Source organism: Pasteurella oralis, from assembly GCF_002850605.1.
In the GTDB taxonomy this organism is placed as follows: Bacteria; Pseudomonadota; Gammaproteobacteria; order Enterobacterales; family Pasteurellaceae; genus Pasteurella; species Pasteurella oralis.
The window spans coordinates 1-57,671 of sequence record NZ_NXGB01000001.1; the positions used below are offsets into that span (position 1 = coordinate 1).

At 38.2% G+C, this 57,671-nt stretch carries 58 protein-coding genes and 1 other RNA gene (1 of these 59 running past the window's edge); 17 read left to right on the forward strand and 42 right to left on the reverse strand.

Translation table 11 applies throughout. The features are described 5' to 3' along the window. Positions 1-729: 729 nt before the first annotated feature. The 4 genes from C0975_RS00005 to C0975_RS00020 are packed head-to-tail and all read right to left on the reverse strand — an operon-like array spanning position 730 to position 5,016. The gene (locus C0975_RS00005; protein ID WP_101774365.1) at positions 730-1,899 is read right to left on the reverse strand and encodes an FAD-dependent monooxygenase; all 1,170 of its coding nucleotides are present in this window, start codon (positions 1,897-1,899) and stop codon (positions 730-732) included. A 1-nt stretch (position 1,900) separates the two neighbouring features. Then, positions 1,901-3,106: a 2-octaprenyl-6-methoxyphenyl hydroxylase gene (gene ubiH, locus C0975_RS00010; RefSeq protein WP_101774366.1), complete on the reverse strand. Its 1,206-nt coding sequence runs from the start codon at positions 3,104-3,106 to the stop codon at positions 1,901-1,903. Between the two features lie 12 nt (positions 3,107-3,118). Then, positions 3,119-4,444 (reverse strand): Xaa-Pro aminopeptidase, encoded by a 1,326-nt coding sequence (pepP, locus tag C0975_RS00015; protein ID WP_101774367.1) that lies wholly within the window; start codon positions 4,442-4,444, stop codon positions 3,119-3,121. A gap of 23 nt (positions 4,445-4,467) precedes the next feature. Further along, a complete protein-coding gene (locus C0975_RS00020; protein WP_101774368.1) occupies positions 4,468-5,016 on the reverse strand; it encodes a YecA/YgfB family protein in 549 nt (182 codons plus the stop codon). Between the two features lie 135 nt (positions 5,017-5,151). Here C0975_RS00020 and C0975_RS00025 point away from each other — a divergent pair, with 135 nt between their 5' ends. The 3 genes from C0975_RS00025 (at position 5,152) to C0975_RS00035 (ending at position 6,301) form a co-directional block, all read left to right on the forward strand. Continuing rightward, complete coding sequence (locus tag C0975_RS00025; protein ID WP_101774369.1) at positions 5,152-5,454, forward strand: cell division protein ZapA; 303 nt, start codon at positions 5,152-5,154, stop codon at positions 5,452-5,454. An 80-nt stretch (positions 5,455-5,534) separates the two neighbouring features. Then, positions 5,535-5,716: non-coding RNA, 6S RNA (gene ssrS, locus C0975_RS00030), on the forward strand. A gap of 15 nt (positions 5,717-5,731) precedes the next feature. Next, positions 5,732-6,301: a 5-formyltetrahydrofolate cyclo-ligase gene (locus tag C0975_RS00035; RefSeq protein ID WP_101774805.1), complete on the forward strand. Its 570-nt coding sequence runs from the start codon at positions 5,732-5,734 to the stop codon at positions 6,299-6,301. Between the two features lie 50 nt (positions 6,302-6,351). Here the strand turns inward: C0975_RS00035 and C0975_RS00040 are convergent, their stop codons facing one another. Beyond that, a complete protein-coding gene (locus C0975_RS00040; protein ID WP_101774370.1) occupies positions 6,352-7,134 on the reverse strand; it encodes an outer membrane protein assembly factor BamD in 783 nt (260 codons plus the stop codon). 105 nt (positions 7,135-7,239) lie between these two features. Between C0975_RS00040 and rluD the strand changes: the two genes are divergently transcribed. From rluD to ligA, 3 genes are all read left to right on the forward strand, one after another. Next, entirely contained in the window at positions 7,240-8,214 is a 975-nt protein-coding gene (gene rluD, locus C0975_RS00045) for a 23S rRNA pseudouridine(1911/1915/1917) synthase RluD (RefSeq protein ID WP_101774371.1), read from the forward strand. A 13-nt stretch (positions 8,215-8,227) separates the two neighbouring features. Then, positions 8,228-8,968, forward strand: coding sequence for a peptidoglycan editing factor PgeF (pgeF, locus tag C0975_RS00050; RefSeq protein WP_101774372.1), 741 nt, complete (start codon positions 8,228-8,230; stop codon positions 8,966-8,968). A gap of 130 nt (positions 8,969-9,098) precedes the next feature. Further along, positions 9,099-11,120, forward strand: a complete 2,022-nt coding sequence (gene ligA / locus C0975_RS00055) for an NAD-dependent DNA ligase LigA (RefSeq protein WP_101774373.1) — start codon at positions 9,099-9,101, stop codon at positions 11,118-11,120. A gap of 98 nt (positions 11,121-11,218) precedes the next feature. On the opposite strand, the gene nanA is transcribed toward ligA, so the two are convergent. The 6 genes from nanA to C0975_RS00085 all read right to left on the reverse strand — a co-directional run bounded on the left by nanA (position 11,219) and on the right by C0975_RS00085 (position 15,879). Beyond that, entirely contained in the window at positions 11,219-12,100 is an 882-nt protein-coding gene (gene nanA, locus C0975_RS00060) for an N-acetylneuraminate lyase (protein WP_101774374.1), read from the reverse strand. A 20-nt stretch (positions 12,101-12,120) separates the two neighbouring features. After that, a complete protein-coding gene (locus C0975_RS00065; RefSeq protein WP_101774375.1) occupies positions 12,121-12,987 on the reverse strand; it encodes a MurR/RpiR family transcriptional regulator in 867 nt (288 codons plus the stop codon). A gap of 27 nt (positions 12,988-13,014) precedes the next feature. Beyond that, positions 13,015-13,482 (reverse strand): N-acetylneuraminate anomerase, encoded by a 468-nt coding sequence (gene nanQ, locus C0975_RS00070; protein WP_101774376.1) that lies wholly within the window; start codon positions 13,480-13,482, stop codon positions 13,015-13,017. Positions 13,483-13,491: 9 nt separating this feature from the next. Beyond that, on the reverse strand, positions 13,492-14,385 hold the full coding sequence (locus tag C0975_RS00075; RefSeq protein WP_101774377.1) for an N-acetylmannosamine kinase: 894 nt from the start codon (positions 14,383-14,385) through the stop codon (positions 13,492-13,494). A gap of 25 nt (positions 14,386-14,410) precedes the next feature. Continuing rightward, entirely contained in the window at positions 14,411-15,097 is a 687-nt protein-coding gene (locus C0975_RS00080; protein WP_101774378.1) for an N-acetylmannosamine-6-phosphate 2-epimerase, read from the reverse strand. A 182-nt stretch (positions 15,098-15,279) separates the two neighbouring features. Beyond that, positions 15,280-15,879 (reverse strand): SGNH/GDSL hydrolase family protein, encoded by a 600-nt coding sequence (locus tag C0975_RS00085; protein WP_101774379.1) that lies wholly within the window; start codon positions 15,877-15,879, stop codon positions 15,280-15,282. 243 nt (positions 15,880-16,122) lie between these two features. On the opposite strand from C0975_RS00085, the gene C0975_RS00090 reads away from it, so the two are divergent. The 3 genes from C0975_RS00090 to C0975_RS00100 all read left to right on the forward strand — a co-directional run bounded on the left by C0975_RS00090 (position 16,123) and on the right by C0975_RS00100 (position 20,324). Next, positions 16,123-17,106 carry a sialic acid TRAP transporter substrate-binding protein SiaP gene (locus C0975_RS00090; protein WP_101774380.1) on the forward strand — a complete coding sequence of 328 codons (984 nt, stop codon included), beginning with the start codon at positions 16,123-16,125 and terminating at the stop codon, positions 17,104-17,106. 67 nt (positions 17,107-17,173) lie between these two features. Continuing rightward, positions 17,174-19,057: a TRAP transporter large permease gene (locus C0975_RS00095; RefSeq protein WP_101774381.1), complete on the forward strand. Its 1,884-nt coding sequence runs from the start codon at positions 17,174-17,176 to the stop codon at positions 19,055-19,057. A 124-nt stretch (positions 19,058-19,181) separates the two neighbouring features. After that, positions 19,182-20,324, forward strand: coding sequence for an N-acetylneuraminate epimerase (locus C0975_RS00100; RefSeq protein ID WP_101774382.1), 1,143 nt, complete (start codon positions 19,182-19,184; stop codon positions 20,322-20,324). 220 nt (positions 20,325-20,544) lie between these two features. On the opposite strand, the gene C0975_RS00105 is transcribed toward C0975_RS00100, so the two are convergent. The 3 genes from C0975_RS00105 to clpB all read right to left on the reverse strand — a co-directional run bounded on the left by C0975_RS00105 (position 20,545) and on the right by clpB (position 24,397). Further along, positions 20,545-21,273: a cytochrome c biogenesis CcdA family protein gene (locus C0975_RS00105; RefSeq protein WP_101774383.1), complete on the reverse strand. Its 729-nt coding sequence runs from the start codon at positions 21,271-21,273 to the stop codon at positions 20,545-20,547. A gap of 15 nt (positions 21,274-21,288) precedes the next feature. After that, a complete protein-coding gene (locus C0975_RS00110) occupies positions 21,289-21,666 on the reverse strand; it encodes a thioredoxin family protein (RefSeq protein WP_101774384.1) in 378 nt (125 codons plus the stop codon). A gap of 163 nt (positions 21,667-21,829) precedes the next feature. Beyond that, positions 21,830-24,397, reverse strand: coding sequence for an ATP-dependent chaperone ClpB (gene clpB, locus C0975_RS00115; protein WP_101774385.1), 2,568 nt, complete (start codon positions 24,395-24,397; stop codon positions 21,830-21,832). A 405-nt stretch (positions 24,398-24,802) separates the two neighbouring features. On the opposite strand from clpB, the gene dapF reads away from it, so the two are divergent. From dapF to C0975_RS00140, 5 genes are all read left to right on the forward strand, one after another. Then, positions 24,803-25,627, forward strand: a complete 825-nt coding sequence (dapF, locus tag C0975_RS00120; RefSeq protein ID WP_101774386.1) for a diaminopimelate epimerase — start codon at positions 24,803-24,805, stop codon at positions 25,625-25,627. Positions 25,628-26,034: 407 nt separating this feature from the next. Then, positions 26,035-26,724: a DUF484 family protein gene (locus tag C0975_RS00125; RefSeq protein WP_101774387.1), complete on the forward strand. Its 690-nt coding sequence runs from the start codon at positions 26,035-26,037 to the stop codon at positions 26,722-26,724. Positions 26,725-26,762: 38 nt separating this feature from the next. Continuing rightward, positions 26,763-27,650, forward strand: coding sequence for a tyrosine recombinase XerC (gene xerC, locus C0975_RS00130; protein WP_101774388.1), 888 nt, complete (start codon positions 26,763-26,765; stop codon positions 27,648-27,650). 9 nt (positions 27,651-27,659) lie between these two features. Further along, positions 27,660-28,367 carry an HAD-IA family hydrolase gene (locus C0975_RS00135; protein WP_101774389.1) on the forward strand — a complete coding sequence of 236 codons (708 nt, stop codon included), beginning with the start codon at positions 27,660-27,662 and terminating at the stop codon, positions 28,365-28,367. Between the two features lie 27 nt (positions 28,368-28,394). Next, positions 28,395-28,817: a nuclear transport factor 2 family protein gene (locus C0975_RS00140; protein ID WP_174674035.1), complete on the forward strand. Its 423-nt coding sequence runs from the start codon at positions 28,395-28,397 to the stop codon at positions 28,815-28,817. 127 nt (positions 28,818-28,944) lie between these two features. On the opposite strand, the gene C0975_RS00145 is transcribed toward C0975_RS00140, so the two are convergent. Continuing rightward, the gene (locus tag C0975_RS00145) at positions 28,945-29,859 is read right to left on the reverse strand and encodes a DMT family transporter (protein ID WP_101774390.1); all 915 of its coding nucleotides are present in this window, start codon (positions 29,857-29,859) and stop codon (positions 28,945-28,947) included. Continuing rightward, complete coding sequence (gene folB / locus C0975_RS00150) at positions 29,856-30,212, reverse strand: dihydroneopterin aldolase (protein ID WP_101774391.1); 357 nt, start codon at positions 30,210-30,212, stop codon at positions 29,856-29,858. Before folB ends, C0975_RS00145 begins: the two co-directional genes overlap by 4 nt. 105 nt (positions 30,213-30,317) lie before the next feature. Here folB and plsY point away from each other — a divergent pair, with 105 nt between their 5' ends. Continuing rightward, a complete protein-coding gene (gene plsY / locus C0975_RS00155) occupies positions 30,318-30,932 on the forward strand; it encodes a glycerol-3-phosphate 1-O-acyltransferase PlsY (protein ID WP_101774392.1) in 615 nt (204 codons plus the stop codon). A gap of 201 nt (positions 30,933-31,133) precedes the next feature. On the opposite strand, the gene zipA is transcribed toward plsY, so the two are convergent. After that, positions 31,134-32,183: a cell division protein ZipA gene (gene zipA / locus C0975_RS00160; RefSeq protein WP_101774393.1), complete on the reverse strand. Its 1,050-nt coding sequence runs from the start codon at positions 32,181-32,183 to the stop codon at positions 31,134-31,136. 350 nt (positions 32,184-32,533) lie between these two features. Here zipA and cysZ point away from each other — a divergent pair, with 350 nt between their 5' ends. Together cysZ and cysK are read left to right on the forward strand one after the other, a co-directional pair. Continuing rightward, on the forward strand, positions 32,534-33,349 hold the full coding sequence (gene cysZ / locus C0975_RS00165; RefSeq protein ID WP_101774394.1) for a sulfate transporter CysZ: 816 nt from the start codon (positions 32,534-32,536) through the stop codon (positions 33,347-33,349). 114 nt (positions 33,350-33,463) lie between these two features. Continuing rightward, positions 33,464-34,414 carry a cysteine synthase A gene (gene cysK, locus C0975_RS00170; RefSeq protein ID WP_101774395.1) on the forward strand — a complete coding sequence of 317 codons (951 nt, stop codon included), beginning with the start codon at positions 33,464-33,466 and terminating at the stop codon, positions 34,412-34,414. Between the two features lie 85 nt (positions 34,415-34,499). Here the strand turns inward: cysK and hemB are convergent, their stop codons facing one another. From hemB to ileS, 25 genes are all read right to left on the reverse strand, one after another. Next, on the reverse strand, positions 34,500-35,525 hold the full coding sequence (gene hemB, locus C0975_RS00175) for a porphobilinogen synthase (RefSeq protein WP_101774396.1): 1,026 nt from the start codon (positions 35,523-35,525) through the stop codon (positions 34,500-34,502). A 43-nt stretch (positions 35,526-35,568) separates the two neighbouring features. Then, positions 35,569-36,318: a twin-arginine translocase subunit TatC gene (gene tatC, locus C0975_RS00180; protein ID WP_101774397.1), complete on the reverse strand. Its 750-nt coding sequence runs from the start codon at positions 36,316-36,318 to the stop codon at positions 35,569-35,571. Next, the gene (gene tatB, locus C0975_RS00185; protein WP_101774398.1) at positions 36,318-36,878 is read right to left on the reverse strand and encodes a Sec-independent protein translocase protein TatB; all 561 of its coding nucleotides are present in this window, start codon (positions 36,876-36,878) and stop codon (positions 36,318-36,320) included. The genes tatC and tatB overlap by 1 nt, the downstream gene beginning before the upstream one ends. Further along, a complete protein-coding gene (gene tatA / locus C0975_RS00190) occupies positions 36,878-37,102 on the reverse strand; it encodes a Sec-independent protein translocase subunit TatA (protein ID WP_101774399.1) in 225 nt (74 codons plus the stop codon). Before tatA ends, tatB begins: the two co-directional genes overlap by 1 nt. A 106-nt stretch (positions 37,103-37,208) precedes the next feature. Further along, positions 37,209-38,792, reverse strand: coding sequence for a ubiquinone biosynthesis regulatory protein kinase UbiB (gene ubiB / locus C0975_RS00195; protein ID WP_101774400.1), 1,584 nt, complete (start codon positions 38,790-38,792; stop codon positions 37,209-37,211). A 12-nt stretch (positions 38,793-38,804) separates the two neighbouring features. Next, entirely contained in the window at positions 38,805-39,440 is a 636-nt protein-coding gene (locus C0975_RS00200) for a ubiquinone biosynthesis accessory factor UbiJ (protein ID WP_245853281.1), read from the reverse strand. Positions 39,441-39,449: 9 nt separating this feature from the next. After that, entirely contained in the window at positions 39,450-40,139 is a 690-nt protein-coding gene (locus C0975_RS00205) for a DUF4328 domain-containing protein (RefSeq protein ID WP_101774402.1), read from the reverse strand. A gap of 18 nt (positions 40,140-40,157) precedes the next feature. Next, positions 40,158-40,964, reverse strand: a complete 807-nt coding sequence (ubiE, locus tag C0975_RS00210) for a bifunctional demethylmenaquinone methyltransferase/2-methoxy-6-polyprenyl-1,4-benzoquinol methylase UbiE (protein ID WP_245853260.1) — start codon at positions 40,962-40,964, stop codon at positions 40,158-40,160. Positions 40,965-41,374: 410 nt separating this feature from the next. Next, complete coding sequence (nhaA, locus tag C0975_RS00215; RefSeq protein ID WP_101774403.1) at positions 41,375-42,559, reverse strand: Na+/H+ antiporter NhaA; 1,185 nt, start codon at positions 42,557-42,559, stop codon at positions 41,375-41,377. 176 nt (positions 42,560-42,735) lie between these two features. After that, on the reverse strand, positions 42,736-44,694 hold the full coding sequence (locus tag C0975_RS00220; RefSeq protein WP_101774404.1) for an LTA synthase family protein: 1,959 nt from the start codon (positions 44,692-44,694) through the stop codon (positions 42,736-42,738). A gap of 390 nt (positions 44,695-45,084) precedes the next feature. Beyond that, the gene (gene paeA, locus C0975_RS00225) at positions 45,085-46,410 is read right to left on the reverse strand and encodes a polyamine export protein PaeA (protein WP_101774405.1); all 1,326 of its coding nucleotides are present in this window, start codon (positions 46,408-46,410) and stop codon (positions 45,085-45,087) included. Between the two features lie 89 nt (positions 46,411-46,499). After that, positions 46,500-47,024, reverse strand: coding sequence for a DUF1523 family protein (locus tag C0975_RS00230; RefSeq protein ID WP_101774406.1), 525 nt, complete (start codon positions 47,022-47,024; stop codon positions 46,500-46,502). Positions 47,025-47,054: 30 nt separating this feature from the next. Further along, complete coding sequence (locus C0975_RS00235; protein ID WP_101774407.1) at positions 47,055-47,837, reverse strand: YchF/TatD family DNA exonuclease; 783 nt, start codon at positions 47,835-47,837, stop codon at positions 47,055-47,057. Between the two features lie 8 nt (positions 47,838-47,845). Next, a complete protein-coding gene (locus tag C0975_RS00240) occupies positions 47,846-48,826 on the reverse strand; it encodes a DNA polymerase III subunit delta' (RefSeq protein WP_101774408.1) in 981 nt (326 codons plus the stop codon). Further along, the gene (gene tmk / locus C0975_RS00245; RefSeq protein WP_101774409.1) at positions 48,827-49,468 is read right to left on the reverse strand and encodes a dTMP kinase; all 642 of its coding nucleotides are present in this window, start codon (positions 49,466-49,468) and stop codon (positions 48,827-48,829) included. It abuts the gene before it with no gap. A 1-nt stretch (position 49,469) separates the two neighbouring features. Next, a complete protein-coding gene (mltG, locus tag C0975_RS00250; protein ID WP_101774410.1) occupies positions 49,470-50,516 on the reverse strand; it encodes an endolytic transglycosylase MltG in 1,047 nt (348 codons plus the stop codon). A 169-nt stretch (positions 50,517-50,685) separates the two neighbouring features. Further along, positions 50,686-51,918 carry a phosphoglycerate dehydrogenase gene (serA, locus tag C0975_RS00255; protein ID WP_101774411.1) on the reverse strand — a complete coding sequence of 411 codons (1,233 nt, stop codon included), beginning with the start codon at positions 51,916-51,918 and terminating at the stop codon, positions 50,686-50,688. 27 nt (positions 51,919-51,945) lie between these two features. Beyond that, complete coding sequence (gene rpiA / locus C0975_RS00260) at positions 51,946-52,605, reverse strand: ribose-5-phosphate isomerase RpiA (RefSeq protein WP_101774412.1); 660 nt, start codon at positions 52,603-52,605, stop codon at positions 51,946-51,948. Positions 52,606-52,744: 139 nt separating this feature from the next. Next, entirely contained in the window at positions 52,745-53,890 is a 1,146-nt protein-coding gene (hemW, locus tag C0975_RS00265; RefSeq protein WP_425440135.1) for a radical SAM family heme chaperone HemW, read from the reverse strand. A 6-nt stretch (positions 53,891-53,896) separates the two neighbouring features. After that, complete coding sequence (locus tag C0975_RS00270) at positions 53,897-54,220, reverse strand: YbjQ family protein (RefSeq protein WP_101774414.1); 324 nt, start codon at positions 54,218-54,220, stop codon at positions 53,897-53,899. A gap of 319 nt (positions 54,221-54,539) precedes the next feature. Then, positions 54,540-55,148, reverse strand: coding sequence for an RdgB/HAM1 family non-canonical purine NTP pyrophosphatase (gene rdgB / locus C0975_RS00275; protein ID WP_101774415.1), 609 nt, complete (start codon positions 55,146-55,148; stop codon positions 54,540-54,542). 115 nt (positions 55,149-55,263) lie between these two features. Beyond that, positions 55,264-55,611 (reverse strand): ComEA family DNA-binding protein, encoded by a 348-nt coding sequence (locus tag C0975_RS00280; protein ID WP_101774416.1) that lies wholly within the window; start codon positions 55,609-55,611, stop codon positions 55,264-55,266. Between the two features lie 188 nt (positions 55,612-55,799). Then, positions 55,800-56,744 carry a 4-hydroxy-3-methylbut-2-enyl diphosphate reductase gene (gene ispH / locus C0975_RS00285; protein ID WP_101774417.1) on the reverse strand — a complete coding sequence of 315 codons (945 nt, stop codon included), beginning with the start codon at positions 56,742-56,744 and terminating at the stop codon, positions 55,800-55,802. Positions 56,745-56,753: 9 nt separating this feature from the next. Next, positions 56,754-57,263 carry a signal peptidase II gene (gene lspA, locus C0975_RS00290; protein WP_101774418.1) on the reverse strand — a complete coding sequence of 170 codons (510 nt, stop codon included), beginning with the start codon at positions 57,261-57,263 and terminating at the stop codon, positions 56,754-56,756. Positions 57,264-57,371: 108 nt separating this feature from the next. Beyond that, a protein-coding gene (gene ileS, locus C0975_RS00295; protein WP_101774419.1) for an isoleucine--tRNA ligase crosses the window boundary here: on the reverse strand, positions 57,372-57,671 show its 3' portion. It continues 2,511 nt past the right edge of the window; 300 of the gene's 2,811 nt are visible here — the last part of the coding sequence; its start codon lies beyond the right edge, outside the window — the gene reads right to left on this strand; its stop codon occupies positions 57,372-57,374.

The following is a 57,671-nucleotide window of genomic DNA, read 5'->3' on the forward strand; positions in this document are numbered from 1 at the left end:
GATTTCGATTCCCAAAAATGTAGAGTGTTCAATTGAAATCACGTATGAAACATTATCTGATACATCGACCGACTCTGATTTATTTACATTTATCTCTGTTGTGAAATCAAATGCTTCAAAATCGATCAAGCAAATAATATAAAAGGGCGTTTAGCCCTTTTGTTTTTTGATTGTAAATAGGGTAAATCAGAGAATTGATATTTTTGACGAGAATTTGACAAAATAGGTGACAATATATGTCAATAGATGTGAATTTGAGATGAATTTTTGAAGTGTCTGTGTGTGTAGATCGTTGATTTATAAGGTTTTCTTAATTGCATTAGTTCAATTGTTAGCGGTCTCCAAAACCGGGTGTTGGGAGTTCGAGCCTCTCCGCCCCTGCCATCTACTAATATCATATTTATTCTAATCCTAAATTAGGTTCCTTTCTATTTTAATTGAATACGAAAATCTGTTATGTGAAAAGACTTATCTATCCAAATTAGTTTTTAAAATTTCAAGGTATTTAGGTAATCCAATGAGAAATTTTTTATAGTAATTAAATTTTGATCATAATTGGAATGAGCTACAATCAGCTATTGTTTCAAGTTGTTGAATACAGTTAATTATAACAGCCTGTATTTTGAACAATTTTGTTCTAGTCTATGTTGTGTGGTGTAAAGCATTTATTGTATTTTATTATTGCGTTAAAAATACCGTTATAATTGATAACTTTATACTACGATCTTTTCACAAACCTAGTGCTTGTTTCATTAATTCTGTTTTTACAAAATCTAGTTTGTCTGTTGCACTTAATCCAATACCTCTAACTAGTTTTTTAATTGGATTTTCGCCAGTAAACAGATCTTTTAAGCCTTGCATTGCAATTAGCATTTTAATCGCTTCTTTTTTACGTTGGCGTTCATAGCTTCGTAAATGGCGATATTTACCGATATCAACGCCAAGATTGAGATTTTCTTGGAGAATATTAGATAGCGTGACGACATCTTGAAAGCCTAAATTGACACCTAATCCCGCTAATGGATGAATGGTATGAGCGGCATCACCGAGCAATACGATTCTGTTTACTGCAAAATCACGTGCGTAGCGAGCAGTCAGTTGAACGGTTTTACGATCACTTTGTAGTTTGCATAAGCCCAAGTGCATATCAAAAGCAGTAGAAAGAGTGTGATTAAATTCTTGTTCATCACATGTTGCTAATTGTTTTGCTTGTTCAGCTGGTAATGACCATACAATTGAGCTCCAATTATCTTGATGTAAAGGTAAAAAGGCTAAAATACTGTCTTTAGCGAAAACTTGTCTTGCACAGTGTTGATGTGGCTCAGTTGTTTCGACATTACAGACTAAGGCATGATGTCCGTAGTCGCGAAAAATTAGTGGAATATTTGCTTGCTTTCGCAGCCAAGAATTTGCGCCATCTGCACCAATAATCAGTTTTGCTGATAAAATTTGATCATTATTTAAAGTAAGAATTGCATTGCTTTCTGTGATACCTAGCTTTTGTGGAAGTGCGGTAATAATCTCTACATTTTTCTGCTGTTTCACTTTTTCCCATAAGCAATGCTGAATTAAGTGATTTTCTACAATATGTCCCAGATGAGAAATACCTAGACCTTGCGTATTAAATTGGATATTAGCAAAACTATCTTTTTCCCAAACATACATTGAATTATATTCGGTCGCACGCAGGTGGATGAGTTGTTGCCATACATTAAGTTCTGTTAAGAGTTTTTGGCTTGCGAGATTGAGGGCACTAACACGGTTTGTCACCGTGGCAATACTCACTTTGCTGGGAAACGCTTCAATGAGAGCGATACGTAATGGCTGTTTTTCAAGGCTTGCTGCTAACGCTAAGCCGACCATTCCACCACCAATAATGGCAAGATCAAATGTTTTCATGTTATTTCCATCCTAAAGTTGGTTTGGCGAAATATTGACGTAATAAACGTGATTGTGAAAGCGCCATCAAACCTAATGTACGACTAATTTGTAATGGCAGTAAGTTATTCGCAAAAATAGATAGTAAACCATCAGTTAAATTGATGATTTGTTGTTGATCTTGCTGCCGTTCGATTGCATAGGGAATTAAATTTTGATAAGCACCAATATCTTGTTGTTGCTGATATTTTGTAGCGACAAGGCTGGCTAATTGCATCACATCACGAATGCCAAGATTAAAGCCTTGTCCTGCAATAGGGTGTAATGTTTGTGCTGCGTTGCCGATTAGCGCAATACGAGGCTGAATATGTTGTTCTGCTTGATATAAATTAAGTGGATAAGTAAAACGTTGCCCACATTGCAATAATTTACCTAGACGCCAGCCAAAACGATGTTGCAGTGCAAGAAGAAACTGTGCTTCGTCACATCGTATTAATGGTTCAGGATCTTGTACACACCAAACGAGAGACATTAAGTTATTTGGCATGGGCAAAAGAGCAAGAGGACCTTCATCAGTAAAGCGTTCAAAAGCGCGATATTGATGTGCTTGTTGTGGTAATACATTTGTGATGATAGCAGTTTGATGATATTGACGGACTAAATTTTGTGAAATATTGACTGAACTTGCGACTAATGATTGTGTACCATCTGCACCGATAAGTAGTTTTGTACTTAAAGTGCGGTCATTTTTAAGTGAAATTTTCACTTGTTCTGTATCATGTTCAATCTGTGTAATATCGACTGGTGCGAAGTAATTAATGTTAGGATATTGATGAATTGCATTGAGTAAAATTCGTCCTGTTGCCTGCAATTCTATGACTGCTCCCAGTTGAGATAAATGGAACTCTTGAGCGCTGAATTCAGTCAAACCACTATGACCTTTATCTGAAACATGGATTTTTTTGATAGGTGTAATAATGGGTTGGAATTGTTGCCAAAGTGTTTGTCCAGTTGGCAAATTGATTTGCGCTAAACGTTGGCAACTACCATCAGATAACGCAATGCAACGAGCATCAAAACCACGTTGTTGATGTTGGTGTGAAACTTGCTTTTCTAAAACAGCAATTTTGATTTTACCAGCAGTTTGATCGCTGAGCGCTAGAGCCAATGTGGCTCCCGTCATTGCGCCACCGACAATAATGACATCGTAGTTTGTTTCTCGAGACATTGCGCTATCCTGTTATTTACTTGCCATTAAATTCTCAATATCTTCAATTTCTTTTGGTACTGCGCTCGTTAGATTTTTATTACCATATTCTGTAATTAATAAGTTATCTTCAATACGTATTCCAATACCTTTGTATTGTTCTGGTACATTGGATTTTTCTGAAATGTATAAGCCCGGTTCAACAGTAAGCACCATGCCAATTTCTAATGGACGATCACGTACTTTACTATTACGATTGTTATTGTCTTGATCTTTACTATAACTACCAACATCATGTACATCTAAACCTAACCAATGCCCTAAACCGTGCATATAAAATTCACGGTAGGCTTCAGTTTCAATTAATTCATCGATATCACCTTGTAAAATGCCTAGCTTAACTAAACCTTCAACTTTAATCCGTACAACTTCGTCATTTGCTTGTTGGATTGAATTACCCGGTATAAGAAGTTCAATAGCGCGTTTTTGTGCATTTAATACGATGTCATAGATTTCGCGCTGTGCTTGGCTGAATTTGCCATTGACAGGGAATGTTCTGGTAATATCACCTGCATACATTGCAAATTCACAGCCTGCATCAATTAACACTAAATCGCCCTCTTTTAAAGGCATATCATTTTCAGTGTAATGCAAAATGCAAGCATTTTCACCACCAGCAATGATTGAATTGTATGAGGGGTTACGTGCGCCAAAGCGGCTAAACTCATGCAAAATTTCATGCTCAATTTCATATTCTAAGCGATTTGGACGAGTTTTTTGCATTGCACGAATATGAGCAAGTGCACTGATTTGCCCTGCTTGTTGCATAAGTGCAATTTCATTTTCTGACTTAAATAAGCGCATTTCATCAAGCATTGCTTTCCAGCATAAAACTCGGCTGAAATTGACCGCACTTTGTGTTAATAATTCGTCACCCCAAGCATGGAGTTCTGCTAAGTGATAAAGTGTGTTAGTATTTGCGGCAATTTTAGCAAATTCGCTGCTGAAGTCGTCGATTGAAAAGGCGTGATTTACAACAAGTTTAGCTGGTGCATTAGTAACACCTAAACGGCGACCATCCCATGTTTCTCGCAATGGATCAGAAGGGCGAACGAAAATGCTACTTTCTTGTTCACCTGCTTTTTTACTGAGGATAAGCACGGAATTTGGCTCATTAAAACCAGTTAAGTACCAAAAATAGCTATCTTGACGAAATGGATAAACACAATCATTACTACGGCGTTTTTCGATTTCAGAAAAGACGATAAAGACGGAATCATCTTGCATTTGTGCAAATACGTTATTACGGCGTTCAATAAATTCTTGCTGAGGAAGCGCAGCCATATAAGCTAAATCCATGTTTATTCTCCTTATTATTCGGATTAGTGTAATACGGGTTTTTGTTCAGATTGTGCTGGCTGAAAATGGGTGAATAATAAGCAAGCAATAGTACGTACATATTCGATAATTTCTTCTAAGGCTTCACTCAATTCTTCTTTGTCATCGTTTTCGTCATAACCTAATTGGCAAATATCATGTAAATCGTCTAGCGCTTCACCAATATCATCTTTTTCTTTATCTAATTTGGGTTGCGCCAATCCTAGACCTAATAAGAAATGATTTGCCCATTCAGATAAACTATCGGCGCGGCTAAAGACATCATCTTCATTTTCGGGTAGCCATAGTTCAAAATCAAACCCATCAATGTCGGCTAATTTTTCACGAATTTGTTGATATAATTGGGTCACTTCTTGTAACAATGCATGTGGGTAAGCATGATTTTCATTAGTAAATTGGAATAAGAGCGGTTGCCAACTTTGATCTGTGACACCACCACAGACTAAACCACTTAAAAAACCATGCAGTTCTGCGCTGGAAAGTGTGATGCCAGCACTTTTTAAATGTTGGGAAAATTCTGAATAAGACAACATCTATTTTGTCCTTATAATTATGGTTAAATAAGTGATGTCAGTTTACCACTCTCGCGCTACGCAACCAATAATTAGACGGATTTTTTTAGCTATGGCATAATAACGTGCAAAATAATTAAGCTGAATGGAGGCGAGATGTCGTCTAAAAGTATTGAATTACCTGTGCTTGGGCAGGTTTTGCGTTTAAATTGCCCAGAAGAACAGCACGAGGCTTTAAAACAGGCAGCAAAAGCGCTTGATTTACGTGTATCAGAAATGAAAGAGCGTACGGGTATTTTACAATTAGAACGTGTTTTATCTATTGTGGCGTTAAATTTAAGTTACGAATTATTGCAGGAGCAGCAGAAAACGACATCAATTGAAGATTTACTTAAAACAAGAATCCAACAGCTTGACCATTCATTAGAAAGTATTTTGACACAAAAGTCGAACAGTTAATGGATAATTTAGTTGGTTCAATAAACAGATAGCGAATTATCGCTAGTCAATAAGGCTAAATTACGTTAGTATAAAACAAAGATTACCTGAGGTGTTTGCCAGTGGGTTATGTCCCTGAGCCGATACTTTTATATTATGAATTGGTTTCTAATTGTTGGTGTGCATGCTTAGTTTTACTAAGAAGCCTAAAAATAGTTATAACTGATTCCCTTGAACCGTTGGGTTCAAGGACTGTCGCCTACAGCGGCATCTCGGGTTCTTCATTTTATTTATTTCAATGAATACTCATTCTTTTCTACGTCAACAAATCCGTCGCCAAATTCGGCAAATTCGCCAAAAATTGACCGCACTTGAACAACAACAAGCAGAAATTGCTATCACAGAACAAGCATTACAATTAATTGAACAAAAAAAAGCGCAAAATATTGCCTTATATTTCGCTTTTGATGGCGAAATTTCGACTCGATTGTTAATTGAATGTTTATGGCAACAGGGAAAAAATGTGTTTTTACCGGTATTACATCCATTTTGCCCAGGACATTTGTTATTTTTAGCGTATCAACCAGACACATCGATGCATAAAAATGTATTGGGTATTTGGCAGCCAAAATTAAATGTGCAGCAAGTATTACCATTGTGTGAGATGGATATTATTTTTGTCCCTTTAGTCGCATTTGATCTACAAGGCAATCGGCTTGGTATGGGCGGCGGTTTTTATGATCGAACTTTACAGGATTGGCAGCAGAAGTCTTTTATTCCTGTTGGATTGGCACATAAATGTCAACAAGTTGAGCAATTGCCAATAGAAAGTTGGGATATGCCATTAGCTCAAATTTTAGTAGGATAACGCATAAAAAAAGGATATTTAAACATATCCTCTTTTTGTTTGTATCGCATTTATTGCTTTAACAATACGTTAGGTTCTGCTGGTTTTTCTACTTCAGCAAATGTTCTACCTTTATTCGCTTCAATAATAGTTGCAGTTTGTGCAGCGAGTTCTTTTAAATTCATTTTTTCATAAGCGGCTTGCATTAATGGTAATGCTTCGTAAGTGGCTTGTGCATCTGGATATTGCTGTAACATCCCAACGACGCGATTCGCTACAGCAACATGGGCATCACGTTTAGCATAAAATTTAGCAATTGATAATTCATGACGCGCTAAACTTGCTTTGATATATGCCATACGTGCTAATGCATCTTGTGCATAAGGGCTATTGGGAAGATGCTGTACAAGTGTTTGGAAATTAGCAAATGCTGCTTTAATTGATGTGCTTTCACGTGTGGCTCGATCCACATTAAATAAGTCTTGGATATAATTGTCGCTTAATGCGGAGTTAGTTAAGCCTGCCATATAAAGGACATAATCTAAATTGCGGCTCGTTGGATATTGTTGTAAGAAGCGGTCAGCTAATACTAAGGTTTGCGTATAATCTTGCGTTTTATAATTCGCATAGATTAAGTTTAATAAGGTTTGCTCGCTATAACTACTGCCAGGAAAACGCGTATGTAGTGCATTTAAATAACGAATAGCTTGTGAATAATCGCCATCTTGTAAGTAAGTTTGACCGACATTATACAGCTCTTGTTCTGGGCGTTGTTCAACATCTTTAGAGCCTGAACAAGCACTCACAGCAAATGCGGTTAAAGCAATAAGCGTGAACGATTTTAATTTACGCATTAGATAATCCTTATTTTTACGAGCAATGATAAATGAGTTACAATGACCCAGTATTGTATATAACATTATTAAATAAGCAAACTTCATTAACGGATTTTTTTCTTTATGGCACAAATTACCTTGTCGGCTGAAGTTCAGCTATCTCAAATGGGACAACGTTTAGACCAGACTTTAGCTGAATTGTTCCCTGACTACTCACGTTCGCGCTTAAAAACTTGGATTGAAACGGGGTTAGTCTTTGTCAATGGTCAGCTTACAAATGTTCCTCGCACCAAAGTTTATGGTGGCGAACAAGTCGAAATTACCGTTGAAATTGAAGATGATACTCGCTTTGAACCTGAAAATTTACCGCTTAATATTGTGTATGAAGATGATGATATTTTAGTGATTAATAAACCCAAAGATTTTGTAGTTCATCCCGGCGCTGGAAATCCATCGGGAACAGTGTTAAACGCACTGTTATATCATTATCCGCAAATTGCTGAAGTACCACGTGCTGGGATTGTACATCGTTTAGATAAAGATACGACGGGATTAATGGTTGTGGCAAAGACTATCCCAGCGCAAACACAGTTAGTACGTGATTTGCAAAAGCGTAAAATCACCCGTGAATATGAGGCGATCGCTTGTGGCATTATGACCAAAGGTGGTTTGGTTGATCAGCCAATGGCGCGCCATCCAACTAAGCGGACGCAAATGGCAGTACATCCAATGGGTAAACCTGCGTTGACTCATTATCGTATTATGGAGCGTTTTCGTAATTACACGCGTTTACGCTTACGCCTTGAAACAGGGCGTACTCACCAAATTCGTGTACACATGGCTCATATTGCACATCCATTATTAGGTGATCAAACTTATGGTGGTCGTCCGCGCCCACCAAAGCATGCGAGTGATGAGTTAATGACCGTGTTACGTGAATTTAAGCGCCAAGCATTGCATGCGATTATGTTACGTTTAGCGCATCCTATTACGGGAGAACTCATGGAATGGCATGCGCCATTGCCTACAGATTTTGTGCAATTAGTCGATGTGTTGAAAGCAGATTATCAGCTACATAAAGACGATTTAGATTATTAAGCAAGGTAAGTAAATGAATGTGCTTAAACCTGATTGGTCAGTACCAAAAAATGTGCATGGATTTAGTACTTTAAGACAAGGCGGTGTGAGTCAGCCACCTTACGACAGTCTCAATTTAGGTACGCATGTTGGTGATGAGCAAAATTCGGTAAAAACTAACCGCACTTTACTGGTTGAAAAGTTACAGTTGCCGAAAATGCCTGTTTTTTTAGAGCAGATTCATAGCACAAAGGTAATCAAGTTACCTATAACCAATACTTCAAATCTTGCCGCAGATGCGGTTTATACTGACCAGCCAAATCAAGTCTGTCTTGTCATGACAGCTGATTGTTTACCTGTCTTGTTGACTTCTCAACAAGGTGATGAAGTAGCAGCAGTACATGCAGGATGGCGTGGTTTATGTGATGGTGTTTTAGAACAAACTGTAGCGCAATTTCGTTGTTCTCCGTCACAAATCATCGCGTGGCTTGGTCCCGCTATTGGTCCAACTAAATTTCAAGTTGGTCAAGACGTTGTCGAACGGTTTTGTGCACGAGAGCCGACAGCAGAACTTGCTTTCAAACCAGATCCTCAGGCACCAAATAAATATTTAGCGGATTTATATTTATTAGCTACACAGCGTTTAAATAGGTTAGGTATAACGCAAATCAGCGGTGGTGAATATTGTACATTCACTGAACAGAATAAATTTTTCTCTTATCGTCGAGAACGGCAAACTGGTCGGATGGCGACATTGGTTTGGTTTACAGATTAGAAAAGACAGTTATTTTTAGATCTACTTGTCATGATATTTATCCCTTAAATAGGCGTAAATAAAAAAATATTGTAGAATTGACCGCACTTTAGTAAGCACTTAAGTGCGGTCATTTTTATCAGGATTTTATATGACAGAAAGTATTAAACTCGAATTAGAACAACTACGTAACAGCTTACGCCATCATGAATATCAATATCATGTATTAGATAACCCACAAATTCCTGATGCAGAATATGATCGTTTATTTCATCAACTAAAAAATCTTGAAAAACAATATCCTGAGTTAGTGACAGTAGACTCGCCAACGCAGCGTGTTGGCGCTAAACCTTTGTCTGGTTTTGCCGAAGTGAAACATGAAATACCAATGTTATCCTTAGATAATGCTTTTTCAGATGAAGAGTTTAGGGCATTTGTTAAACGCATTGATGAGCGTCTGATCCTATCGCCAGAACAATTAACTTTTTGCTGCGAACCCAAGTTGGACGGATTGGCTGTGAGTATTTTGTATGTAGATGGTAAATTAGTACAAGCGGCTACTCGTGGTGATGGTACAACGGGTGAAGACATTACCTCTAATATCCGCACTATTCGTAATATTCCTTTGCAATTGTTAACTGATCAGCCGCCACATCGTTTAGAAGTGCGCGGTGAAGTCTTTATGCCGCAGGCTGGGTTTGAGATATTAAATGAAAAGGCATTAGCAAAAGGAGAAAAAACTTTTGCTAATCCACGTAATGCAGCGGCGGGTTCATTACGCCAATTAGATCCTAAAATTACTAGCCAACGTCCATTAGTACTTAATGCTTATGGTATTGGGATAGCGGAAGGTATTGAGTTACCAGCGACACATTTTGAGCGTTTACAATGGCTTAGGGCGATAGGGATTCCAGTGAATACGGAAATTCAGTTATGTCATGGTGTTGAACAGGTGTTAGATTTTTACCGCATCATTATGCAAAAGCGCAGTGCTTTAGGTTATGACATTGATGGTACAGTGATTAAAGTTAATGAGATTGCTTTACAAACAGAGTTGGGTTTTGTTTCTAAAGCGCCGCGTTGGGCAATTGCGTATAAATTCCCTGCACAAGAAGAACTTACCGTATTAAATAGCGTTGAATTTCAAGTCGGAAGGACTGGAGCGATTACACCAGTAGCAAAATTAGCGCCAGTGTTTGTGGCAGGTGTGACAGTGAGTAATGCTACTTTACATAATGGGGATGAAATTGAACGCTTAGATATCGCAATTGGTGATACAGTGATTATTCGTCGTGCAGGCGATGTGATTCCACAAATTATTGGGGTGGTACATGATAAGCGTCCAGCAAATGCAGAGCCGATTGTTTTTCCTCAAAATTGTCCTGTGTGTAATTCTGTGATTACACGAATTGAGGGGGAAGCAGTGGCGCGTTGTACAGGTGGATTGTTTTGTGCGGCTCAACGCAAAGAAGCGTTAAAACATTTTGTGTCGCGTAAAGCAATGGATATTGATGGTGTGGGTGCTAAATTAATTGAACAGCTTGTTGATCGTGAGCAGATTCACACACCAGCTGATTTATTTAAGTTGGATCTCACCACATTAATGCGTTTAGAGCGCATGGGACCGAAATCAGCCCAAAATGCGATAGCGAGTTTAGAAAAAGCGAAGAAAACCACATTAGCTCGTTTTATTTTTGCGTTAGGCATTCGCGAAGTTGGCGAAGCAACTGCTTTAAATTTAGCTAATTATTTCAAGACATTAGCAGCGTTAAAAGAGGCAACACTTGAACAATTACAAGAGGTACAAGATGTGGGCGAAGTTGTTGCCAATCGCATTTTTGTATTTTGGCGAGAGCCGCATAATGTTGCGGTTGTTGATGATCTATTAGCACAGGGTATTCATTGGGATACTGTTGAACTCAAAGAAGTAGATGAAAGTCCATTTAAAGAGAAAATAGTCGTGTTAACGGGAACTTTAAGCCAAATGGGGCGCACTGAAGCGAAAGCATTATTGCAACGTTTAGGCGCAAAAGTCAGCGGTAGTGTATCAGCGAAAACGGATTTAGTAGTAGCTGGCGAAAGTGCGGGTTCGAAACTGGCAAAAGCGAATGAGCTTGGTGTGCAAGTGATTGATGAACAAACTTTTTTAGATTGGGCACAACCTTATTTGTAAGAGAAAAATAAAACCGCTTAAATAACTGTTTAAGCGGTTTTTTTATCAGTCATAACGCACTTGTCTGTATCAAAAAGTGCGGTCAGTTTTTGACAAAATTAAGAAAGGAATTTAGCTTTTAATTCTTTTGCGAAAGCGACTTTCTCTGGCGTTAATTCTTTTGTCATTGGTTCACGGCAGTAGCCTGATTCAACACCATCCAGTTTTAATAATTCTTTGATAGTTAAATATAAACCGTTAGATAAGATACCTTCGATTAAATCGTTAGTCACATGTTGAATTTCAAGCGCTTCTTGTAATTTACCTGCTTGCGTTAATTCAAAGATTTGACGTGCACGAACGCCGTTTACGTTGAATGTACTGCCGATTGCACCATCAACACCTAATGCTGCCGCAGGTAACATCATTTCGTCGAAACCAGCCCAGATTAAGTGATTTGGGTAAGCTTTTTTCAGGCGCTCTAATAAATAGAAGTCGCCCGCAGTGAATTTCACACCCAATACTTTAGGGTTTTTATAAAGTTCACCAAATTGCTCAACACCGATGTTGACGCCAGTTAAGAATGGAATTGAGTAAACGATCATGTAGTTACCCGTTGCTTCAATAATACTGTCGTAGTAGTGTTTGATCTCTGAGAAACTGAATTTGTAGTAAAATGGTGTCACGGCAGATAAGCTGTCATAACCTAATTCTGTTGCATATTTACCTAGTTCAATTGCTTCTTGTAAGTTAACACTACCTACTTGTGCAATTAAGGCGATTTGATCTTTTGCTTCATCTTTCGCAATACGGAAGATCTCTTTTTTCTCTTCCGTTGAAAGCATGAAGTTTTCACCTGTACTACCACCAACATAAAGACCATCGACTTTCATTTTGTCGATATTATAACGAACGATTTCGCGTAAGCCTTTTTCGTTGATTGAACCATCAGCGTTGAAAGAAACTAACAATGCACTGAAGATACCTTTTAAGTTTTTCATTGGATACTCCTATAAATGTGTTATTTAACACGTTGTTCTAAAATGACATTAACTGTTTTTTGCTTCGTTTTAGTTGCTTTATCTTCAGTCGCTTGGACGATTAAAGTGTAAATCAAATCTAAGACAAAAAGTTGAGCAATTTTTGTTCCCATTGAGTCACCTTGTAATTGCCCTTGACGATTGCCATTAATCAACACATGGTCAGCAGCGTGGGTAATTGGTGAACGTAGGTTATGTGTGATAGCGATGGTGGTCGCTTCATTTTTTTTCGCAATATTGAGTGCTTGAATTACTTCTTTAGAATAACCTGAGTGACTAATGCCAATAACGACATCGCCTTTTTGCATCAGTGCAGCTTGCATATACATAAAGTGGTTATTCGAAGTTGAATCCACTTGTAAGCCAATACGCATAAATTTATTTTTAGCATCTTCTGCTGTAATACCAGAGGAGCCAACACCAAATAAGAAAATACGTTTTGCTTTCATCATCAGGTTGACAACAGTTTCTAATTCATTGAAATCTAATAAATTCACTGTTTCTGAGAGAACATTCGTGATGGTGCTTTGTAATTTAGCCGCAATACTTCTTGGATCATCTGAAGATGAAATATCGGTGTCGAGTAGAGAATGGTATTGCTTTTCTCTGGTTGCTAATTCAATTGCAAGCTCTAATTTAAAGTCAGTGAAGCCTCTGAAACCGAGTGTACGGCAGAAACGAATAAATGTTGCTTCTCCGACGTCAAGATGTTTTGCAATATCAGAAAGAGAAGACTGACTGAGTAAATCAGGCGATGCAAGAATAGTTGCGGCAATTCTTTTTTCTGTTTTGGTGAGGCTATCGTGTAGCGCACCAATAGTATCTAAAATTTTTCCACTGATTAACATAGAGGCTCCTTAAAAGTACGGTCAAAATTACAATAATTCTACTGGCACTTTCACGACAAGCTTTTTCAGACTGACTACTTGGTTATCCACATTACAGCCGGGTTTATGCGGTTCATAAGGTAAGAACACGACAAACATGTTTGGTTTTAATGTTAATGTGCTCTTATACTCAATTTCTGGTGTAAGTTGGTAATCATCTTTCTCATCATAGTCGGTATAGTTTGCAAGTGTTGGATAAGCAACGCTATATTCGATGTTTTCTTTACCAGAAATGAGTACTTGTACATCAATATATTGACGATGTAATTCGGCTTGTTTGCTTTCAGCAGCGGCTGTATCAAATGCCATCACGTTCATATAAATTTGATCCGTAATATCATGACGACCGGTTTCTAACGCTGTTAAATCTAAGGTTTTTAAATATTCACAAACTTCAACGATCGCCTTAGGTAGACCTAATCTAAAGTCATCGCGAGTTAAATCACCAATAAACATAATCTTCTCCTATTTCAAACTGATACCTTGTTGTAGACAATCTGCTACCCACCAAGCGGCGCCAATCAAACCAGCGTCTTGTCCATAACGAGCTTGCTCTACTGTACAATGATAAAAATGTGGCATTTCGTGTAAATATTGCTGTACTAAAGGTAGATAACCTTCAGCTAATCCAACACTGCCACCGACGACCACTTTTTGCACATCTAAACCAATGACTAAATCTGCAATTAAATGCGAGATAGCTTTGGCTGAACGTTGAATAAGTGCGGTCGCTTTTTCATCATTTTTTCTAAATAACTCAAATGCTTCTTTAGGTGTGCAAGGCGGATTCCATTGACTAGATACTGCTTCAATTGCACGCCCAGCTGCAACGGCTTCTACACAGCCTACACGACCACAACCACAGACTGGACCATTCGGATCTGCTAAGGTGTGACCAATATGACCTGCGACACCGTTAGGCTCAGTGAGCAAATGACGCTCTAAAATGATACCGCCACCGACGCCCGTTGAAACAGTGATAAAGACGAAATTTTGTACAGTATTTTTATCTTCGTCTTTGTACTCTGCACAAGCTGCGGCTTGCACATCGTTGAGTAAACCAATAGGTTTATCGGTATGACGTGCAATACTTTGTTTTAGTGGAAATTCAGCTAATCCCCCTAAATTCTTTGGATTCAGTGCGGTTAAGATACCATTATTAATAATGCCTGTTGAAGCGACTGCAACATAATCAAATTGCCCCGCATATTGAGTTAAAATCTGTGCTAAGGTATCGTGCATTGCATTTGCTGCATCCGCTTGTGGGGTAGAGATTTGCTGGCGTTGCTCGATTTTGCCGTCAATGACAATGGCTGAAGCAATTTTTGTGCCACCAATATCTAATGCTAAACAACGCATAATTTCTCCTTTCTACTCAAATCGATTATTTGGCTGATTTCACTGCATCAGCAAACCAGCTGACAATATGTTCTAAGCGAGTTAATGCAGATCCTACAGTGACAGAGTATGCACCAATTTCAATCGCTACTTTAGCTAATTCAGGTGTATTGTAGCGACCTTCTGCCATGACACGACAGCCAGCCGCATTTAAATCTTTAACAAGCTGATAATCTGGTTCGGCGGGTACTTCACCGCCAGTATAACCAGACATTGTACTACCAATGATTTCTACCCCTAGGTTTTGGCAGTACATTCCTTCTTCGAAATTAGAACAATCTGCCATCGCTAAGCAGCCTAATTCTTTAATTCGTTTTACAATAGCTTCACGTGTTGTTGGACGGATACGGTCAGTTCCATCAAAAGCAATAATATCTGCACCTGCCGCAGCTAAATCATCGATATCTTGTAAAAATGGGCTGATACGCACAGGGCTATCATCAAGATCACGCTTGACAATACCAATGATAGGAACATTAACAACTTGACGAGTTGCTTTGAGATTTTCAATACCCTCGATACGTAAACCAGCGGCACCGCCAATCACAGAGGCTTGTGCCATAGCAGCAACAATTTCAGGTGAGTCCATTGGGCCATCATCGACAGGTTGGCAAGAGGCAATTAATCCATATTTGATTTGTTCTAAAATTTGTTGATGTGATAATTTTGACATGTTAACTCCAGTCTAATTTCGTCAAAAGAAGATTGACTCCAATTTGTATAGATTAATCTTAGAATAAAAAAATAACAACTAAAATAATGAAAATTTGCGATCTCTGTCGCATATTTACACACAAGTATTTTGTGGGTTATTTAAGTACTTATTTCTTCAATTTAAGACATCTTTTTTTAAGTTTATTGTTGTAAATATTTTTCGAGTAATTCAGTCAGTACTTGATAGCCTTTTTGATTAAAATGCAAGCCATCTGTGCATAAAGTGAGATCTAATTTATGCTCACTATTACGAAATGCTTGCTGTGTTTCGATATAAGTAACATTTGCAGGACAATGTGCTTTTAAGTAAGCATTTAGCTTATTGATTTGAGCATTAGTGACAGTAGCAATATTATTCACTGGCGTGGCTTCTAATAGATAGTAGTGTGAATGTGGGGCAATGAGATATAAATGAGCAAGAATTTGATTTAGCCACTCCATCACTTTAGCAGGTGAGTAATCTTTTTCTTTACAAATATCGTTGACACCCAAGAAGAGGAAGACATGCTTGCCTAAATGTGCGATATGTTTAGCTTTAACAATCACATCGAGGTACTGTCGCGCACTCACGCCTGAAATGCCTAAATTTGCGACTGTTTGATTAGCTAATGTCGGTGTGCCCGTAGGTAAATCACCCCACATATCAAATAATGAGTGACCAATTAAACTGATATCCGCTTGTTTTGTAAATTCGCTCGCTTTTGTTTGATAGCGCTGAAAAATATCTTGATCACTTAACATGGCTCTACTACCTATTTTGAAATAAAACTCCAAACATTATATAAAACACAATTTTTTGGTAAACATTTTACTCAGTTTTAGTCATGGGAAATGTTCAATTTTGTGACGTACCTATCATTTATGAAATAAAACTTCATTTTCTATATAAAAAATAGTTTTTTCACTTTAGAATGCAAACGTGTGAAATTTATTTCATCGTCACTTTAACGTAATCCCAACGTAACCAATAGAGGAGAACTCATAATGAAATTTAAAAAACTACTACTCGCATCTTTATGTTTAGGCGTTTCAGCTTCTGTATTTGCAGCAGATTACGATCTTAAATTCGGTATGGTTGCGGGTCCAAGCTCAAACGAATATAAAGCGGTAGAATTTTTTGCTAAAGAAGTGAAAGAAAAATCTAATGGCAAAATTGAAATCGCGATTTTCCCTAGCGCACAATTAGGCGATGACCGTGTAATGATCAAACAATTAAAAGACGGTGCACTAGATTTTACATTAGGTGAGTCAGCGCGTTTCCAAATTTACTTCCCTGAAGCAGAAGTATTTGCGTTACCTTATATGATTCCAAATTTTGAAACATCGAAAAAAGCATTGTTAGAAACAAAATTTGGTCAAGCTTTATTGAAAAAAATCGATAAAGAGTTAAACGTAGAAGTGTTATCTGTTGCTTATAACGGTACTCGCCAAACAACCTCTAACCGTGCAATCAATAGCATTGAAGATATGAAAGGCTTAAAATTACGCGTACCTAACGCGGCGACTAACCTTGCATATGCTAAATATGTTGGTGCAGCACCAACGCCAATGGCATTCTCAGAAGTTTATTTAGCGCTTCAAACTAACTCTGTTGATGGTCAAGAGAACCCATTACCAACAATCCAAGCACAAAAATTCTATGAAGTGCAAAAATACTTAGCATTAACTAACCACATCTTAAATGATCAGCTTTATCTTGTCAGTAATGAAACAATGGCTGATTTGCCAGCAGATTTACAAAAAGTGGTTAAAGATGCAGCAGCTAAAGCGGCAGAGTTCCACACTAAACTCTTCGTTGATGGTGAAAATAGCTTAGTTGAATTCTTCAAAGGTCAAGGTGTAACAGTAACAATGCCAGATCTAAAACCATTCAAAGCAGCACTTACTCCGTACTATGATGAGTATCTCAAGAAAAATGGTGAAGTCGGTAAAATGGCTGTAGAAGAAATTTCTAATTTAACTAAATAAATGTGAGTAACCTTATCCCTGTGCCTTAAGGGATAAGGTTCATTTTTATTGGGTTGTTGAGGTATCTATGAAAATAATAAATAAATTAGAAGAATGGATTGGTGGCGTAATGTTCATCGGAATCTTTTTGATTCTGTTGGCACAAATCGTTGCTCGTCAAATTTTTCATTCCCCGTTTATTTGGAGTGAAGAACTCGCAAGATTGCTATTTATCTATGTCGGCTTATTGGGTATCAGTATGGGTATTCGTAGCCAACAACACGTTTATATTGATTTTTTAACCAATTTTATGCCTGAAAAAGTGAGAAGAATCACAAACTCTTTTGTACAAATTCTCATTTTTATTTCAATCATTATTTTCATTCATTTAGGCTTTAAAGTTTGGTTTGATTCCAGTTTTAAAATGGAAGCGTTAACCGCTTTCGTTTCTGATTTGATCGGCAGAGAGACGATTGTTTATGAAAAATGGATGTATGCTGCGTTGCCATTTATTTCTTGTTTAATGTTATTCCGCTTTTTCCAAGCACAAGTTGAAAACTATAGAAATAAATTAAGTTATATTCCTGTCATTGTATTTGTCATCAGTGCGATCATTATTTTTACTATTTTATTTATTGAGCCAGATTGGTATAAAGTACTACGCATTTCTAATTATGTGAAATTCGGTAGTGATGCCGTTTATATCACTTTGGTAGTTTGGCTTATCATTATGTTTGTAGGTACGCCAGTAGGTTGGTCATTATTTATTGCAACCTTGCTTTATTTTGCGATGACACGCTGGAATATTGTTAACTCTGCTTCAACAAAACTAACGGACAGTTTAAATAGCTTCCCATTATTAAGTGTACCGTTCTTTATTTTGACTGGTATTTTAATGAATACAGGTGGAATCACAGAGCGTATTTTTGATTTTGCACGTGCATTACTCGGTCATTATCGTGGCGGTATGGGACATGTTAATATCGGTGCCAGTTTAATTTTCTCTGGCATGTCAGGGTCAGCGTTAGCCGATGCGGGTGGCTTAGGTCAATTAGAAATTAAAGCAATGCGTGATGCTGGATATGATGACGATATTTGTGGTGGTATTACTGCTGCCTCTTGTATTATTGGTCCACTTGTTCCACCAAGTATTGCGATGATTATCTATGGTGTTATTGCGAACCAATCAATTGCTAAATTATTCATTGCAGGCTTTGTGCCGGGTGTGTTAGTGACGATTGCGTTGATGACCATGAACTACTATGTGGCTAAGAAACGTGGTTATCCGAGAACACCAAAAGCGACTTTAGAACAACGTTGTCAAGCATTTAAGAAAGCAATTTGGGCAGTGTTAACACCGTTACTCATTATCGGTGGTATCTTCTCAGGTTTATTTACTCCAACTGAAGCTGCGGTAATTGCTGCCTTCTATTCAATCATCATTGGTATGTTTGTCTATAAAGAGTTAAACCTCAAAATGCTATTTAAAAGCTGTGTGGAAGCAATGGCAATTACAGGGGTAACTGCACTTATGGTGATGACTGTCACTTTCTTTGGTGACATGATTGCACGTGAACAAGTTGCAATGAAGATCGCAGAAGTTTTTGTGGCAGTGGCAAATTCACCAACAACCGTGTTAGTAATGATCAACCTATTACTCTTATTCTTAGGTATGTTCATTGATGCATTAGCATTGCAATTCTTAGTACTACCAATGTTGATCCCAATTGCAGTTCATTTTGGTATTGATTTAATCTTCTTTGGTGTAATGACTACATTGAATATGATGATTGGTATTTTAACTCCACCAATGGGGATGGCGTTATTCGTGGTTGCTCGTGTAGGTAATATGCCAGTCAGTACTGTGGCGAAGGGGGTTCTGCCATTCTTAGTGCCAATTTTTGTCACACTAATATTGATTACTATTTTCCCACAAATTATCACCTTTATACCAAATCTTCTGATGCCTTAATGGCTTGAAGAAATGGAATTCAAAGCCAGTCAAATTTGGCTGGCTTTAACTTAAAAACTTGCCATTCAATGTTGTATCTGAATAGGTATTCATTCTTACTAACCTAACTAATTGAGGTAATAAAATGAAATTTACAAAAACAGCTTTATTTGCAGCTCTAGCAGCGACTGCTTTCGCCGCACAGGCAGGACAATACCCAGATTTACCAGAAGGAATCAAAGCGGGGGCGGGTGCATTAGTTGGTGATACTGTTTATGTTGGTTTAGGTGGCACTGGCACAACTAAATTCTATTCATTAAATCTTAAAGATCCAAAAGAATGGAAGGAAATTGCTGAATTCCCAGGCGGTAAACGTAATCAACCAGTTGCTGCAGGTGTAAATGGTAAACTTTATGTATTTGGTGGCTTCCAAGATACTGATGTTGCAAAAAATCAAATCATTAATGATGCTTATGAGTACAACCCAGCAGATAACACTTGGATGAAATTACCAACTCGTTCACCACGTTCAACCTCAGTTGGTGCAAGTGTTGCAGCAGATGGTAGCAAAATTTATTTCGTTGGTGGGGTAAACCATGAAATTTGGAATGGTTTATTCCAAGATGTAAAAGCAGCAGGTGGCGATAAAGAGAAAGAAAAAGCAATTTTTGATCCTTATTTCAATTTACGTGCACAAGACTTTTTCTTTTCACCAGAAATCATCAGTTATGAGCCAGCAAACAATGTATGGCGTAATGAAGGTTATTTCCCATATTCAGGTCGTGCAGGTGCAGCAGTTGCAATTAAAGAGGGTAAATTGTTAGTTGTTAATGGTGAAGTGAAAGCAGGTTTACGTTCACCAGGTAGCGCAATTGGAACAATTGGCAAAGATGGCGTCACTTGGAAAAAACTCGGTGATTTACCAGCACCAAAAGGTTATGACAAACAAGATGGTATCGCTGGTGGTATGGGTGGATATACTCATGGTCACTATATTGTGACTGGTGGTGCAAACTTCCCAGGTGCACTTGCAAACTATGAAAAAGGTATCATGGATGCACACCGCACAGGCGGCTTGAAGAAAACTTACCACAAAGATGTGTATGCATTGGATGCGAAAAGCGGTAACTGGAAAATTGTAGGTGAGCTTCCAGCTAACATTGGTTATGGTCTAGCGGTTTCTTACAATAACAAAGTATTATTAATCGGTGGTGAGACTGATGGTGGTAAACCATTAACTTCAGTTCAAACAATGAGCTTCGATGGTAAAAAATTAACTGTAGAATAATTGCCGAACTGATAGTAGGATTAATATTTCAATGTAGAGGCAAACCAGTAGGTTTGCCTTTTTCATGCGATTGAGTTATTAGTTTCCTGAGAATAGATCGCCTGAAAGGATACGTTAATTAAAATAAAAAAAGGTAGACATGATGTCTACCCTGATTTTGCATTAGTAGGAAGTATTTATGTGAAATTTTGCATTTTCGACCGCACTTTGAACCTCTAATTTAGAAGCGGGTAGTTAAGTCAGTTAACCAAGCTGGGCTTAATTCGACTAACCAAATTTCAATTTGTTTATCAAATCCTGTTAACACTAGTAAACCAACCGCCAGTAAACTCCAGCCCATGATTTTACGCCCTTTCTGTCCTGCATCAGCCAGTTTTTCGCGTTTTTCACGGAAAAATTGACGTGAAAGTAAGCCAATCGCAATTAATGGAATGACAGCACCTAAACTAAAAATCACCATGACTAAAGCGACGCTAGCAAGTGCTTCTCCTTGACTGGCAAGTGCAATTGCCGCACCTAAAGTTGGACCAATACAAGGTGCCCAAACAATGCCTAACAATAAACCAACTAGAAATTGCCCAGTGGCAGATTCTGGATTAAAACCACTTAACCAAGCTTCACCACGACCACTTAAAGCGGAAGTATAACGACTAAAAATAGCTTGTAAGCGACTGCTGAGTAACCAAAGCGCAACCAACAACATTAATATTGCCGCACCGTAGCGTAAATATTCACTATTTAAACCCAGTGCCAATCCGATAGAGGCAATAACTGTACCAACAAGCGTGAAAGAAATTGCCATCCCAAACGCAAGAGTAAATAAACCAATTTTACGTTTTGCCATTGCTGAGGAGGCGACAATCGGCAAAATAGGCAAAACGCAAGGTGAAAGTGTCGTTAATAATCCTGCCAATAAACTGAGTGCTAATACTGTTAAGCTAATATCCATATAAGCGACTCCAAGTTATTCAGAGAGAGTAATGAATTGACGTAAACGTGTTTCGTTTGTTTCTGCAATACTACGACGTAACTCTTTTCCTTCATTAAACAGAATTAAAGTGCTTTGACGAGTGACTTGGAAATTTTTTAATGCGTCTTTTTGTTCATCATAATCAACTTTAAATACGGTGTAATCGTTGAACTGTTCTTCTTGTAACATCGGTTCTAAAACTTTTAATTGACGTTTACAAGTTGGGCACCAATCGGCATATACATCAATTAAGACAGGTTTGTTCATTTGTAGTGCACTTTCAAAGGCAGCCTGCTCAAAAGGTTTAAACTCTACAGCAAAAGTTTGCATTGATACGAATAGTGTCGCTAGTAATGTGAAGATTTTTTTCATGTTGTTTCTCCTTATGATAGTTGTAACGAATTATCTGATTAAAGAATCTATTGAATTAGACGAAAGATTAGGCAATTCATTACAGAAATTTTGTTAAAATAGACCGCACTTGAGCAAAAAAGCCCAATGTGTTGGCATTGGGCTAGTACTTGCTATAAGCAACTTATTGATTGGCAACAATTTTTCCATCAACATAGTCAATAGTGACAATTTTATTTGGCAACAGTTTGCCTGATAGAATTTGTTGTGCCAATGGGTTTTCAATTTCTTGTTGAATTGCTCGTTTTAATGGTCTTGCGCCATAAATTGGATCATAACCAACCTCACCAATGAAGTCTAAGCAGGCATTGGTGAAATGCAATTGATAACCATGACTTTCCATACGCTTGATTAAACGTGTCAATTGGATTGTTGCAATTGCACGAATGTTTTCTTTGCCTAATGAGTGGAATACCACAGTTTCATCAATACGGTTAATGAACTCTGGGCGGAAATGTTGTCCTACCACCGACATGACGAGCTCTTTCATGCTGTCGTAATCCAACTCTTTATTTTCTTGAATTAAGTGTGAGCCTAAGTTCGACGTCATAATCACAACGGTATTACGGAAATCGACTGTACGACCTTGACCATCAGTTAAGCGACCATCATCTAACACTTGTAATAAAATGTTAAATACATCATGATGTGCTTTTTCAACCTCATCTAACAAAATGACAGAGTAAGGGCGGCGACGCACTGCTTCAGTTAAATATCCCCCTTCTTCATAGCCAACATAACCCGGAGGCGCACCGACTAAGCGAGAAACGCTATGTTTTTCCATAAATTCAGACATATCAATGCGGACCATTGCATTTTCATCGTCGAACAAGAAATTGGCTAGTGTTTTACATAATTCAGTTTTACCAACCCCTGTTGGTCCTAAGAATAAGAACGAACCAATTGGGCGATTTGGATCGGATAAGCCAGCACGGCTGCGGCGAATCGCGTTTGCAACAGCTTCAATTGCCTCATGTTGTCCAATTACGCGTTTATGCAATTCTTCTTCCATACGTAGTAGTTTTTCTTTTTCACCTTCCATCATTTTCGCAACTGGGATACCTGTTGCACGTGACAGGACTTCTGCAATTTCTTCATCCGTCACACGATAGCGTAACAAGGTCATTTCTTTTCCTTCAGCAGATTCAGCTTGAGCAAGTTGTTTTTCTAATGCTGGAATCACGCCGTATTGTAATTCTGACATTTTAGCAAAATCACTGGCACGACGGGCTTGTTCCATTTGGATTTTGGCATTGTCTAACTCAGCTTTAATATGCTGTGTGCCTGAAAGTGCAGCTTTTTCAGCTTTCCATACTTCTTCTAGCTCTGCATATTCACGTTCTTTCTCGCTTAATTCTTTTTCAAGCATATCTAAACGTTTACGACTCGCTTCATCATCTTCTTTTTGTAATGCTTGTTGTTCCAATTTCAACTGAATAATACGGCGTTCTAGACGATCTAATGGCTGCGGTTTAGAATCGATTTCCATACGGATACTTGATGCAGCTTCATCGATTAAATCAATAGCTTTATCTGGCAATTGGCGATCAGAAATATAACGGTGGGAAAGCGTTGCTGCTGCCACAATTGCTGGATCGGTAATTTGTACATGATGATGGATTTCATAACGTTCTTTTAGTCCACGTAAAATGGCAATGGTATCTTCTACTGTTGGTTCACCGACAAATACTTTTTGGAAACGACGCTCAAGTGCCGCATCTTTCTCAATATATTGACGATATTCATCTAATGTAGTTGCACCCACACAATGTAATTCACCGCGTGCTAAACTTGGTTTAAGCAGATTACCTGCATCCATTGCACCATCAGTTTTACCTGCGCCAACCATTGTGTGAATTTCATCGATGAATAAAATGACGCGTCCTTCTTCTTTAGCCAGTTCGTTTAATACTGCTTTTAAACGTTCTTCAAACTCACCACGATATTTAGCACCTGCAATTAATGCTCCCATATCTAATGACAACACACGTTTATTTTTCAAGCCCTCTGGTACTTCACCATTGACGATACGCTGTGCTAAGCCCTCAACAATTGCCGTTTTACCGACACCTGGCTCACCAATTAACACCGGGTTATTTTTGGTACGGCGTTGTAGTACTTGGATAGCACGACGGATTTCTTCATCACGTCCAATCACTGGATCAAGTTTGCCACTTTCAGCGCGCGCGGTGAGATCAATCGTATATTTATCTAGTGCTTGGCGGCTTTCTTCTGCATTTTGATCATTGACATTTTGACCTCCACGTACTTGCTGAATTGCTTGTTGTAAATTTTCTTTTTTGACACCGCTCTTTTTGAAGATTTCACCTAATGTTTTGTCTTCTAATGCGGCTAATAAAAACAGTTCAGAAGAGATAAACTTGTCTTGGCGTTGCTGTGCGAGTTTATCGCAAAGGTTTAATAAATTGATTAAGCTACGTGAAACTTGTACATCACCACCGTTACCAGATACTTGCGGTAAACGATTCAGCTCAGCATGTAATTCATTACGTAATAAAGCGAGATTTGCGCCTGCTGCGGTTAAAATTGGAGCAACAGAGCCATCTTGTTGGTTTAATAATGCGGTTAATAAATGAATTGGTTCAATAAATTGATTATCTTTGCCAATCGCTAGAGATTGTGCTTCGCTAATAGCTTGTTGAAATTTTGTGGTAAATTTTTCGATATTCATATTCCATTTCCTCTTTTGCTTCTCTGTTAAGTTGGAGGGCAATATCCCCTCGATTCACAAGGATTAAATAAGCGCATTTTTTGATTTTTCAAGGGGAAATAAAGAATATTTTAAGAAATACCTATTAAATTTTATTTTTTAATAGTTTAGATTAAATTTTGATGTATTTTTAATCTTTAAGTGGCAAATAACATATTAGCGTAGTTTGTATTATGTTATTCGCTAACTATACAACAAAAAGGTACTAGAATTTGAACAGGATAACTCTTTAAGAACAAATTTGATTTTCCAATAATTGATCTCGGATAACACAATATTCTGCACTTGAAATTCTGCGTTCTGTTTACTGATTTTTCCTGACTGTTATAATGCAAGCAATTAACAGTTTTTATAAAGGATAGGAAAATGCAATTTTCCAAAATGCACGGTTTAGGCAATGATTTTGTTGTGGTCGATGCAGTAACTCAAAACTTATATTTCTCGGTAGAAACAATTAAGCGATTAGCTGATCGTCATCGTGGCATCGGTTTTGATCAGATGTTAGTCGTCGAACCACCTTATGATCCTGATTTAGATTTTCATTATCGTATTTTTAATGCAGATGGCAGTGAAGTCGCACAATGTGGTAATGGGGCGCGTTGTTTTGCACGTTTTGTGCTTTTAAAGGGGTTAACTGATAAAAAAGAAATTTCCGTGAGTACGCAGACTGGCAAAATGGTTCTTAATGTGCTGGAAAATGATCAAGTTCGTATCAATATGGGTGAACCTATTTGGGAGCCTGCAAAAATCCCTTTTACTGCAAATAAATTTGAAAAAAACTATATTTTACGTACGAATATCCAAACCGTCCTTTGTGGTGCCGTTTCAATGGGCAATCCACATTGTGTGGTCCAAGTCGAAGATATTCAAACAGCAAATGTTGAACAATTAGGTCCATTGTTAGAAAAGCATGAACGCTTTCCAGAACGTGTTAATGCTGGGTTTATGCAAGTTGTGAGTCGGAAGCATATTAAATTACGTGTTTATGAACGGGGTGCTGGTGAAACTCAAGCTTGTGGCAGTGGTGCCTGTGCGGCAGTTGCTGTAGGTATTATGCAAGGTTCATTAGACAACAAAGTACAAGTTGATTTACCCGGTGGGAGTTTATTGATTGAATGGGAAGGTGTTGGTAAGCCGTTATTTATGACTGGCGAAGCAACACATGTGTATGATGGCGTGATAAGGTTATAGAGAGGCTTTGCTTTTTACTGTGATTTTTAGTGAAAAATATAGCTATATTTTTTCGTTATCACATCATATTTTGTTTGAATGAGCGACCTGCTTTTTTGCTTGCACAGAACAAAGTAGGCGAAGCCAATACATCCTAGCTAAGTTCCTTTTCCTCATTCCAAATGCATTTGTTTACATAAAGTGAGCTGTCTTCGCACTGAATACTACGCAGTCTAACTTGCCTAAAAATGCGTGCTACATTCGAGGAACTTACATGGGGATATTTTTTCTCCCTTCGTTTACTTTTCTTTAAGAATAGAAAAAGTAAAAGCTAAAATTTAAATATCGCTGAGAAAAAAGCACAATATATCAAGCTGATAAGTAAAAGTAAGTTGCTCCGTAAGCGAAACAACAGGTAAATAAACACTATGCAAAACCTAACTCATGATCAAATAGCGGATTACTTAACTCAACATCCTGATTTTTTTCTCGATCATCCTGAGTTGCTCGATCATCTCAATCTACATTGTTCACAAAAAAACACGCTTTCTCTTATCAAATTACAACTTGAACGCCAGCGCCAGCGTATTAAAGAACTTGAGGCAGAATTAGCCAAATTTACTCAGTTAGCGATTCAAAATAGTGATATTTTTCTGGGATTATTACCGCTTCAGCAACAACTTTCTCAGGCAAATAATCTTACACAAGGTATTCATAAACTCAATCAATGGGTAAAGAAATTTGAATTACAACAAGCCAAAATCTTGTTATTTACGGATGAATGGGAAAAACGTTCAAGTCTGAGTGAGGCAGTTTGGTTAGATCGCAAAGCGTTTGAAATAGTACGTTTGGAACGTTTTGGTTTGCGTAGTTTTTATTTAGGGCAAATGACACATAAAGAAAAAACCATGTTATTTTTGCCAGAGGAATTTCCGATTGGTTCGGTGGCTTGTTGTTTATTGGGCAGCAAAACTCGACAAAAACCGACCGCACTTTTGCTGTTTGCAGCGCGAGATGAACGTCATTTTCATAATGGACAAGATACTGAATTTTTGAAACATTTGGTTGATATTGTTGAGTTACATTTGGGACGTTGGGTCGATAATTTTAAACGTTAGTGACTAGGTTTAAACAGGATTAAAGAGAGTTTGTTCATATGCAAATACAGTTAGAAAAATATTGGAATTATCTGCGTATTGAGCGTCAAGTAAGCCCGCATACTTTAAGTAATTATCAACGTCAACTTAAGCGTATTGTTGAAATGTTACTTGAAAATGGCATCACAAGTTGGCAATCCGTGTCGCCAAGCGTAGTACGTTTTATTTTGGCACAGAGTAAGAAAGAAGGTTTACATGAGAAAAGCTTGGCATTACGCTTATCTGCGTTACGTAAATTTTTATCTTATTTAGTGCAGCAGGACCAATTGAAAGTCAATCCTGCAACTGGAATTTCGGCGCCGAAACAAGGTCGTCATTTGCCGAAAAATATTGATGCAGAACAAGTGCAAAAATTACTGACTAATGACAGTAAAGAGCCGATTGATATTCGTGATCGCGCAATGTTAGAGTTGTTATATAGTTCTGGATTACGTTTGTCAGAGCTACAGGGATTGAATTTAAACAGTATTAATACTCGAGTGCGTGAGGTACGTGTGATTGGTAAGGGAAATAAAGAGCGCATTGTACCTTTTGGGCGTTATGCTTCCAATGCCATTCAACAATGGTTGAAAGTAAGAGTGCTGTTTAATCCAAAAGATGAAGCGTTATTTGTCAGCCAGTTGGGAAACCGTTTAACACACCGCGCAATTCAAAAACGTTTAGAAGTATGGGGGATTAAACAGGGATTAAATAGCCATTTAAATCCACATAAACTACGTCATTCTTTCGCTACGCACATGCTAGAAGCCAGTTCAGACTTACGTGCGGTACAAGAGTTGTTAGGACACAGTAATTTATCGACCACTCAAATTTATACTCACCTGAATTTTCAACATCTTGCCGATGTATATGACTCTGCGCACCCTCGTGCTAAACGTAAAAAATAGGAAAATTCCATGAAATTCTACCGTACTTTCCATCCTTTTAAATTAATCAGTTTTGATTTAGATGATACCCTTTATGATAACACTGAAGTGATTCGTTTAGCTGAAGCGCATTTTTTAGAAAAAGTCAGACAAGAAAGTCAGCTTCAGTTCTCCCAAGCTGAATGGCAAACTTGGAAGCTTACTGTTGAACAGCAAGACCCAGTAGGCTGTGAAGACGTAGTGGCTTGGCGAATTGAAACTTTACGTCAATTATTAACGTTTTATCACAAAAGTGCGGTAGAAATTGAACAAATTTGCCGAAATGCTATGACACTTTTTATTGAATGGCGCCATAAAATTGATGTGCCGACACAAAGTCAGCAAGTGTTAAATGCTTTGAAAGAAAAATATCCGTTAGTCGCGATTACTAATGGCAATGTTGAACCATCACGTATTGGTTTGCCACAATTTGATTTGGTGTTGCGTGGTGGTGAACAGGGGAGAGCTAAACCGCATTCCGATCTTTTTCAGCAAACTGCACAACAATTTGGTATTCAACCGCAAGAAATTTTACATGTCGGAGATAACTTAATTGCGGATGTGAAAGGGGCTATTCAAGCTCGCTGTCAAGCAGCTTGGATTAACGTAGCAGGTAAATCAATGAGCGATTTTCCACAAGCAACTTTGTTGCCCACATTAGAAATTACAGAATTAGAGCAGTTACTGTTGTTGTCATGATTCCTCTAGAATAAATTGGTGTGAAATATGTTGAAAGAGCGTGAAAAAAGAATTCAATTATGGTTTGAGATGTGGTTACAGCAAAAAGATTTAGGTATCGCCCAAATTTTTGCAGAGGAGGTGATCTACATCGAAAGTTGGGGACCGCAATATAGTAATCGAAAAATACTTAAACATTGGTTCGAAGAGTGGAACCAACGAGGCAAAGTACTAAGTTGGACGATTAAACAATATTTTCACTACGGGAATCAAACGGTTGTGGAATGGTGTTTTAAAGATAAGATGGATAATGGCAAGGTAGAAGCGTTTGATGGCATGTCACTTATTGAATGGACTGAAACTAATCAAATCATATTTTTGAAAGAGTTTGGTTGTAAGCAAAACCATTATAATCCCTATGAAAAAGGGGATGAACCACAATTTAGAGATGGCAAAGTTGCTTGGTTGTAATTTTGTTTGTTATTAAGACTTATTTTGCTGATTTTCAACAGTGTTTGTTGAGATTTAACGATTTGATTATTGATTAGGTCAGGTTTTATCTGTTTATGATCGTCATTTAATATATCAAATGAGTCGTTTATATTATCTCCTCATCTCGTGCCTTTCTATTACACAGCCACAATCCAATCACTATCAAGCAAGCACTGACGATATGATAAGTATGTAGCTGTTCATTTAGAACTAAAATACCGAATATTGCCGCAAATAAAGGGGTTGCATTAGTGAAAGCTGCGCCTTTTGCGCCACCAACAATTGAAATGCCATAATTCCAGAGCGCGTAAGAAAGAATGGAGGGACCGATAATTAAATAACTGATAATCCAGTATTGATGGCTATTCAGCTTTGAGATGAAATTGTGGTCTAGTTGTAAGTATTGCCAAATAAAAACGGGTGTGAAAAGTAACATTGCAACGCTGACTTGTGCAGTTAACATCATTGCATTAGGCAAGCTGACAGGTTTTAATCGAATAATACAGCAATAAAGTGCCCAACTCAGCGCAGAGCCGATTGCCCATAAATCACCTTGGTTAATAGCTAGTTGGTATAAACGTCTGAGTTCACCATGACTGAGCAGCCAGAGGACACCCACAAGGCTGGTTATCGCACCAAATAAGCTCATAGGGCGAATTGGATCAGCAAAGATTAAACGGTTCAAAAATAGGACAACAATAGGGACAACCGCAAGATAAATACTGGCATTCAGCGCAGTGGTTGTCTGCAAACCTTGATATAGAAAGACGGGAAAAATCACGATGCCTAATAAGGCAAGTGCGGTCAAAATTAACCAATTTTGCCGAATAAGTGGAAAATATGTGGGTAAGTTCTTGCCAAAGAGAAAGAGTAAAATAAAAGCGGCAGGCAGCCAGCGTGTATAATTTAAGACAATTGGCACAATATCATTACTCAGTATTTTGCCAAAAAGATAGTTACCACCCCAAAACAGAGTGGCTAAAATCAAGCAAAAATAACCATATCCCTGCTTTTGTCTCATAAATTACCACGTTTAATGATAATGCCAACATTTTTTGCTTGGGCGACAGCTTTAGGTTTACTTAATTTTAAGCGCAACCCTTGAATGCCAAAGCGTTGTTGTAATTGTTCTGCTACTTCGTAGGCAACACGTTCAATAAGAAGAAAAGGTTTAGCTTGGACATAATTAATAATAAACTCACTGACTTCGGCATAATTTAAACAATATTGCACATCGTCTTTTGCAGCGGCTTTTTGGCTATCCCAAGCCATTTCAATATCAAAAACCAGTTTTTGTTTAATTTGTTGTTCCCAATCATATACCCCAATTTGAGCGAAAACAGTCAGCTCTTCAATGAAAATGTGATCAATCATTCATTTATTCCTTCTAATCGAAAAATATAGTAGGCTTATGCTATCAAGTTTATGTACAATAGACGAACATATTTTTCATCTTTTGCCATCCCCAAGGACTAACCAATGAGCCTGTTCGCGATTTTCTATATGGTCATTGCCTATTTATTAGGCTCCGTTTCAAGTGCGATTTTGTTATGTCGTTTAGCTGGTTTGCCTGATCCAAGAAATAGTGGTTCAAATAACCCCGGTGCAACCAATGTTTTGCGTATTGGTGGACGTTGGATTGCGTTAAGTGTGTTGTTATTTGATATGCTAAAAGGCATGTTACCTGTGTGGTTAGGCTATTATTTAGGCTTAACTCACTTTGAACTAGGCATGGTCGCGTTAGGTGCCTGTTTAGGGCATATTTTCCCTATTTTTTTTAGGTTTAAAGGTGGTAAAGGCGTTGCAACTGCATTTGGCGCAATTGCACCTATTTCATGGGGAGTCGCTGGCTCAATGTTAGGCACTTGGTTACTTGTCTTTTTAATCAGCGGTTATTCTTCTTTAAGTGCAGTATTAACGGCGCTTCTAGTGCCTTTTTATGTTTGGTGGTTTAAGCCCGAATTTACTTTTCCTGTGGCGTTGGTTTGCTGTTTATTAATTTATCGCCATCATGATAACATTCAACGTTTATGGCGTGGGCAAGAAGATAAGGTATGGCATAAATTAAAAAATAAAAGCGTGCAAAAAGAATGAGTAATTAAAGCCATTTGAGTTATTCATGCGTTTCAGATTAAAAATAGACCGTCAGAAAGAGATATTAAAAGTAAAAAAGCAGACTAGTAGTCTGCTTTTTCTAACATGGTGTATGAAATAAGATTAATTTAAATGTTTTTAAGACGAACTTATTTGTTGAGAAGCCATAAAAGTGCGGTCACTTTTGAGTAAATTTTGCGATTATCTAACCCGTGCTAAATAAGCTTGTTCAGCTTGATCATCAAACATTTCTTGTTTATCTGTTAATACAAAGCCGCCAAGTTCTTCCGCGATACTTTTCGCTGCGCGGATCATCATACGTAAATTCATTAAATCATTTCCTTCAGACGGCAACTGCATAAATAATGCAATACCAACAGTTGAGAAATCGGACATATTGTAATCAAAAGTCCCAGGTTGCTGAATATTTGCCACGCTAAATAAGACAGGGCTATTAACGCTTAAATCCGCATGGCGATGATAAATATTATGTTCACCAAATAAGAAACCTAATTCATCAAGGATTTTAGCTAATTTTACCCCTTGGAATTCATAATTCTCAGGCGCGACGACATACATCATCACAAAAGAAGCAGGCTCTTTTGGCTCTGATTTGGATTCAACTTTAGTTTCATGGCGTTTTTCTTCAGCCATTTCGCTTTCTTCTCGTAATGAGGCAAGAGTGACAGAAGGTGATTGTTGTGCAAGTTCAGCTAATTGTTGGCGTAATTCATCAGAATGAGTATCGATCCCATCTTCCTGATCAGCATAGTTTTCTACTTCTGCAATAGTTGTTAAGGCAGGGGATGGGGTTTGTGAAATTGGCTCAACACTCGCTTGGTAAATAGGTTGTTCAGGATTAGGAAGGCTGATTTTAATATTTTCGACAGCTTGCTCGACGGCTTGTTGTTCATGAGCAAGTTGCTGTTCTGCTTCAAAAGTAAAAGCATGTTGTTCTGGCGCAGGTTCGGTTTGCGTCGCAACATGACTTGGTTGTGTAGACGATGGTGCAGGGGTTGATACAGTACCAGTACTATTTGTTCCTGCTGTATTTGAGTCTGTTGAATTGACTTCTGTAGTGTTTGGCGATTGGATATGAGTTGGTGGTTCTCTTAAACGAGAATCTCGAGTAAAGGTATTTGCGCTTTTAAAGTATTGTGATCTTTCGCGGCGGTTTGCCCACAGTCCATGTACCACTAAGATAACTAAAGCGATAATGCCTAAAATAATTAAAATTGTATTTAAATCCATTACCCATTCCTCGCCATTATTAAAAGGATAAAATTGGCATAAGCTTATCATATTTTCTAAGGCTTGTTGAACATTTGTTGTTTGAAGATTTTCATTGGAAAATAGCTAAAATTCATCTGTTCGAACAGCGGTATTGAAGTATGATGAAAAAGTGGATTTTCTATTATTTATTGCATGATTTTTGCATGTAAAAAGAGGAGATGGATATGCTTGTTGATAGACGAGAGTTATTCATTTGCATTTTTCATTATGTTTTGAAACGGGAACAACTGTGAACAAAACACTGGGAAATTGATTTTTTTCAGCGCACTTTGTATCCTAACTGCTTTATAAATTTACTGGGAGTGATGATGTTACAACAATCTGAAGTGAAACAAGGTATCCATTATTTTATGATGGGCTGGCATTTAATTCGCCAAAAAGGGCTGCGTCGTTTTGTCGTCATGCCAATTTTGTTAAATATTGTATTACTGACAGGCTTATTTTGGTTGTTCATTACTCAAATTGAGCGCATGATTGATAGCGTGATGAATTACATTCCTGAATGGCTAAGTTGGTTGAGTGTGATTTTACTCGTGCTGTCAATTTTAATGATTTTGATCTTTTTCTATTTTATTTTTACTGCACTGTCTGGTTTCATTGCTGCCCCATTTAATGGTTTATTAGCGGAAAAAGTAGAAAAAATGTTGACGGGTGAAAGTATTATTGAAGGAAGCGCATGGGATTTTGTTAAGGATATTCCCCGTATGTTAGCGCGTGAATGGCAAAAGCTGATGTACAGTTTACCTAAGTTGATTGTTTTGTTTTTATTAGGATTTATTCCTTTTTTAGGACAAAGTATTATCCCAGTCATTACAACAGCCTTTACCGCATGGATGATGGCGATTCAGTATTGTGACTATCCTTTTGATAATCATAAAGTGCCGTTTTTTGTGATGAAAGCGGAGCTTGCTGATAAACGGGCTTTAAGTTTAACTTTTGGTGGCTTAGTGATGTTGTGTACTTTTATTCCATTAGTCAATTTAGTGGTGATTCCTGTAGCGGTTTGTGGTGCGACTGCGATGTGGGTTGAGCATTTCCGTGATCGTTTAGCATTGCATAAGCAAGTATCAGCAGTTAATACAGGAACGGAATTAAGTGCTACAGGTTCACAACTTGTGAAATAGTATTTAGTTATAAAATATAGCAAATGGCTATTTTTAGGGGGCGTAAACTTATGTTAGAAATAGCCTATATTTAACACATCATTTTCAATGGATTGAACAAAAAGGGAAAACAAGATGACTATTTACGCAGATAATTCTTATTCAATTGGCAATACGCCATTAGTACGCCTGAAACATTTCGGTCAAAATGGCAATATTGTAGTTAAAGTCGAAGGACGTAATCCTAGCTTTAGTGTCAAATGCCGTATCGGTGCGAATATGGTGTGGCAAGCGGAAAAAGACGGGCAGCTTACGCAAAATAAGGAAATTGTAGATGCGACGAGTGGTAATACAGGCATTGCGCTGGCTTATGTCGCAGCTGCGCGTGGTTATAAAATCACCTTGACTATGCCAGAAACCATGAGTGCGGAACGTAAGCGTTTATTGCGTGGTTTAGGCGTAAATTTAGTGTTGACTGAAGGTGCTAAAGGGATGAAAGGCGCAATTGCTAAGGCAGAAGAAATTGTCGCTTCTGATCCCAACCGTTATATCATGTTAAAGCAGTTTGAGAATCCAGCTAACCCTGCAATTCATCAACAAACAACTGGACCTGAAATTTGGCGTGATACGGAAGGAAAAATTGATGTATTAGTCGCAGGTGTGGGTACAGGTGGCACAATTACGGGTACTAGCCGTTATATTAAATTAGAGCAAGGCAAGCAAATTGTTTCTGTTGCAGTTGAACCTGCGGAATCGCCGGTTATTACGCAAACTTTAGCTGGCGAAGAACCACAACCCGCACCGCATAAAATTCAGGGTATTGGGGCGGGTTTTATCCCACAAAACTTAGATCTGAGTTTAGTTGATCGTGTTGAAACAGTTAGTAGCGAGGAAGCGCTTGAAACTGCACGCCGTTTAATGGCAGAAGAAGGCATTCTAGCGGGCATTTCTTCTGGTGCGGCAGTTGCCGCCGCAGATCGTTTAGCCAAATTACCTGAATTTGCTGATAAGCTGATTGTGGTCATTCTGCCTTCTGCATCTGAACGTTATTTAAGTACAGCCATGTTTGAAGGGATTGAAGCTTAATTACTCACTGAATCTATACAAAGAGAAAATGCGGTCGAAATTTGAAAAGTTTTGACCGCACTTTTATTTAGATATTGCTAATTACTTATTGATGCTGCTGTTCTAAGTAAAGCCATTCTGCGACTTGTTTGGCGTAGTAAGTTAAGATTCCATCTGCGCCTGCACGTTTGAAGCAAAGAAGTGATTCGATGATACATTCTTTTTCTTTCAGCCAACCATTTTGAATTGCGGCTTGGTGCATCGCGTATTCGCCTGAAACTTGATAGGCAAAAGTTGGCACACCAAAATGTGTTTTTACACGATAAACTAAATCTAAATAAGGCATACCCGGTTTAACCATGACCATATCTGCCCCTTCTTGTAGATCTAAAGCAACTTCTTGTAAACCTTCATCACTATTAGGTGGATCAAGTTGATAAGTTTTTTTATCACCACCTTTTAGATTAGCCGCAGAACCTACTGCATCGCGAAATGGACCATAATAGTGAGAGGCATATTTAGCAGAATACGCCATAATTAATGTGTTGATGAAGCCGTTTTGTTCAAGTGCATGACGAATTTTACCAATTCGACCATCCATCATATCACTTGGCGCGACGATATCAGCACTAGCCTGAGCATGGGAAAGCGCTTGTTTCACTAAGATGTCACTCGTAATATCGTTTAACACATAACCTTTTTCATCAATAATGCCATCTTGACCATGAATGGTATAAGGATCAAGCGCGATATCAGTTAATATACCAAGTTGAGTCGGGAATTTTGCTTTTAAGGCTTTTACTGCGCGTTGCACTAGACCGTTGGGATTGTAAGCTTCTTCCGCCATTAAGGATTTTTTTTGTTGTTCAATTACTGGGAAAAGAGCAATTACGGGAACACCATATTTGACTAATAATTCGGCTTCGATTAACAATTGATCAATAGTTAAACGCTCAACACCAGGCATGGAAGGCACTGGTTCACGATAGTTCTCACCTTCGAGAATAAATACTGGATAGATAAGATCATCTGCTGTTAATTTATTTTCAGCCATCAAGCGGCGACTAAAATCTTGTTTACGCATACGACGTAAACGACGTTGTGGAAAACCTGTAAAAATTTGTTGAGTCATATCTACTCCTTACTAATGAGAAAAAGGGGCAATGCAGCCCCTTTTACTGATGTATTTGTGGATTCTCAGCGTCGTCTTTCGGACGATAAAAACGTGCAAAAATCACTCCTAACTCAAATAATAACCACATTGGGATCGCGAGTAAAGTTTGCGAAAAAATGTCTGGTGGTGTGAGTAGCATACCGATAACAAATGCTGCCACAATAATATAGGGGCGTTTTGCTTTTAAATCTTCCGGTGTAGTGACGCCTGTCCAGCAAAGTAAAATAATAGCGATAGGTACCTCAAAACAAACGCCAAAGGCAAGAAAAATAGTTAACACAAAATCTAAATAACTACTGATATCAGTTGCGATAGCAACACCAGTTGGTGCAGTTTTAGTGAGAAAACCAAACACTAATGGAAACACCACATAATAAGCGAAAGCTACACCTAAATAGAATAATAATGTACTGGAAAATAGGAGTGGATAAATAAGGCGTTTTTCGTGTTGATATAACGCGGGTGCCACAAACGCCCACAGTTGATATAACAAATAGGGGACTGAAATAAACACAGCCACAACGGCGGTTAATTTAATTGGAGTAAAAAATGGTGTCGCAATATTGGTTGCAATCATACTGGCACCTGAGGGCAATACTTCTACCAATGGTGAAGCAACAAAGTTGTAAATATCATTGGCAAAATAAACTAACCCGCAGAATACTACTGCTACAAAAATGATCGCTCGCAATAAGCGATCACGTAGTTCCATTAAGTGGCTGATCAAAGGTTGAGATTCTTCAACGCTCATTATGCTTTCTTATCTTGAATTTCAGTTTGAGGTTTAAGTTCAGCTGCAAGCACAGGTTCATTATCATCATCAGGATAATATTGCTGAATATGAGCCATCGCATCATTTTCTTCAGCTAATTCGGCTTGCTCAGCAGGAGAGAGTTCAGCTTGTTGATGTTCTGTCAATTCAATATCGTTTAGTTCAGAAGATTGTACTGACTGTTCTGCCGCTGTTTTCATTTGTTTGATTTGTTGTTCAATTGTCGTATTAGTTTCTGCTGCTTTTTGTTCGAGTTCTGCACGCATTTTTTCAGCAGAAGCTTTCAGCTCTTCGACAGTTTGACTTAAATCAGGTGAGAGTTGTTTTAAATTGAATTCTTCTGCTTTTTTTATACTTTCCTGTAGTTCTTGCAATTTCAGTTCTTGCTTTAACTCATTTTGTACATTTGATGCTAAGCCTCGAATAGTTGCGACCCAACCCATGACAGTACGAATCGCAACAGGTAGACGTTTAGGACCAAGTACAACTAAGCCTATGACAAGAATGAGAAAGAGTTCTGAGAAACCAATATCAAACATTATGCTTGTTCTTTATCTTTTGCTTTTTCAGTGTTTGCGGCAGTTTCGCTTTCATCTTTTAAGGATTTGAATTCTGCATCTTTTGATTCATCTGCCATTGCTTTTTTGAAGCCTTTTACTGATTCACCTAAATCAGAGCCAAGCGTTCTTAATTTTTTTGTACCAAATAATAAAACGACGATTGCAACGACGATAAGTAGTTGCCAAATACTGATACCACCCATATTTTTTCCTTCTTTTGTTTTAAAAAATGAACGTTCGTGAATATAGCGGTTTTAGTGCTTTTGAACAATAGCCAATTCACATTATTTTATATTTTGTTGAGCTTGATCAGCTCAAGACAGTTGTGAGTAACCAAAAGGCAATGCCACAGGCTAAACCAAGTAAAAATGATGTTAAGCCGTTTTTATGCTGTTTTTGTTTTAATGTTTGATTGAGTGACGTTAATTGTTGAGCAATGACTTTTTGTTGTTCTAATGCCTCCATAACATTTTCTGGCAGATCAACAAAGTGCTCACGCCAATAAGGTAGCTTTTGTTTGACCGACTTGGCAAAAGCTTTAATCCCCATTTGCTCATCTAACCATTTTTGTAAAAAAGGTTTGGCGGTATCCCATAAATCAAGCTGTGGATAAAGTTGTCTGCCTAAACCTTCAATATACAGTAATGTTTTTTGTAACAAGACTAATTGTGGTTGAACTTCCATATTATATTCACGCGCGACATTGAATAGGTTTACTAGCACATGACCGAAAGAAATTTCGGACAGTGGCTTAGCGAAGATGGGTTCACATACTTCACGGAATGCCTGTTCAAAATCATCAATATTAGTCTCTTTTGGCGTCCAACCTGATTCGACATGCATTTGTGCCACGCGGCGGTAATCGCGATTAAAAAAGGCAACAAAGCTTTCGGCTAAATAGCGTTTATCATGGTCATTTAAACGTCCAACAATACCACAATCTATACCAATGTATTGTGGGTTTTCTGGGTGATTTGGATTGACAAAAATATTGCCGGGATGCATGTCTGCGTGGAAGAAACTATCTCGAAATACTTGAGTAAAGAAGACTTGTACGCCACGTTCAGCGAGTAATTTCATATTTGTGCCATTTGCTTCTAGCTCAGCGATGTTTGATACAGGAATACCATAAATACGCTCCATGACAATCACATTTTGATGGCAGAATTGCTGATACATTTCTGGTATGTATAACATTGGGCTATTTTCAAAATTGGCGCGTAGTTGAATCGCATTTGCCATTTCACGGCGTAGATCTAACTCATCACGTAGCGTTTTTTCATATTCGCGTACAACTTCGACTGGACGTAAGCGGCGTCCTTCTGCTTTTAAACGAGGTATCCAACTGGCTAGTTTATACATTAAGCTGAGATCAGAATCGATCATTTGCTGAATGTGAGGGCGTAATACTTTAATCACCACTTCTTTGCCTGCAAGTGCTGAGCTTAAGTGCGGTGTGTTTTTTTGAAATTTTGCAGTATGCACTTGGGCAATTGAGGCAGAGGCTAATGCATTTTCGTCAAACTCTTCAAACCAAGTTTCTAATGGAGCACCCAATGCCTGTTCAATTTGCTGACGAGCAATTTTGCCATCAAAAGCATCAACCTGATCTTGTAATAAAGCGAGTTCATCAGCGATTTCTGCGGGGAATAAGTCGCGACGAGTGGAAAGCATTTGTCCTAATTTGATCCAAACGGGACCGAGTTCTTGTAACGCGAGACGTAGACGGAGACCAAAGGATTTATCTTGATGTCGGTTACGTAGCCAAAATAGGCTGTTGCGCCAACAACGGATAGGACGTGTATAGCGATTATGTGGTAATGCTTCATCAATACCATAAATTAAAAAAGTTTTGATGATTTTATACAGATGTTTGATGTCGTTTAAATGCATTGTTTATCCATCTTAATTATTTGCACAGAGTTTTTGGATTTTTTGTTCTAAAAGTGCGGTGTCTTTTTCTAATGTTTTGACTTGATCACAAAAATCTGCAATTGCCAAGCTCGGTGAGATGACTTGCCATTCTTCAGTTAAGCGTTCTCCCCAAAATTGCTGGCTTTGCGACAGTTTATGTTGCATGATGTGACATAATTTGTTTAAAAAATCGACTGCACTTTGTGCTGGCACATCTCCAATATAACGTGATAGCAATTCAGCAGGATCTTTTTCTAAAAATTCGATGAGTGCAACGAAGTCTTGCAATACTTGTAAATCACCTTGTAACAGAATAGACCTATCATTGATAAATTGGCTAAGTTGGGCTTTCTTGGGCAGATGCAGGAGTAAATTTGGTGCAATATCAATAGCACAGTCACTTTCACCTTCGTAATGGCTGAGTAAATCTATACGTTGTGGTGAGAAAATGAAATAGAATGGTAAGCCTAATTTTTGTAATTTGACTTGTAATACTTTGTTATTTAGCTTGCGTAAGTAAGGCTCACAATAATTGGTGTGTTGAATCAGGTAGTTTAATGCGCTTTCTAATGCACCATTCATGAATTGCGGTAGCATGAGTTGTTGAAAAATAGATAAGGTCTTCATTTGCAATTATTAACTCACTAAAGAATGTTTGGGTGGCTGTAATGGTGAACTTGGTGTTGATTCTAGCGTAGATTGATATTGTATGCGTTCAACTTGAAACACAATTAAGACGAAAACACCTGACAATAAGATGGATAAGACACTTATTGTATTTGTCATTAAGGTCATTTCTTGAATTAATGGCAAGGTTTGAAATTCGAACCAAACAGGTGGAATCAGGATAGCTAGGTTAAGATATAAGAGCCACAATATCCACCAGAGAACTAATGTGATCGGGGTTGGTTTGGTGGACCATGTCTCTGGATATTGACTGGCCAGCCAAGTTTCTTTCATTGCTTTATAAGGCATAAATAAATTCGCGATAGGAATAAAGAAATACACTACGCAAGCGGCATCGGTAAATTTGATATTCACAGCGTCAACAGTAGTATGCACAAAACGATGAGCACGATAAATCCAGCTCAGTATGACAATACCCAATATGATGAAACTGATTATCTTGCTGTAATAAAGCAAGTTATTGAACTGGACTAATTGATCAAGCTGCAATTTTAATGCTTGGCTTCTTTTGCCTTCTAGGAATAAATCAATGCCATCATTCAGTTTTGTATTTAACCATAATTGGGCTATTTGGATAAGTACATCGAGTGCTAATAAGAGCAAGACTAATTTTGCACGGTTTGGTATCCGATAATTCATTTGTGCCACCTCTATAATTTAGAATTTATAGCCTCGATGTAATGCGACAATACCTGCACTTAAATTGTAGTAACTGACTTGCTCAAAACCTGCATCGTTCATCATTTGTTTAAGAATATCTTGTTCTGGGTGCATTCTGATCGATTCCGCTAAATAACGGTAACTATCGCCATCGTTAACGACGACTTCACCAATTTTAGGCAGAATATTGAAAGAATAGAAATGATAAATTTTGCTGAGCGGATCTAAGATGGGTTTGGAAAACTCAAGGACTAAGAGGCGACCGCCGGGTTTTAATACGCGGAACATTGAACGTAATGCTTTATCTTTATCTGTTACATTACGTAAACCGAAACTGATGATTACACAGTCAAAAGTATTATCGGGAAAAGGAAGTGCTTCGGCATTAGCTTGTACATAATTGACATTACCAACGACACCAAGATTACGCAGCTTTTCACGCCCAACACGCAACATCGAGTCATTAATATCCGCCAGTATTACTTCGCCTGTTTCACCGACGATACGTGAGAATTTAGCGGTAAAATCACCGGTACCGCCAGCTAGATCTAACACTTTATGTCCTTTACGAACACCGCTACAATCAATCGTAAAACGTTTCCATACACGATGAATCCCAAAAGAGAGTAAATCATTCATCAGATCGTATTTGCCAGCAACGGAATGAAAAACATTAGCGACCATTTGTTGTTTTTCTGATTTAGCCACAGTTTTAAAACCAAAATGAGTGGTTTCTTCATTAGTTGTTGGCTGCGATTGTTCTGGAAAGGATTGGTTTTGTAGCAGATTTGTTGGGTTTGTCATAAATATTGTCCATAGCACTCAAAATTGTTTTAAGGATAACAAAAAATAGCGGATAATGCCGCTATTTTTCTATCATCTGATCATTGCATCGCATTTATGCATTGAGTTACAGCCATGACTCTCATAACGCGTAGAATGGTTTTATCTTTAATAAAGTGATAAATGAGTTGATCCGTTACTTGATGCTATTTGATTTTATCTTCGCCCTCTATTGTGTCACTTGATTGAGCTTGTAGCATACTTGAATTGATTAGCAGTTGTTTTCATTTTTCTATAAATGACTTACGTATATTTCAATCGCATTTGTGAAATGCCTTTTACTTTCGTAATAAATCCAATAGCAACTGAAATAAGAAACCGCCACAACAATATCACTGTGGCGGTCAGTATTCATTAAATAAAGTGTTAAGTTAGGCTTCTGCTTCTGAAGTGTTTTTGGTGCACAGTTTTAATAAAAAATAACCTAAAAATGCAGATAAGCCTGATCCCATTAGGATACCTAAACGTGCTAAAGCAGTGACATTTTCATTGCTGGTTTCGCCGCCAAAAGCAAGCCCTGCGAGGAACATTGACATCGTAAAGCCAATACCACAGAGTACTGACACGGCAAAAATTTGTTTAAAGTTAATCCCTTCAGAGAGTTTTGCAATGCCAAGTTTTACGGCAATAAAACAGAATGAGAAGATACCTAGAGGCTTACCTAATAATAGACCTAACGCAATACCTACTGGCAATGTAGAGGTGAGGTTATCTATTCCCATACCAAGTAGTGATACCCCCGCATTACAGAAGGCAAATAATGGCAAGATCGCAAATGCGCTCCAAGGTGAAAGTGTATGTTCAAAATCATCTAATGGACGTTCACCTTTTTTACCGTTCAGTGGAATACAAAAACCAATGATAACACCTGCTAATGTAGCGTGTACGCCTGATTTTAATACGGATGCCCAGAGGATAATTCCCACAATACCATAGGCAGATAAGGCCGTGATTTTTAAACGGTTCATGGTAATGAGAATAGCTACGGCAACACCGGCAAAGATAAAGGCTTGTGGACTTAAATCATGTGAAAAGAATAACGCGATGACGACGATAGCCCCTAAGTCATCAATAATCGCTAAGGCAAGTAAGAAAATTTTAAGGGCGAGGGGCACGCGTTTACCTAATAAAGCAACGACACCTAAAGCAAAGGCGATATCTGTTGCCATTGGGATTGCCCAACCTTCTTGATATTCAGGATGTCCCGAATTGAATAAAACAAAAATGACTGCCGGAATCACCATACCACCGATGGCTGCAATCGCTGGGAAAATTGCACGTTGGTAGCTTGATAATGAACCTTCTAATAGTTCACGTTTAACTTCCATACCCACTAACATAAAAAAGACAGCCATTAAACCATCATTTACCCACATTAATAGGGGTTTGTTGATGATAAAAGCGCCAATTTGGACGCTCACAGGTGTTTGTAAAAAGCTAAAATATAAATCACTTAATGGTGTGTTGGCTAAAATAATCGCTAAAGTTGCAAAAATAAATAATAAAATACCGCCAGCGGCTTCTTGTTTTAGAAAATTTTGAATTGGTGTTAACATTTTTCCCCTCTTATTTTATTTATAATCCTGCTATTTATATCACTTTTTGTGCTGAAAAATGAAATAAAATAATATGCAATTATCCTGTTATTGCGATTTTTTCTGCCTATTCTTATTTTTTGTATGTAATTTGAGCTTTAAAGTGCGGGATAGCCGATAACTATCCCTATTTTTGATTAATTTTTGTCTTCTGATTTATATAACCTATTCTTATATAAATAACTGCCTAACAGTGCATGGGCTAATGCTTCTTTTTTAAGCGATTCAGGTAGCATTTTTTCAGTAAATTCCCCAGTTTGGCGATCATATGTATAACCACGCGGTTCTACTTTTGGGGTTAAAATAACCACATCTGATCCTTTCATCATTGCTTGGGTTTGATCATATTGCATAAATGCACGGTTTGGATTGACATCTTGAGTCAAATCGTAGCCGATCATTGGGTATTGACCGCTCACCCCTGCAAGGGAGAGTAATGTTGTTGGCATATCGATTTGGCTGACTAAACGAGGATCGCGTTTTGCGTCAATACCTTCGCCAATAAATAATGCTGGGATATGAAAGTGTTTAATTGGGACTAATGCGGCACCACCCACACGTGAATCATGGTCTGCGATAACTAAGAATAGCGTATCTTGCCAATAGTTAGATTGTTTGGCGAGGCGGAAGAAATGACCTATTGCATAGTCTGCATATTTTGCTGCATTTTTACGTGTTTGCTTAGGTTGCTCATAGAGTTCGATTTTGCCATCTGGAAATTCAAAAGGATCATGGTTACTTGAACTAAATACTAAACTAAAGAAAGGTTTGCCTTCATTGTGTAACTTAGTGAAAGTTTCGTGAGCTTTATCAAACAAATCTTCGTCGCTCATCCCCCAAGTTGCTTGGAATTTCGGGTTAACATAGTCTTTTTCGTCAATGATTTGTTGGAAACCATTGCCGTAGAAGAAGCTTGCCATGTTATCAAAATGTTTCTCGCCGCCATAGATGAAGGAAGTATGATAACCTTGTTTTGAGAGTAATTCCGCAATCGTGAAAAAGCCATGTTGACTGTTGTTGAGTTTGACAACGGCACGAGCTGGTGTTGGGGTGAAACCTGCGGTAATAGCTTCAATTCCACGTACTGAGCGTGTCCCAGTAGCATATAAATTTTCAAATAACCAACCCTCTTGTGCTAATTTGTCAAATTCTGGCGAAAGCGGTAAGCCCCCTAAACTGCCAATAAATTGGGCACCGAGACTTTCCTCTAACACAATCACAATATTTTTAGGTTTGCCTTGATAAGTGGCGTGGTTCATCGTTAATGTGGGTAACTGACTAGAAATATAGTCACTTTCTGGACGACCACGACTTTGTTTTACAATGCGTAACATTTCTTCTGTTTCCATTTTGCCGTACAACGCAGAAGAATTATCTTCGTCTTTTAATTGTTGTGCTGCATAGATGACAGAATAACCAGAGTTGAGGACTAATGAATTGACTAAAGCATCTGATGAAAACGCCACCATGGCTGGATTAATACCACGATGAGCGAAGGTTGAGCGTGCGCCAATGAATGCCACAGCAATGACAACTAAAGCGATTATTGGACGGAATTTCCAACTCGGTGAGGAAAGATGTTGTACCGCCCAACCTGCTAGCTTCCAATATAAAACTGTTGCGAGAACAGTGACAGTGAGGCTGATCACCATCGCCAGTAAATGTCCTTCCATCAGCATGCTAAAGACTTCTTTGGGGTAGATAAGATATTCGATGAATAAACGGTTAGGACGAAAATCATAGGTTTCGATGAAAGCGGGCGTGGCGATTTCCATAAAAAGAATAAAAACACTACCGCAAGTAAGCCAAACTCTGAGTATTTTTTGCCAAATAAATCCGAGTGAGTTATGGTGATAAAGTAATACAGTAAGTAAGGCAGGCACACCAAATAAATAGCAGAGCGAAACGATATCAATACGGACACCTTGTAAGAATAATGCCAACCAGCCATCAACTGCGTTAATTCGATCTGCTTGCCACAGTGCAAGTCCTAAGCGAGATAAGCTGAAGATAAATAAGTTGATAGCGACGAAAAAGAAAATCGGGAAGAGCAAAGTGCGGTGCGTTTTTATTGAATTTGGATAAGTTGCGTTCATAGTTAGTCCAGATAGTGAATGAATAAATCGACCACATTAGACCGCACTTTGGCGGAATAATTCTTATTATCTCTTTTTTCGTTGTTTCTGTCTGTTCTTTTTGTGCAATAGCTTAATTGGTTTGTGTTTGAAAGCTAAATCCCCCGCATATAGCCTGTATCAATTTGACTCATGTACTGTAGTAGCAGTTGTGGAACGTTTGTCTGATTTGGTAGAAGATGCGATTAAAACGGTTGTTGGCATTAAGTTCGTGAATTGGATTGCTATATTCTACAAATAGTGCAAGCATTTTAGCCATATTCATTCCTAGCTAATAGCAAAAATAGAGTGACGTTTTTTGATGGTGTCGGCAGGCGGATATAGTTATTCCGCCTGTTTTTAAGCGTATGATTATTTGGTTAGAGCACTTTTATTGAGGGGGTGTTCGCGATCTTTGCGTAGTGATACTAATAATTGATCAATTTTTACATTCTCCGTATCAATAATTTCAAACTTATATTGATCATAGAGCACAAAGTCGGTTTTTTTAGGAATTTTACGTAACATATACATCATAAAGCCGCTGATAGTTTCGTAGTTTTCTTGTCCTGGAAAACTATCTAAATCTAATGCTCGCATGACATCTTCTAATGGTGTTGCACCATCAATTAACCAAGAGTCTTCATCGCGGCGTACAATTTGTTCTTCTTCATTGGAAACAAGTTCTCCCATGACAATGCTCATGACATCATTTAATGTGATGATCCCAACCACTAATGCATATTCATTCACAATCACGGCAAAATCTTCACCTGTCGATTTGAATAATTCTAAGACTTCAAATAAAGAGAGCGTATCAGGCACAAACAAGGCTTTGCGTAATAGGCGATTATCAGTCAGTGAAACGCCTTTTTCAACTTGTAGATACATTGTCAGTAAAGTGTGAGATTCCACATAACCTAAAATACGATCTAAACCGTTATCACAGATTAAAAGTTTAGAATGTGAGTTTTTAGTTAGAGTATCCAGTACAGCTTGGCGATCAAAAGCGCGGTCTAAAAACACGATATTTTCACGAGTCGTCATGGTGGAGGTGACAGTTCTTTGTTGCATATCAAAAATGTTTTCAATCAGATAATGTTCTTGTGCTTTGACTACGCCAGCTTCTGCGCCCGCACCGACAATGGCAACAATATCTTCTGGTGTCATATTTTCTTCGCGAATAGTGGAAATACGGAATAACTTGAAGAAATTATTGGCAATAGAGTCGAAGATCCAGACTAATGGCTTTAAGATAAAAATACACACTGACATGATACGTACTGTGCGTAATGCCACTTTTTCTGGGTTAATCATAGCAAGGCGTTTTGGTACCAGATCAGCTAATAGAATAAATGCGGAGGTAACAAGCGCGAAAGCTAGCCAAGAAGCAGTACTCTCTAGCCATGCTGGTGCTATTTGAGTCGCTAATGCATTTTTTAAATAAGGACGGATGGCACTTTCACCAATAATTCCGCCTAAAATTGCGACCATGTTTAATCCAATTTGTACAACGGTAATAAAACGTCCCGGTTGGGCTTGTAGGGCAAGTACTAGTGCAGCACGTTCGTCTCCTTCATTAACTAAATTCTGTAATTTCAGTTTACGTGCACCAGCAAGGGACATTTCAGCAGAAGAAATTATCGCACTAATCACAATTAATATGCCTAAACTTAAGATTGCCTCAAATAAACTCATAAAATATCTCTGTTTTGATGATTTAAAATAGAACAAGGAGGGGCGCGGTTTAAATGATTATTAAACCGCGTGAAGAGAGGAAAAATCAGCTAATTTTCGCTATCAAACCAGCCACGTACAAACTGGATAGAAAAGAAAAGTGTAATAAGCAATAAGAAATATAATATATAAGCCAAAATAGGATGGCTTGCACTGTCTGCCTCATCGAGTGCTTTAATGCTGACTGCGTTGCGGAATTCGTCAAACATGACTAAGCGCCAACCATAGTATTTGATCTGAACAGTTTTGTCTTCTTTTCCTAATGCTTCAGCTTGAGCGTGTAAATTGGCCGAACCAAATTTAAAATAAAATGGAAAGCCCCAACGTGTGTCTTCGTTGCGGTAGACCATGATTTTGCCATCTTGGTGCTGTGTATTAATGAAATAGACATCACGTGTTGGACCATCAGCTGGGTTTGCTTTGGTAATCGGCCCATCTTTATCTACTCGTTTAACTTCAACGCCAGTGACTTTCGTTACATCATAGCTTGGCGTAACAAAATTGACAGTGGCGAATAAGAATAGGTGAAAGACAAAAATTACAGTGAGAAAAAAGAATTTAAAAAACTTTCGCATCATACTTTCCTTAACCAGTAAATAGCTTATTTATTGTACATTAATTTTGAATAAACGTTCAAAGTTTTGTGTAGTGATTTGGGCAAATTGCTCAAAAGATACGCCTTTTAAGGTTGCTACATATTCACACACTTCGCGTACATAGGCGGGTTGATTTTGTTTGCCGCGATAAGGTACTGGCGCTAAATAAGGTGAATCCGTTTCTACTAATAAACGATCTAGTGGGACTTGGCGTGCAACTTCACGCAGTTCTTCCGCATTTTTAAATGTAATGATACCAGAAAGTGAAATATATAAACCGAGATCTAAGCCTTGTTTTGCCATTTCCCAGTTTTCAGTGAAACAATGGAGTACACCGCCACATTGCGTTACTTGATTTTCAGCTAAAATCGCAATAGTGTCTTCGCGGGCGCTACGAGTATGTACAATGACAGGTTTGTTTAATTGATTTGCAATTTGAATTTGTTGCGCAAAAATTTGTTGTTGTAAGGCTTTATTATCAGCACTGTAGTAATAGTCCAAACCCGTTTCACCAATGGCAATCACTTTTGGGTCTTGTGCTAACTTGAGTAATTTATGGCAATCAAAAGCTTCTTCATCTAAGTTGAGTGGGTGTACGCCGCAAGCTAAAGACACGTTGTTAAATTTAGCTAAGTCAGCATAAATTTGTTCAAAGCGAGTTAAAGTAACACCGACAGCAAGTAAATGTTTAACATCTCGTGCATTGGCTTTATTGACGACATCAGCAATATTGTCATGTAAATTTTCGTAATCTAGCGCATCTAAGTGGCAATGCGAATCAACAATAAACATTTTGGTTTTTATCCTTCAAATACATCAGTAATTAATCGAGTTAAGCCGTCAAGTAAAATTAATTCTTGGTTAACGGCATTAATTTGCGTTAAGTCGGTGCGCACTTTTTGTATAATTTGATTGGCGTTTAATAACGCTTGCGGGCTGTGTTGTGCACTAAATTGAGTGATACCAGCCGCTAAGTCTTGGCAAATCCAATGCTGATTAATTTGTAATTTCGCTTTTAATGCATCAGCTAAAAATGCTAATAGCCAGTCAAGTTGTTGGAAAACCAGTTCTTTTTCAAAATGGGGCAGTAATTCAAGTGGTGAACATTTACGATAAAATAGCCAAAATTGGCGCAAAAACTCTCGCCGTTTCTCTAATAATCCTTGTTGTAAGACCGTTAATGCTAGCAACGGACGACCATAGCTGATACGAAGTGCGGTCTGAATTTGCGAAATATCGACCGCACTTTGTTGTTGCAGCCAATTCAGCGCAACTTCTTTGGCAGGTGGTTTGATTAAGCTGACTTGGCAACGACTATAAATTGTTGGCATGATTGTTGCTGTTGCATCAGCTTGTAATAAAAAATAAGTTTGTGGGCGAGGTTCTTCAAGGGTTTTTAAAATAGCATTAGCCGCTGCTTCAGTTAAGCGTTCAACCCCTTTTATATAGATTAATTTGTTACCATGTTGTTGGGCATGCTGATTAATTTTTTCGCTAATTTCACGTACTTGATCCACGCCAATATCTTTATTTTCGATGGGTTCAAGGGAGTAAATATCAGGGTGGTTGTTTGCTTGGAATAAATGGCAGCTATGGCAATGCCCACAAGGTTGTTGATCTTGTGGCTGTTGACACATGATCCATTGTCCGAGTCGATGTAAAAGTTGCTCAACCCCTAAACCTTGTTCTGCTTTAAACAGCAGAGCATGATGACCATGCTGTTGTTGAAACGCACGAATAGTTTGTTGATAGTCAGTTTCAAGCCAAGGGTAGTAAGCCATTTAGTTGCCTTTTTCTTGTGAAATTAGCCAATTTTTGACCGCACTTTGTACTGCTATGCTGACTTGAGCAATATCCTGTGCTGCATTGATTGTAATCGCTTTAGGATTTTGCTCAACCAGTTCTAAATAACGTTGGCGAGTACGTTGGAAGAAGTCAAGGTTTTGTTGTTCAATACGATCGAGTGCACCGCGCCCTCTTGCTCGACTGAGTCCTAACACTGGATCAATATCTAAATAGATAGTTAAATCTGGCTCAAATTCACCTAATACTGTTTGCTTCAAGGTAGTAAGCAGTGTCTTGTCGAGTTGACGACCGCCACCTTGATACGCTTGTGATGACATATCATGGCGATCACCAATCACCCATTTTCCCGTTGCTAATGCAGGTTTGATCACATTTTCGACTAATTGAATACGTGCAGCATACAACATTAATAGTTCAGCTTTATCCGTCACTGGCTCCTCGGTTTCATGCTTAATCAGCTGGCGTAACTTTTCTGCTAATGGGGTACCGCCAGGTTCGCGTGTAAACACAATATCTTGAATGCCATGGGCGTTAAGGGCGGCAACAATGCTGTCACGCGCTGTTGTTTTTCCCGCCCCTTCTATGCCTTCCAGTACAATAAATTTACCTGTTCTCATATTATTTTCCATTTTTCTGACTGCGATACCAACGCAAGTATTCTTGTACTGCGCGATTATGTTCTGCTAAGGTTCGGCTGAATTTATGCCCCCCTGTGCCATCTGCGACAAAATATAAAAAATCAGTTTTTTCTGGTTTAGCAACTGCCATTAACGCACTTTCACTTGGCATCGCAATTGGTGTTGGGGGTAAGCCATCAATGAGATAAGTGTTGTAAGCAGTCAGTGTTTCTAAATCTTTTTTACGAATATTGCCATCATAGTTTTCTCCCATACCATAGATGACGGTAGGATCAGTTTGTAAGCGCATTTTCTTGTTTAAACGGTTGATAAAGACAGATGCAACTTTACCTCGTTCAGCGGCAATAGCCGTTTCTTTTTCTACAATAGAGGCGAGAATAAGCATTTCATAAGGATTATTGAGTGGTAAGTCTTTATCACGTTGTTGCCAAGCTTGCTCAAGGGCTTTTTTCATGCGATCGGCCGCGCGCTTTAGTAAGGCTAAATCTGTTGAATTCGGTGTGTAGTGATAAGTATCAGGATAGAGCCAGCCATCGAGGTTACGCCATTCATAAATAGCTTTAGCAAAGTCGGGGATATCTAACAAACCAAAGATTTCATCGTCGCTTTTATTGGTTAAGGTTTGAACTAAATGCGGTGTCTTTTCTAATGTTTTACGCCATGTTTTGAAAGTATCGCCTTCAATGAATTGAATGCTCAATTGGGCTTCTTTGCCCACATTCAACACATGTAATAAATCCTTCACTGTTTTTACGTCATTTAAGGCGTAGGTACCGGCTTTTATTTTATTCAGTTGCGGATTTAATTTTAATAAATAAGGCAATAGACTCGCATCTGCTAGTAATTTCTCTTGCTCAAGTAATTGTGCCAATTTTTGCCCAGTTGTGCCACGTTGCACTGAAAGTAATTGATCTTGTTCAACTTGAACTGGCTGATTAGCAAACTGTTCAAGTTGATAATAAAAATACAAACCTGCGCCAGAGGCAATCAAGGCGAGTGTAAGTAACAAGCTAAAAAATTTTTTCATCAATATACCTTGCTATGAAAAGAGTCACAAAATAGGAGGCAAAATTGAGTTTAATTATAACACAGAATATGAGAATAAACCGTAACGGCAAACTGAAGTGGTCATTTGGGTTTTGTGAAAAGTAAATTGGGCAGTTAAGCACTGCCCTGATGTGAGTTGAAAGGATTATTTAAAATAATACACGTGCACGAATGGTACCTTCAATGTCTTTTAACTGATTTAATAATCCATTCGTATCTTCGGTTTCAACATCAATAACCACATAACCAATAGCTGGATCAGTTTGTAGATATTGTGCTGCGATGTTGACGTTAGCATCAACAAACACTTGGTTGATTTTATTTAATACACCTGGGCGATTATGGTGAATATGAAGTAGACGCTTCGTCCCACCGTGTTCTGGCAGAGAAACCTCAGGGAAATTAACTGCAGAGAGCGTTGAGCCATTGTCAGAGTATTTAACAAATTTACCAGAAACTTCTGCACCAATATTTTCTTGTGCTTCTGAAGTTGAACCGCCGATATGTGGAGTTAAAATCACATTATCGAATGCACGTAATGGTGAAACAAATTCTTCTTGAATTGACGCGGGTTCTTCAGGAAAAACATCTAATGCAGCACCACGAATTTTGCCAGAGGATAAGGCTTGAGCTAAGGCATCAATGTCGACTACAGTACCACGCGCAGCATTGATTAAGATTGAGCCATCTTTTAGCTGTGCAATACGCTCGGCACTAATTAAATTCTTGGTTGAGGCATTTTCTGGTACATGTAATGACACAACATCACTCATAGCAAGTAACTCTTCTAATGTGCGCACTTGTTGTGCATTGCCTAAGGGTAATTTATTTTCAATATCATAAAAGAAAACACGCATACCCAGTGACTCTGCGATAACACTTAATTGCGAACCAATATGACCATAGCCTACGATACCTAATTTTTTGCCCCGTACTTCATGTGAGCCCTCTGCTGATTTATTCCAAATACCACGATGCACTTCGGCATTGGCTTGTGGCACATTACGCATTAACAGCAAAATTTCGCCTAAGACTAATTCCGCAACAGAACGCGTATTAGAGAAAGGGGCGTTAAAAACAGGAATTCCACGTAATTTTGCGGCATTTAAATCTACTTGATTAGTACCAATGCAGAAGCAACCAATTGCAATTAACTTTTGTGCATGCGCAAGCACATCTGCGGTCAAAAATGTGCGTGAGCGAATACCAACAAAATGAGCATCTTTAATTGCTTCTTTTAATTCGTCATCATCAAGCGCTTTTTTGTGATATTCAATATTGGTATAACCTGCTGTTTGTAATACCTCAATGGCACTTGGATGCACACCTTCTAACAGTAAGAATTTAATTTTTGATTTATCAAGTGATACTTTGTTTGTCATATTTGCTTTCCTTTTGTATTTATTTTGTTATTCGATAATTTTTGTGCCATCAGGTGTGCCAACAATAATAATATCTGCTGGACGAAGAGCAAAAATACCATTAGTTACTACGCCTGCAACGTTATTTAATTCTTTTTCCATTGCCATTGGACTCATGATCAAAAAATGGTGCACATCTAAAATGACATTACCATTATCAGTGATAACACCTTCGCGATATTCTGGTGAACCCCCTAATGCCACTAGCTTACGAGCTACTTGGGAGCGAGCCATGGGAATAACTTCTACGGGTAATGGAAAAGTTGAACCTAATACATCCACCTGTTTGCTTTGATCCACGATACAAATAAAGGTTTTAGCGAGTGCAGCAACAATTTTTTCTCGAGTAAGTGCTGCGCCACCACCTTTGATCATCATTTTTTGCGGATTAACTTCATCAGCACCATCAACATAAATATCTAGCCCTGAAACTTCATTTGCACTAAATACTTCAATACCTTGTTGTTTCAATAATTCTTCGGAGGATTTAGATGCAGCAACTGCGCCTTTAATTTGATCTTTCATCGAACCTAAGGCTTCAATGAAACAATTTACTGTTGAGCCACTGCCAACACCGACAATCGTATCTGGCTTAACGTATTGTAGTGCTGCTTTTGCTGCTTGTTTTTTCATTTCAAGTTGATTCATTTTTAATCCTTTTTTAGTAAATAATTAACCTAATATTGTTGTAATGAATGACTTTTTTACTGATAAGGTATGTGACGTAATCGTTTGCGTATATTGTAATAACGCTCTACTTTAATCCTATTCATTGGGATTAACAAGTCTATTGAGGTAAAAATTGTTCCAGCAATTCATTTAAGAATAATTTACCTTGTTCTGTGATTTTCCAGTAGTCAGGGGATTGTTCAATATAATGCTTAGAAAGCGCCCAATTGATTTGTGGTTCGACAGTATGTTGCGCTAATCCAGTGAACTGTTGAAGTGCTATTTTAGGTACTGCTTCTAATAAACGAAAGCGGTTCATGAAAAATTCGAATGCACGATCTTCTACACTAACATGTTTTTCTTCATACAAATATTCACCTCGCATGTAGCCTTTAGGGTGTTTGGTTTTAGAGTAACGAATAATATCACCATGTTCAAAACTGACTTTACCATGTGCACCACAGCCAATTGCGAGATAGTCACCAAAACGCCAATAATTCAAATTGTGTTTACATTGAAAGCCTGCTTTTGCATAAGCAGAAGTTTCGTATTGTTCATATCCTGCTGCTATTAATAATTGGTGTCCTTGTTCAAAGATGTCCCAAAGTTCATCATCATCAGGTAAAACCGGTGGGCGATAGGCAAACATCGTATTCGGCTCAATCGTGAGCTGGTACCAAGATAAGTGAGGCGGCGCTAATGCAATCGCTTGTTTTAAATCATCAAGGGCTTCTGTTAAATTTTGGTTTGGTAAGCCATGCATAAGATCAAGATTAAAACTATTGAGTCCTGAAACTTTAGCAAAACTGACCGCACTTTTGGCTTCAGCTGCATTATGAATTCGTCCTAAACGCTGTAATTTATCATCATTGAAACTTTGGATTCCCATTGAGATACGAGTCACGCCTGCTTGTACATAGCCCTTAAATCGTTCTGCTTCTGCCGTTCCCGGATTGGCTTCTAGGGTGATTTCAATGTCCTGTTCAAATGGAATACGTTTTTCAATTTCACTTAATAAGTAATGAATACTTTGCGCAGAGAATAAGCTAGGTGTACCACCGCCAATAAAGATGGAATGCAATTTACGTTGTTGAATGCTGGTAGAAAAGCGAACAAGATCTTGGCTGAGATCTTGTAATAAATGCTGTATATACTCTTGCTCAGGAATCGCCCCTTTTTGGGCGTGTGAGTTAAAATCACAATATGGGCATTTCTGCACACACCAAGGAATGTGAATATATAAGCTTAAGGGCGGGAGTACCAGATTCACTTAGCGTACCACTACTGCTGTGCCACTGGCGACAATCATAAACATGCTTTTGCCATCACCGCTAATTGAAGTGTAATTCACTTCAACGCCGACAATCGCATTTGCACCTAAATGTTGTGCATTTTTTTGCATTTCTTCCAGTGCTTCTTGACGCGCTTTAGTGATTTTAGATTCGTACGCACCAGAGCGACCACCTAAAATATCCGTAATACCCGCAAAGAAGTCGCGAATAAAGTTTGAGCCAGCGACCACTTCGCCAAAAACTACTTGTTTATATTCTGTGATTTGTTTGCCTTCAACATTCGGTGTAGTTGTAATAAGCATAATTTGTCCTTAATTTGAGATTGTCAGAGATGGAAAAGTGCGGTCGAATTTCTATCATTTTTTACTAGTACTATATGATTTTTATACCTTCTGCTAATTGTGTACGATTGAGACTGTTATCACCGCATACATATTTCATCTCTTTATTGATCGCAGCCAGCAAAGGTTGTTATCAGTTGCTGGTATACTAGTAAGTACCACAAATTCAATACTGTCGCTTTTTGCTAAGCAATACTATAAATCAAATGATAACGCAACATTAGGTATAGTGAGAATAGAAACAGACAGTATTTTGTCACATGTAAGCTGTTACTTAAGCTTAACCGCCTATTATCGTGAGTTTATTTTTTAACACTGATAAAGCTTTTGCACGGTGAGAAATTTTTTTCTTTTGCTCCGTTTCTAATTCAGCAAAAGTACAATTGACTTCTGGGCTAAAAAATAAACTATCATAGCCAAAACCGTTGTTGCCTTTTTCTGCCAATGCAATTTCTCCAACGCATTCGCCTTCGGCAATAATTGGCGAAGGATCGGCTTCATGTTGTAGCATGACAATACAACTCACAAATTTGGCTTGGCGTTCAGTTTGGGTAACATTGGTAAGTTCGCTTAATAACTTAGCACGATTTTGGGCATCCGCTGTATCATCATCTACGCCCGCGTAGCGTGCTGAATATAAACCTGGTGCGCCAGCTAATGCTTTGACAACTAAGCCTGAATCGTCAGCAATTGCTGGTAGACCAGCGATTCTACTGGCATGGCGTGCTTTTAATAAGGCATTTTCAACAAAAGTGAGTCCTGTTTCTTCTGGGCTTTCAATATTTAAATCTGTTTGCGCAATGACTTCAAAACCAAAATCTGCCAGTACATCAGCCATTTCTTTGACTTTACCTTGGTTTCCAGTTGCGAGTACGATTTTTTGTTTCATTTAACATCCTATATGTTAAGAAAAGGTGAAGAAATTATACGCTTTTCTAGCAAATAAGCCAAAAGTGTAAATAAGCGGAACCGATGGATTCCGCTATAAGCCATAGAATAGAGAATTAGAAGAGTAAGCGATCTTTGTTTTTCTCTAATATTGCTTTACCAATGCCTTGTACTTCAAGTAATTGTTCTGCCATGCTGAAAGGTCCATGTGCTTCACGGTATTGAATGATGGCTTCTGCTTTTTTCGCACCAATACCAATCAATGCTTGTTGTAATTCAGCAGCAGTGGCGCTATTGACATTGACTTTACTTATGCTCGGAGGGGATTCAACTTGGACAGGTGTGACTGGTATGATTTGTGTATTTCGTACTTTTGTATCATGTTTAGGCTCAGCCAGCAGGCTTGAACTCGTAAAAACGGAGGTGAATGTGAGAAATGCGATGAGAATTGAATTAAATTTCATAAGTTTTCCTTGTGAAGTTGTGAGGTTAAAAATGATTTGTTGAATAATCTCAACAGAGGGGCATTTTTATGAAAATCGGAAAACTTGCAAAAAATCGACCGCACTTTTGCGATCTAGATCGTAGAACACATTTTTAGAAAGCAAAAAAGAGAAAATAAAAAAGCTAGAACATTGTTCTAGCTTTATGCTTAATTCACTTCTGTAATGCGTAATTCTCTTGGTACTTCAAATACTGTGTTTTCTTCACAGCCTTGTAGTTCTTCTACGCAAGTTACGCCTAATTGTTGTAGCCGCTTTACGACTGATTGAACTAACACTTCGGGTGCAGACGCACCTGCTGTAATGCCGATTATTTTCACGTTGCTTAGCCATTGTGGATCAATATCATCAGCGTCATCAATCAGTTTTGAGCTGACCCCCATACGAGAGGCTAATTCTGCCAAACGATTTGAGTTTGAAGAGTTTTTTGAGCCGACGACAATGACTAGATCAGATTGTTGAGCCAATTCACGTACAGCTTGCTGACGGTTGGTGGTGGCATAACAAATATCGTTTTTGCGTGGACCTTGAATAGCAGGGTATTTTTGTTTTAAGACTTCGATTACTTCACTGGTATCATCAATAGATAATGTCGTTTGTGTCATAAAAGTTAAATCTTCATCATTTTTTAAATTCAGTTTAGCAATATCTTCTACACTTTCGACTAAAAAAATACCACCTTCTTGGTTGTCATATTGTCCCATTGTGCCTTCCACTTCAGGGTGACCTTCATGACCAATCAGAATTGCTTTGGTACCTTTACGACTCGCACGAGCAACTTGCATATGTACTTTGGTGACTAATGGACAAGTGGCATCAAAGACTTTTAGGTTGCGCTTTTTGGCTTCTTGGCGCACTGCTTGTGAAACGCCATGGGCAGAGAAAATAACAATCGCGCCATCTGGAACTTCATTGAGTTCTTCGACGAAGATCGCACCGCGTTCACGTAATCCATTGACGACGAAGCGGTTATGTACTACTTCATGACGCACATAAATAGGTGAACCGTGAATTTCCAGTGCCGACTCAACAATGCTAATGGCACGGTCAACACCTGCACAGAAACCACGTGGATTAGCTAAAATAATTTTCATTATTTTCCCTTATTTGTCTTCTTGTTTTGGTTTAGGTTCTGATTCATTACGATTTTTTATTGCGTCTAAAATTAACAGACCTGCGCCTATTGAAATCGCAATATCAGCAACATTAAATACCGGATAGTGATAGATATCCCAATAAAAATCAAAGAAATCAACCACAAAACCATGGTAGGCTCGATCTGCCATATTACCAAGCGCGCCACCGATAATTAGAGCATAAGCGCTATTTTGTATTTTTTGTGTAGCCTCATTTTTGTAGAGAAAGTAGATTAGCATTAAAGAAATGACGCAAGCGAGTACAATAAAAAGGTATTTTTGCCAGCCACAATGTTCTGCTAAAAAACTAAATGCCGCACCATAATTGCGTACATAAGTTAAATTAAAGAAAGGAAGAATGTTAATACTTTCATACAAAGTGAAATTTTGCACGATAAGGTATTTTGTGCCTAAATCAAGTATGAAAGCAATTACACTTAGCCATAAAAAAGAAAGTCCTGTTTTAGTTTGTGTCATAAGTACCTTTAAAAATATTCAAAATTGCACGGGCGAACTTGATGTTCGCCCTGATAAGATTTTGCATAGATTTGATAAATAGGAACGCTTAATTCGCGCTTCCTTGAGTTAAGCAAATTGTCTTAGTTCGCCCTCACCTTCCACATTTTCAATACAACGTGAACATAATGTTGGATGATTTGTATGTGTACCAATAGTGTTTGAATAATGCCAACAACGTGGACATTTTTCAGCTTGCGAGCGAATAACTTTAACTGCTAACCCTTTTATACCACCTTCTGCAACATCAGCCTCTGCTAATGGTTTGACCTCTGCTTTTGAGGTGATTAAAACAAAACGTAATTCGTTTTGTAATTGATTTAATAATTCAGCGTAAGTTTCATTCGCATAGATAGTCACTTCAGCTTC

Excerpts from the sequence above, each read along its gene's own strand:
- C0975_RS00005 (WP_101774365.1), bottom strand. The coding sequence starts at position 1,899 with ATGAAAACATTTGATCTTGCCATTATTGGTGGTGGAATGGTCGGCTTA.
- ubiH (WP_101774366.1), bottom strand. The coding sequence starts at position 3,106 with ATGTCTCGAGAAACAAACTACGATGTCATTATTGTCGGTGGCGCAATG.
- pepP (WP_101774367.1), bottom strand. The coding sequence starts at position 4,444 with ATGGATTTAGCTTATATGGCTGCGCTTCCTCAGCAAGAATTTATTGAA.
- C0975_RS00020 (WP_101774368.1), bottom strand. The coding sequence starts at position 5,016 with ATGTTGTCTTATTCAGAATTTTCCCAACATTTAAAAAGTGCTGGCATC.
- C0975_RS00025 (WP_101774369.1), top strand. The coding sequence starts at position 5,152 with ATGTCGTCTAAAAGTATTGAATTACCTGTGCTTGGGCAGGTTTTGCGT.
- C0975_RS00035 (WP_101774805.1), top strand. The coding sequence starts at position 5,732 with ATGAATACTCATTCTTTTCTACGTCAACAAATCCGTCGCCAAATTCGG.
- C0975_RS00040 (WP_101774370.1), bottom strand. The coding sequence starts at position 7,134 with ATGCGTAAATTAAAATCGTTCACGCTTATTGCTTTAACCGCATTTGCT.
- rluD (WP_101774371.1), top strand. The coding sequence starts at position 7,240 with ATGGCACAAATTACCTTGTCGGCTGAAGTTCAGCTATCTCAAATGGGA.
- pgeF (WP_101774372.1), top strand. The coding sequence starts at position 8,228 with ATGAATGTGCTTAAACCTGATTGGTCAGTACCAAAAAATGTGCATGGA.
- ligA (WP_101774373.1), top strand. The coding sequence starts at position 9,099 with ATGACAGAAAGTATTAAACTCGAATTAGAACAACTACGTAACAGCTTA.
- nanA (WP_101774374.1), bottom strand. The coding sequence starts at position 12,100 with ATGAAAAACTTAAAAGGTATCTTCAGTGCATTGTTAGTTTCTTTCAAC.
- C0975_RS00065 (WP_101774375.1), bottom strand. The coding sequence starts at position 12,987 with ATGTTAATCAGTGGAAAAATTTTAGATACTATTGGTGCGCTACACGAT.
- nanQ (WP_101774376.1), bottom strand. The coding sequence starts at position 13,482 with ATGTTTATTGGTGATTTAACTCGCGATGACTTTAGATTAGGTCTACCT.
- C0975_RS00075 (WP_101774377.1), bottom strand. The coding sequence starts at position 14,385 with ATGCGTTGTTTAGCATTAGATATTGGTGGCACAAAAATTGCTTCAGCC.
- C0975_RS00080 (WP_101774378.1), bottom strand. The coding sequence starts at position 15,097 with ATGTCAAAATTATCACATCAACAAATTTTAGAACAAATCAAATATGGA.
- C0975_RS00085 (WP_101774379.1), bottom strand. The coding sequence starts at position 15,879 with ATGTTAAGTGATCAAGATATTTTTCAGCGCTATCAAACAAAAGCGAGC.
- C0975_RS00090 (WP_101774380.1), top strand. The coding sequence starts at position 16,123 with ATGAAATTTAAAAAACTACTACTCGCATCTTTATGTTTAGGCGTTTCA.
- C0975_RS00095 (WP_101774381.1), top strand. The coding sequence starts at position 17,174 with ATGAAAATAATAAATAAATTAGAAGAATGGATTGGTGGCGTAATGTTC.
- C0975_RS00100 (WP_101774382.1), top strand. The coding sequence starts at position 19,182 with ATGAAATTTACAAAAACAGCTTTATTTGCAGCTCTAGCAGCGACTGCT.
- C0975_RS00105 (WP_101774383.1), bottom strand. The coding sequence starts at position 21,273 with ATGGATATTAGCTTAACAGTATTAGCACTCAGTTTATTGGCAGGATTA.
- C0975_RS00110 (WP_101774384.1), bottom strand. The coding sequence starts at position 21,666 with ATGAAAAAAATCTTCACATTACTAGCGACACTATTCGTATCAATGCAA.
- clpB (WP_101774385.1), bottom strand. The coding sequence starts at position 24,397 with ATGAATATCGAAAAATTTACCACAAAATTTCAACAAGCTATTAGCGAA.
- dapF (WP_101774386.1), top strand. The coding sequence starts at position 24,803 with ATGCAATTTTCCAAAATGCACGGTTTAGGCAATGATTTTGTTGTGGTC.
- C0975_RS00125 (WP_101774387.1), top strand. The coding sequence starts at position 26,035 with ATGCAAAACCTAACTCATGATCAAATAGCGGATTACTTAACTCAACAT.
- xerC (WP_101774388.1), top strand. The coding sequence starts at position 26,763 with ATGCAAATACAGTTAGAAAAATATTGGAATTATCTGCGTATTGAGCGT.
- C0975_RS00135 (WP_101774389.1), top strand. The coding sequence starts at position 27,660 with ATGAAATTCTACCGTACTTTCCATCCTTTTAAATTAATCAGTTTTGAT.
- C0975_RS00140 (WP_174674035.1), top strand. The coding sequence starts at position 28,395 with ATGTTGAAAGAGCGTGAAAAAAGAATTCAATTATGGTTTGAGATGTGG.
- C0975_RS00145 (WP_101774390.1), bottom strand. The coding sequence starts at position 29,859 with ATGAGACAAAAGCAGGGATATGGTTATTTTTGCTTGATTTTAGCCACT.
- folB (WP_101774391.1), bottom strand. The coding sequence starts at position 30,212 with ATGATTGATCACATTTTCATTGAAGAGCTGACTGTTTTCGCTCAAATT.
- plsY (WP_101774392.1), top strand. The coding sequence starts at position 30,318 with ATGAGCCTGTTCGCGATTTTCTATATGGTCATTGCCTATTTATTAGGC.
- zipA (WP_101774393.1), bottom strand. The coding sequence starts at position 32,183 with ATGGATTTAAATACAATTTTAATTATTTTAGGCATTATCGCTTTAGTT.
- cysZ (WP_101774394.1), top strand. The coding sequence starts at position 32,534 with ATGTTACAACAATCTGAAGTGAAACAAGGTATCCATTATTTTATGATG.
- cysK (WP_101774395.1), top strand. The coding sequence starts at position 33,464 with ATGACTATTTACGCAGATAATTCTTATTCAATTGGCAATACGCCATTA.
- hemB (WP_101774396.1), bottom strand. The coding sequence starts at position 35,525 with ATGACTCAACAAATTTTTACAGGTTTTCCACAACGTCGTTTACGTCGT.
- tatC (WP_101774397.1), bottom strand. The coding sequence starts at position 36,318 with ATGAGCGTTGAAGAATCTCAACCTTTGATCAGCCACTTAATGGAACTA.
- tatB (WP_101774398.1), bottom strand. The coding sequence starts at position 36,878 with ATGTTTGATATTGGTTTCTCAGAACTCTTTCTCATTCTTGTCATAGGC.
- tatA (WP_101774399.1), bottom strand. The coding sequence starts at position 37,102 with ATGGGTGGTATCAGTATTTGGCAACTACTTATCGTCGTTGCAATCGTC.
- ubiB (WP_101774400.1), bottom strand. The coding sequence starts at position 38,792 with ATGCATTTAAACGACATCAAACATCTGTATAAAATCATCAAAACTTTT.
- C0975_RS00200 (WP_245853281.1), bottom strand. The coding sequence starts at position 39,440 with ATGAAGACCTTATCTATTTTTCAACAACTCATGCTACCGCAATTCATG.
- C0975_RS00205 (WP_101774402.1), bottom strand. The coding sequence starts at position 40,139 with ATGAATTATCGGATACCAAACCGTGCAAAATTAGTCTTGCTCTTATTA.
- ubiE (WP_245853260.1), bottom strand. The coding sequence starts at position 40,964 with ATGACAAACCCAACAAATCTGCTACAAAACCAATCCTTTCCAGAACAA.
- nhaA (WP_101774403.1), bottom strand. The coding sequence starts at position 42,559 with ATGTTAACACCAATTCAAAATTTTCTAAAACAAGAAGCCGCTGGCGGT.
- C0975_RS00220 (WP_101774404.1), bottom strand. The coding sequence starts at position 44,694 with ATGAACGCAACTTATCCAAATTCAATAAAAACGCACCGCACTTTGCTC.
- paeA (WP_101774405.1), bottom strand. The coding sequence starts at position 46,410 with ATGAGTTTATTTGAGGCAATCTTAAGTTTAGGCATATTAATTGTGATT.
- C0975_RS00230 (WP_101774406.1), bottom strand. The coding sequence starts at position 47,024 with ATGCGAAAGTTTTTTAAATTCTTTTTTCTCACTGTAATTTTTGTCTTT.
- C0975_RS00235 (WP_101774407.1), bottom strand. The coding sequence starts at position 47,837 with ATGTTTATTGTTGATTCGCATTGCCACTTAGATGCGCTAGATTACGAA.
- C0975_RS00240 (WP_101774408.1), bottom strand. The coding sequence starts at position 48,826 with ATGGCTTACTACCCTTGGCTTGAAACTGACTATCAACAAACTATTCGT.
- tmk (WP_101774409.1), bottom strand. The coding sequence starts at position 49,468 with ATGAGAACAGGTAAATTTATTGTACTGGAAGGCATAGAAGGGGCGGGA.
- mltG (WP_101774410.1), bottom strand. The coding sequence starts at position 50,516 with ATGAAAAAATTTTTTAGCTTGTTACTTACACTCGCCTTGATTGCCTCT.
- serA (WP_101774411.1), bottom strand. The coding sequence starts at position 51,918 with ATGACAAACAAAGTATCACTTGATAAATCAAAAATTAAATTCTTACTG.
- rpiA (WP_101774412.1), bottom strand. The coding sequence starts at position 52,605 with ATGAATCAACTTGAAATGAAAAAACAAGCAGCAAAAGCAGCACTACAA.
- C0975_RS00270 (WP_101774414.1), bottom strand. The coding sequence starts at position 54,220 with ATGCTTATTACAACTACACCGAATGTTGAAGGCAAACAAATCACAGAA.
- rdgB (WP_101774415.1), bottom strand. The coding sequence starts at position 55,148 with ATGAAACAAAAAATCGTACTCGCAACTGGAAACCAAGGTAAAGTCAAA.
- C0975_RS00280 (WP_101774416.1), bottom strand. The coding sequence starts at position 55,611 with ATGAAATTTAATTCAATTCTCATCGCATTTCTCACATTCACCTCCGTT.
- ispH (WP_101774417.1), bottom strand. The coding sequence starts at position 56,744 with ATGAAAATTATTTTAGCTAATCCACGTGGTTTCTGTGCAGGTGTTGAC.
- lspA (WP_101774418.1), bottom strand. The coding sequence starts at position 57,263 with ATGACACAAACTAAAACAGGACTTTCTTTTTTATGGCTAAGTGTAATT.